The 57,671-nt window shown below is 67.4% G+C and carries 48 protein-coding genes (2 of these 48 running past the window's edge); 24 read left to right on the top strand and 24 right to left on the bottom strand.

Annotated elements, in window-relative coordinates; all coding sequences use genetic code 11:
* The 4 genes from sdhA to KU887_RS30280 all read right to left on the bottom strand — a co-directional run.
* Positions 1-833: the beginning of a succinate dehydrogenase flavoprotein subunit gene (sdhA, locus tag KU887_RS30295; protein WP_006487772.1), read on the bottom strand. The gene continues 943 nt to the left of window position 1, outside the view; the window shows 833 of its 1,776 coding nt (coding positions 1-833); its start codon is at positions 831-833; its stop codon lies off the left edge, out of view.
* Positions 834-836: 3 nt separating this feature from the next.
* Positions 837-1,205: a succinate dehydrogenase, hydrophobic membrane anchor protein gene (gene sdhD / locus KU887_RS30290; protein WP_006487767.1), complete on the bottom strand. Its 369-nt coding sequence runs from the start codon at positions 1,203-1,205 to the stop codon at positions 837-839.
* Positions 1,206-1,209: 4 nt separating this feature from the next.
* Complete coding sequence (gene sdhC / locus KU887_RS30285; protein ID WP_012493208.1) at positions 1,210-1,626, bottom strand: succinate dehydrogenase, cytochrome b556 subunit; 417 nt, start codon at positions 1,624-1,626, stop codon at positions 1,210-1,212.
* Between the two features lie 169 nt (positions 1,627-1,795).
* Positions 1,796-2,620, bottom strand: coding sequence for a GntR family transcriptional regulator (locus KU887_RS30280; RefSeq protein ID WP_077020964.1), 825 nt, complete (start codon positions 2,618-2,620; stop codon positions 1,796-1,798).
* Between the two features lie 288 nt (positions 2,621-2,908).
* On the opposite strand from KU887_RS30280, the gene KU887_RS30275 reads away from it, so the two are divergent.
* The 5 genes from KU887_RS30275 to acnA all read left to right on the top strand — a co-directional run bounded on the left by KU887_RS30275 (position 2,909) and on the right by acnA (position 10,080).
* A complete protein-coding gene (locus KU887_RS30275; RefSeq protein ID WP_006487742.1) occupies positions 2,909-3,895 on the top strand; it encodes a malate dehydrogenase in 987 nt (328 codons plus the stop codon).
* Between the two features lie 185 nt (positions 3,896-4,080).
* Complete coding sequence (locus KU887_RS30270; protein WP_059722611.1) at positions 4,081-5,088, top strand: CoA ester lyase; 1,008 nt, start codon at positions 4,081-4,083, stop codon at positions 5,086-5,088.
* Between the two features lie 230 nt (positions 5,089-5,318).
* Positions 5,319-5,831, top strand: coding sequence for a hypothetical protein (locus tag KU887_RS30265; RefSeq protein WP_006487782.1), 513 nt, complete (start codon positions 5,319-5,321; stop codon positions 5,829-5,831).
* 27 nt (positions 5,832-5,858) lie between these two features.
* Positions 5,859-7,310: a bifunctional 2-methylcitrate dehydratase/aconitate hydratase gene (locus KU887_RS30260; RefSeq protein WP_034202607.1), complete on the top strand. Its 1,452-nt coding sequence runs from the start codon at positions 5,859-5,861 to the stop codon at positions 7,308-7,310.
* Between the two features lie 52 nt (positions 7,311-7,362).
* Positions 7,363-10,080: an aconitate hydratase AcnA gene (acnA, locus tag KU887_RS30255; RefSeq protein WP_006495966.1), complete on the top strand. Its 2,718-nt coding sequence runs from the start codon at positions 7,363-7,365 to the stop codon at positions 10,078-10,080.
* Positions 10,081-10,256: 176 nt separating this feature from the next.
* On the opposite strand, the gene KU887_RS30250 is transcribed toward acnA, so the two are convergent.
* Genes KU887_RS30250 through KU887_RS30240 form a run of 3 tightly spaced genes read right to left on the bottom strand, consistent with a single transcriptional unit; the run spans position 10,257 to position 11,454 of the window.
* The gene (locus KU887_RS30250) at positions 10,257-10,697 is read right to left on the bottom strand and encodes a DUF1801 domain-containing protein (protein ID WP_034202608.1); all 441 of its coding nucleotides are present in this window, start codon (positions 10,695-10,697) and stop codon (positions 10,257-10,259) included.
* Entirely contained in the window at positions 10,694-11,131 is a 438-nt protein-coding gene (locus KU887_RS30245) for an SRPBCC domain-containing protein (protein ID WP_034202609.1), read from the bottom strand. The genes KU887_RS30250 and KU887_RS30245 overlap by 4 nt, the downstream gene beginning before the upstream one ends.
* Positions 11,131-11,454 (bottom strand): helix-turn-helix transcriptional regulator, encoded by a 324-nt coding sequence (locus KU887_RS30240; protein ID WP_006493460.1) that lies wholly within the window; start codon positions 11,452-11,454, stop codon positions 11,131-11,133. Before KU887_RS30240 ends, KU887_RS30245 begins: the two co-directional genes overlap by 1 nt.
* A 647-nt stretch (positions 11,455-12,101) precedes the next feature.
* Here KU887_RS30240 and KU887_RS30235 point away from each other — a divergent pair.
* Positions 12,102-13,835, top strand: a complete 1,734-nt coding sequence (locus tag KU887_RS30235) for a protease pro-enzyme activation domain-containing protein (protein WP_258256782.1) — start codon at positions 12,102-12,104, stop codon at positions 13,833-13,835.
* Positions 13,836-13,898: 63 nt separating this feature from the next.
* On the opposite strand, the gene KU887_RS30230 is transcribed toward KU887_RS30235, so the two are convergent.
* The 5 genes from KU887_RS30230 to KU887_RS30210 form a co-directional block, all read right to left on the bottom strand.
* Positions 13,899-15,317, bottom strand: coding sequence for an MFS transporter (locus KU887_RS30230; RefSeq protein WP_069357720.1), 1,419 nt, complete (start codon positions 15,315-15,317; stop codon positions 13,899-13,901).
* A 256-nt stretch (positions 15,318-15,573) separates the two neighbouring features.
* Positions 15,574-16,410 (bottom strand): ABC transporter permease, encoded by an 837-nt coding sequence (locus KU887_RS30225; protein ID WP_012493204.1) that lies wholly within the window; start codon positions 16,408-16,410, stop codon positions 15,574-15,576.
* A 37-nt stretch (positions 16,411-16,447) separates the two neighbouring features.
* A complete protein-coding gene (locus tag KU887_RS30220; protein WP_077020960.1) occupies positions 16,448-17,704 on the bottom strand; it encodes an ABC transporter permease in 1,257 nt (418 codons plus the stop codon).
* A gap of 111 nt (positions 17,705-17,815) precedes the next feature.
* Positions 17,816-18,862, bottom strand: a complete 1,047-nt coding sequence (locus KU887_RS30215) for an ABC transporter substrate-binding protein (protein WP_006487757.1) — start codon at positions 18,860-18,862, stop codon at positions 17,816-17,818.
* A gap of 76 nt (positions 18,863-18,938) precedes the next feature.
* Entirely contained in the window at positions 18,939-20,042 is a 1,104-nt protein-coding gene (locus KU887_RS30210) for an ABC transporter ATP-binding protein (RefSeq protein ID WP_012493203.1), read from the bottom strand.
* Positions 20,043-20,149: 107 nt separating this feature from the next.
* Between KU887_RS30210 and KU887_RS30205 the strand changes: the two genes are divergently transcribed.
* Positions 20,150-21,673 carry a PLP-dependent aminotransferase family protein gene (locus KU887_RS30205; RefSeq protein WP_258256779.1) on the top strand — a complete coding sequence of 508 codons (1,524 nt, stop codon included), beginning with the start codon at positions 20,150-20,152 and terminating at the stop codon, positions 21,671-21,673.
* Positions 21,674-21,700: 27 nt separating this feature from the next.
* Here the strand turns inward: KU887_RS30205 and KU887_RS30200 are convergent, their stop codons facing one another.
* From KU887_RS30200 to KU887_RS30180, 5 genes are all read right to left on the bottom strand, one after another.
* Entirely contained in the window at positions 21,701-22,735 is a 1,035-nt protein-coding gene (locus tag KU887_RS30200) for a lipase secretion chaperone (RefSeq protein ID WP_080324262.1), read from the bottom strand.
* 3 nt (positions 22,736-22,738) lie between these two features.
* Entirely contained in the window at positions 22,739-23,833 is a 1,095-nt protein-coding gene (locus KU887_RS30195) for a triacylglycerol lipase (protein WP_006495972.1), read from the bottom strand.
* A gap of 220 nt (positions 23,834-24,053) precedes the next feature.
* Positions 24,054-26,186: a TonB-dependent copper receptor gene (locus KU887_RS30190; protein ID WP_258256776.1), complete on the bottom strand. Its 2,133-nt coding sequence runs from the start codon at positions 26,184-26,186 to the stop codon at positions 24,054-24,056.
* A gap of 83 nt (positions 26,187-26,269) precedes the next feature.
* On the bottom strand, positions 26,270-26,638 hold the full coding sequence (locus KU887_RS30185) for a DUF2946 domain-containing protein (protein ID WP_006483774.1): 369 nt from the start codon (positions 26,636-26,638) through the stop codon (positions 26,270-26,272).
* A gap of 155 nt (positions 26,639-26,793) precedes the next feature.
* Positions 26,794-27,330: a cytochrome b gene (locus KU887_RS30180; protein ID WP_006483770.1), complete on the bottom strand. Its 537-nt coding sequence runs from the start codon at positions 27,328-27,330 to the stop codon at positions 26,794-26,796.
* 226 nt (positions 27,331-27,556) lie between these two features.
* On the opposite strand from KU887_RS30180, the gene KU887_RS30175 reads away from it, so the two are divergent.
* Positions 27,557-28,195, top strand: a complete 639-nt coding sequence (locus tag KU887_RS30175; RefSeq protein ID WP_012493201.1) for a Pr6Pr family membrane protein — start codon at positions 27,557-27,559, stop codon at positions 28,193-28,195.
* Between the two features lie 57 nt (positions 28,196-28,252).
* Here the strand turns inward: KU887_RS30175 and KU887_RS30170 are convergent, their stop codons facing one another.
* Positions 28,253-28,987, bottom strand: a complete 735-nt coding sequence (locus tag KU887_RS30170) for a peptidoglycan DD-metalloendopeptidase family protein (RefSeq protein ID WP_080324264.1) — start codon at positions 28,985-28,987, stop codon at positions 28,253-28,255.
* A gap of 424 nt (positions 28,988-29,411) precedes the next feature.
* Between KU887_RS30170 and KU887_RS30165 the strand changes: the two genes are divergently transcribed.
* A complete protein-coding gene (locus KU887_RS30165) occupies positions 29,412-29,732 on the top strand; it encodes a hypothetical protein (RefSeq protein ID WP_006485139.1) in 321 nt (106 codons plus the stop codon).
* A 115-nt stretch (positions 29,733-29,847) separates the two neighbouring features.
* Here KU887_RS30165 and KU887_RS30160 read toward each other — a convergent pair whose 3' ends face one another.
* From KU887_RS30160 to KU887_RS30145, 4 genes are all read right to left on the bottom strand, one after another.
* A complete protein-coding gene (locus tag KU887_RS30160) occupies positions 29,848-30,192 on the bottom strand; it encodes a DUF4148 domain-containing protein (RefSeq protein WP_212157847.1) in 345 nt (114 codons plus the stop codon).
* Positions 30,193-30,392: 200 nt separating this feature from the next.
* Positions 30,393-31,805, bottom strand: a complete 1,413-nt coding sequence (gene gndA, locus KU887_RS30155; protein WP_006479382.1) for an NADP-dependent phosphogluconate dehydrogenase — start codon at positions 31,803-31,805, stop codon at positions 30,393-30,395.
* Between the two features lie 97 nt (positions 31,806-31,902).
* Positions 31,903-32,544 (bottom strand): DUF938 domain-containing protein, encoded by a 642-nt coding sequence (locus KU887_RS30150; RefSeq protein WP_060268306.1) that lies wholly within the window; start codon positions 32,542-32,544, stop codon positions 31,903-31,905.
* The gene (locus KU887_RS30145; protein ID WP_375167906.1) at positions 32,541-33,443 is read right to left on the bottom strand and encodes an NAD-dependent protein deacetylase; all 903 of its coding nucleotides are present in this window, start codon (positions 33,441-33,443) and stop codon (positions 32,541-32,543) included. Before KU887_RS30145 ends, KU887_RS30150 begins: the two co-directional genes overlap by 4 nt.
* A gap of 1,006 nt (positions 33,444-34,449) precedes the next feature.
* Here KU887_RS30145 and KU887_RS30140 point away from each other — a divergent pair.
* From KU887_RS30140 to KU887_RS30130, 3 genes are all read left to right on the top strand, one after another.
* Positions 34,450-35,181 (top strand): GNAT family N-acetyltransferase, encoded by a 732-nt coding sequence (locus KU887_RS30140; protein WP_163124049.1) that lies wholly within the window; start codon positions 34,450-34,452, stop codon positions 35,179-35,181.
* 99 nt (positions 35,182-35,280) lie between these two features.
* The gene (locus KU887_RS30135; protein ID WP_006495981.1) at positions 35,281-36,240 is read left to right on the top strand and encodes an LLM class oxidoreductase; all 960 of its coding nucleotides are present in this window, start codon (positions 35,281-35,283) and stop codon (positions 36,238-36,240) included.
* 319 nt (positions 36,241-36,559) lie between these two features.
* Positions 36,560-39,019 (top strand): mechanosensitive ion channel family protein, encoded by a 2,460-nt coding sequence (locus tag KU887_RS30130; protein ID WP_034202620.1) that lies wholly within the window; start codon positions 36,560-36,562, stop codon positions 39,017-39,019.
* 33 nt (positions 39,020-39,052) lie between these two features.
* Here the strand turns inward: KU887_RS30130 and KU887_RS30125 are convergent, their stop codons facing one another.
* Positions 39,053-39,886 carry a CerR family C-terminal domain-containing protein gene (locus tag KU887_RS30125; protein ID WP_077020954.1) on the bottom strand — a complete coding sequence of 278 codons (834 nt, stop codon included), beginning with the start codon at positions 39,884-39,886 and terminating at the stop codon, positions 39,053-39,055.
* A gap of 91 nt (positions 39,887-39,977) precedes the next feature.
* Here KU887_RS30125 and KU887_RS30120 point away from each other — a divergent pair, with 91 nt between their 5' ends.
* The 6 genes from KU887_RS30120 (at position 39,978) to KU887_RS30095 (ending at position 47,195) form a co-directional block, all read left to right on the top strand.
* Complete coding sequence (locus KU887_RS30120; RefSeq protein ID WP_034202622.1) at positions 39,978-41,102, top strand: HlyD family secretion protein; 1,125 nt, start codon at positions 39,978-39,980, stop codon at positions 41,100-41,102.
* The gene (locus tag KU887_RS30115) at positions 41,095-42,681 is read left to right on the top strand and encodes an MDR family MFS transporter (protein ID WP_006484782.1); all 1,587 of its coding nucleotides are present in this window, start codon (positions 41,095-41,097) and stop codon (positions 42,679-42,681) included. Before KU887_RS30120 ends, KU887_RS30115 begins: the two co-directional genes overlap by 8 nt.
* A 13-nt stretch (positions 42,682-42,694) precedes the next feature.
* Complete coding sequence (locus KU887_RS30110) at positions 42,695-44,182, top strand: efflux transporter outer membrane subunit (protein ID WP_058902886.1); 1,488 nt, start codon at positions 42,695-42,697, stop codon at positions 44,180-44,182.
* 235 nt (positions 44,183-44,417) lie between these two features.
* Positions 44,418-45,953 (top strand): catalase, encoded by a 1,536-nt coding sequence (locus KU887_RS30105; protein WP_006495986.1) that lies wholly within the window; start codon positions 44,418-44,420, stop codon positions 45,951-45,953.
* Positions 45,954-46,031: 78 nt separating this feature from the next.
* A complete protein-coding gene (locus KU887_RS30100; protein WP_034202625.1) occupies positions 46,032-46,643 on the top strand; it encodes an ankyrin repeat domain-containing protein in 612 nt (203 codons plus the stop codon).
* Between the two features lie 81 nt (positions 46,644-46,724).
* On the top strand, positions 46,725-47,195 hold the full coding sequence (locus KU887_RS30095) for a VirK family protein (protein WP_048985241.1): 471 nt from the start codon (positions 46,725-46,727) through the stop codon (positions 47,193-47,195).
* A gap of 118 nt (positions 47,196-47,313) precedes the next feature.
* Here KU887_RS30095 and KU887_RS30090 read toward each other — a convergent pair whose 3' ends face one another.
* Positions 47,314-48,108, bottom strand: coding sequence for an APH(3')-II family aminoglycoside O-phosphotransferase (locus KU887_RS30090; protein WP_012493196.1), 795 nt, complete (start codon positions 48,106-48,108; stop codon positions 47,314-47,316).
* A 237-nt stretch (positions 48,109-48,345) separates the two neighbouring features.
* Here KU887_RS30090 and KU887_RS30085 point away from each other — a divergent pair, with 237 nt between their 5' ends.
* The 6 genes from KU887_RS30085 to KU887_RS30060 all read left to right on the top strand — a co-directional run.
* On the top strand, positions 48,346-49,506 hold the full coding sequence (locus KU887_RS30085; protein WP_258256756.1) for an efflux RND transporter periplasmic adaptor subunit: 1,161 nt from the start codon (positions 48,346-48,348) through the stop codon (positions 49,504-49,506).
* A 20-nt stretch (positions 49,507-49,526) separates the two neighbouring features.
* Positions 49,527-52,670, top strand: coding sequence for a multidrug efflux RND transporter permease subunit (locus tag KU887_RS30080; protein WP_060268321.1), 3,144 nt, complete (start codon positions 49,527-49,529; stop codon positions 52,668-52,670).
* A gap of 4 nt (positions 52,671-52,674) precedes the next feature.
* Entirely contained in the window at positions 52,675-54,105 is a 1,431-nt protein-coding gene (locus KU887_RS30075; RefSeq protein WP_212157855.1) for an efflux transporter outer membrane subunit, read from the top strand.
* Positions 54,106-54,206: 101 nt separating this feature from the next.
* The gene (locus KU887_RS30070; protein ID WP_006489056.1) at positions 54,207-54,899 is read left to right on the top strand and encodes a response regulator; all 693 of its coding nucleotides are present in this window, start codon (positions 54,207-54,209) and stop codon (positions 54,897-54,899) included.
* Positions 54,896-55,519 carry a histidine kinase gene (locus KU887_RS30065; RefSeq protein WP_258256745.1) on the top strand — a complete coding sequence of 208 codons (624 nt, stop codon included), beginning with the start codon at positions 54,896-54,898 and terminating at the stop codon, positions 55,517-55,519. Before KU887_RS30070 ends, KU887_RS30065 begins: the two co-directional genes overlap by 4 nt.
* Before the next feature lie 628 nt (positions 55,520-56,147).
* On the top strand, positions 56,148-57,671 hold the 5' portion of the coding sequence (locus tag KU887_RS30060) for a protease pro-enzyme activation domain-containing protein (protein WP_058902879.1). It continues 309 nt past the right edge of the window; only the first 1,524 of its 1,833 coding nucleotides appear in the window; the start codon lies at positions 56,148-56,150; the stop codon falls past the right edge of the window.

Genomic DNA, 57,671 nt, shown 5'->3' with positions numbered 1-57,671 from the left:
ATGAAACGCTCGCCGTTCGCGTTGCGCAGGATCCCGCCTTCGCCGCGCACGCCTTCGGTGATCAGCACGCCCGCGCCGGCCACGCCGGTCGGGTGGAACTGCCAGAACTCCATGTCCTGCAGCGCGATGCCCGAACGCGCGGCCATGCCGAGGCCGTCGCCGGTGTTGATGAACGCGTTGGTCGATGCCGCGAAGATCCGGCCTGCGCCGCCCGTCGCGAACAGCGTCGTCTTGCCTTCCATGATGTAGACGTCGCCCGTCTCCATCTCGAGGGCCGTCACGCCGAGCACGTCGCCGTCCGCGTCGCGGATCAGGTCGAGCGCCATCCATTCGACGAAGAACTGCGTCTTCGCTTCGACGTTCTGCTGGTACAGCGTGTGCAGCAGCGCGTGGCCGGTACGGTCGGCGGCCGCGCAAGCGCGCTGGACCGGCTTCTCGCCGTAGTTCGCGGTGTGGCCGCCGAACGGACGCTGGTAGATCGTGCCGTCCGCGTTGCGGTCGAACGGCATGCCGAAGTGCTCGAGCTCGTACACGACGTTCGGCGCTTCGCGGCACATGAATTCGATCGCGTCCTGGTCGCCGAGCCAGTCGGAGCCCTTGATCGTGTCGTAGAAATGGAAGTGCCAGTTGTCTTCGCTCATGTTGCCGAGCGACGCGCCGATACCGCCTTGCGCGGCCACCGTGTGCGAACGCGTCGGGAACACCTTCGACAGCACGCCGACCGACAGGCCCGCGCGCGACAGTTGCAGCGCCGCGCGCAAGCCGGAGCCGCCCGCGCCGACGATCACGACGTCAAACTTGCGGCGCGGGAGGGAAGTTTTGATTGCAGCCATTCTTTACACTCTCCAGAGAATCTGCGCGGCGTAGCCCGCACATGCGAGCAGCCAGACGATGGTCAGCGATTGCAGCAGCAGGCGCACACCGACGGGCTTCACGTAGTCCATCCAGATGTCGCGCACGCCGACCCATGCGTGGTAGAAGAGGGAAAGCAGCATCACGAAGGTCGCGAGCTTCATCCATTGCGCGGCGAAGATCGATGCCCAGCCTTCGTACGAAAAATCGTGCGCGCCGAAGAACAGGACGAGCAGAATGACCGTGTAGACCGCCATGATCGTGGCGGTGACGCGCTGCGCGAGCCAGTCGCGCAGGCCGTAGTGTGCGCCGACGACGAGGCGCTTCGAGCCGATTCGGTTGTTGGCTGCCATTTTCTTAGAATGCTCCGAACAGTTTGAGTGCCATGGCGATCGTCAGCGCGATCGAGACGACAAAGACGACGACGGCCGTCCGCTTGCCGCCTTCCTTCGTGACGGCGTCGTGGTTGACGTCCATCAGCAGGTGGCGAATGCCGGCGCAGAAATGGTGGAAGAAGGCCCACGACAACGCGAGGACGATCAGCTTGACGACGATGTTGGAGAGGAAGGCCTTGAAGACTTCGAAGCTGAGCTCGGACGTCAGGCTCTGGTCGAAGAGGAACAGCAGGAACGGCAGGAACAAGAACAGCAGCGCGCCGCTGACTCGATGGAGAATCGACAATATCGCCGCCAGCGGCATGCGATATTTCATCGTGATATCGCCGAATCCGATGTTCCGGTATTCCGGCCTCGGCTTTCTTACTGCGTCAGTCATGCTAGACCCCTACTATGTTGTCACACTAATCCGCAATTTTAGCGCCTTTTTATATCGCGCTGCAGCGAAAGTCTGCTCTGGATAGTTGCGCGAACAAGAACAAAGGCGGCCCGAAACGTGCTTCGCGAGCGTGGGGTACGCGAATGCACGCGGCCTGAGCCAAACGTCGTCAACTCAAGTCATTCTGATAGTAGTACCCGGTTGTGACATACCAGCCGCGTCGCACTTCCACCGGCCGGTCCCCGTACGTATAGGACACGCGCTCCACCGACAGCAGCGGGAAACCCGCCGGCACGTGCAGCAGGTCGGCCACCGCCGGATCCGCCGCGACCGCGCGGATCTTCTCCGTCGCGCGGATCATCCGCGTACCGAACTCCGTCTCGAACATCGCGTAGAGCGGCCCCTTGTATTCGCTCAGCCGCTCGAACGTGAGCCCACGGAACATCGCACCCGGCAGCCAGATCTCGTCGAGCACCGTCGCTTCGTTCTCGAACTCCAGCAGGCGGCGCACCTGCACGACGGGATCGGCCGGCTTCAGGTCGAGCTGCCGCGCGATCTCGGCCGGCGCGCGCAGGCGCCGGCATTCGAGCAGGCGGCTCACGTGCGGGTGCTCGGCACCGTCGTCGGCCAGCAGCCGCAGGAAGCGGAACTGCGCGCGATCTTCGTTGTGCGTTGCAACAAAAGTGCCCTTGCCCTGCCGCCGGACCACGAGGTTTTCGGCGGCCAGCTCGTCGATCGCCTTGCGAACGGTGCCCTGGCTGACCTTGTAACGGGCCGCGAGCTCCACTTCGCTGGGGATGATCTCGCCCGGCTTCCACTCGCCGGATTCGAGACTTTGCGTGATCAATGACTTAATCTGCTGGTATAACGGGCTGAACGTCGGCGACGCGGAGGCCGCGGGCGAGGCTGCGGGATCGCCCGCGCCCGGCTGCCCTGGGCCGCCTGCGCCGGTCTGATTCGCGGTGTTCGCCTGGTTCGATGTCATGGCGCGCATTTCATCACAAACCGCACTTTTTCGTCCACTCAATTTCCGCAAAACATCTGTCTTATATAAGACATATGATACCGTTTGACTTTGCGCGTGACGGCTCCTACACTCCCGGTCGAGCAAGGGTTCGCGGGTGCAACAGCGCGTCCCCGGCTACGTGCCACGGCCGTCTCCAGGTTCACCGCGTCTGCCATCGCGAGTCCTCCGCCCTGCTTCAATGCAACGCTACGCACAACGCGCATAGAATGGCGTTTTCGCTCGCGTCCAACGCTTCACCCGTCCTGGAGATTTTCAATGGCTAAGCCCGCAAAGCGCGTTGCCGTCACCGGCGCCGCAGGTCAAATCGCTTACTCCCTGCTGTTCCGCATCGCGAACGGCGACCTGCTCGGCAAGGATCAGCCGGTCATCCTGCAGCTGCTCGACCTCCCGCAAGCCCAAGCCGCCGTCAAAGGCGTCGTGATGGAACTCGACGATTGCGCGTTCCCGCTGCTCGCGGGCGTCGTGATCACCGACGATCCGAAGGTTGCATTCAAGGATGCAGACGTCGCGCTGCTGGTCGGTGCACGTCCGCGCTCGAAGGGCATGGAGCGCAAGGACCTGCTGTCGGCAAATGCCGAAATCTTCACGGTTCAGGGCGCTGCGCTGAACGAAGTCGCGAGCCGCGACGTGAAGGTGCTGGTCGTCGGCAACCCGGCGAACACGAACGCGTACATCGCGATGAAGTCGGCGCCGGATCTGCCGAAGAAGAACTTCACGGCCATGCTGCGCCTCGACCACAACCGCGCGCTGTCGCAACTCGCCGCCAAGTCGGGCAAGCCGGTCGCGTCGATCGAGAAGCTCGCCGTGTGGGGCAACCACTCGCCGACGATGTACCCGGACTTCCGCTTCGCGACCGCCGAAGGCGAATCGCTGCTGAAGCTGATCAACGACGACGTGTGGAACCGCGACACGTTCATCCCGACCGTCGGCAAGCGCGGCGCGGCGATCATCGAAGCGCGCGGCCTGTCGTCGGCAGCGTCGGCAGCCAACGCGGCGATCGACCACGTCCGTGACTGGGTGCTCGGCACGAACGGCAAGTGGGTCACGATGGGCATCCCGTCGGACGGCTCGTACGGCATCCCCGAAGACATCATCTACGGCGTGCCGGTCACCTGCGAAAACGGCGAATACAAGCGCGTCGAAGGCCTGGAAATCGACGCGTTCTCGCGCGAGAAGATGGACGGCACGCTGGCCGAGCTGCTTGAAGAGCGCGATGGCGTCGCCCACCTGCTGAAGAACTAAGCATCATGCGCCTTTGCCGGGCGGCCCTCGGGCCACCCGGTTCCGGTCCGGGCCGGCCAGCCGCCGGCCCTGCCGAACGATCCGATCCGCGCACGTTTTGCCGCCCGACGCCCGCCGCGCACCGGCCCAGAACCTGCCCGAATCCGATTTTCTCCACGTTGACCCGCTTCCCTGACGTAGAAGAGATGGCCGTGCTCACTCCTGCACAAGTGCTGTACGACGGGGCGTCCCCGCCCGCGATCCTGCCCTGCTGCGATCATTACGCGGGCAGCGAGAAGCTGATGCGCAAGTCGCTCGCGCTGCAGGCCGAGCTGGGTCCCGTGTTCGACCTGACACTCGACTGCGAGGACGGCGCGGCCGTCGGCCAGGAGGCCGCGCACGCGGCGCTCGTCGCCGACCTGCTCGGCAGCGCCGAGAACCGCTTCGGCCGCGTCGGCGTCCGCATCCACGACTTTTCCCATCCGCACTGGCGCGACGATGTGCGCATCGTGCTGCGCGCATCGCGCGTACCCGCCTACATCACATTGCCGAAGGTCGCGAACGCCGCCGACGCGGCCGAAATGACCGCGTTCATCGAAGGCACCCGCCGCGAGCTCGGCATCGCGCAGCCGATCCCGGTCGACGTGCTGATCGAGACGCACGGCGCGCTCGCGCAGGCGGCCGCCCTCGCCGCGCTGCCGACGGTCGGCACGCTGAGCTTCGGGCTGATGGATTTCGTGTCCGCGCACCACGGCGCGATTCCCGATTCCGCGATGCGCTCGCCCGGCCAGTTCGATCATCCGCTCGTGCGCCGCGCGAAGCTGGAAATCGCCGCCGCCTGTCACGCGCACGGCAAGACGCCGTCGCACAACGTGACGACCGAGGTGCGCGACATGAGCGTCGTGGCCGGCGATGCGCGCCGCGCGCGCGACGAATTCGCGTTCACGCGGATGTGGAGCATCCACCCCGCACAGATCCGCCCGATCGTCGACGCGTTCGCGCCGCGCACCGACGAAGTCACGCTGGCCGCCGAGATCCTGCTGGCCGCGCAGGCCGCCGACTGGGGCCCGACGCGCCACGGTGATACGCTGCACGATCGCGCGAGTTATCGTTATTACTGGTCGGTGCTGCGCCGCGCGCAGGCCACCGGCCAACCCGTACCGTCCGAGGCCGCACCGCTGTTCGGCCCTGCCGCAGCGGGCGTCGCGCCGTGAGCGCGCGCCGCCTGTCGATACACGCGTTTCATGCATTCGTCGATGCGCGAACCGGACAGAGGTTTGCGAAACGACAAAAAACGTAACGGAGCCCGAAAACCTGATATATGCGCGGCCAAATAGGTGAAAATAGCGGCCGCTGCGCGCTTTCGGGGCGCGTGCAGTTTCAAACCGGCCGGCAGTTTCGATTGCCGGCCCTTGTCAACTGATTATCGAAAGGTTCTGACTCCATGAAGAAACTCCTGATCGCTACCGCCATCGGCGCCTTGTCCGCCACGATGCTGGTGTCGGCTCCGAGCGCGTTTGCCCAGGGTACGGCCACCACCGCGAAGAAGGCCACGGCCAAGCGCCCGGCGCCGGCCAAGCGCATCATCCCGCGCAGCAAGAAGGCGCAGGCACGCGCGGCGGCCAAGGTCGATCCGGTACCGGACGGCGCGGTCAAGTGGTCCTGTAAGGAAGGTCTGTCGTTCGACCTCGCCGGCGACATGAAGCGCGACCAGGTCGTCACGGTTCACTGGGCGAAGAAGAACTACAAGCTGCCGCGTCAGACCACGACGACGGGCGCCGACACGTTCTACGATCCGGCAGCGGGCTTCAAGCTGGTCGTGATCCCGACCAAGGCGATGCTGTTCTCCGACGCGAACGGCGGCGAGCGCCTCGCGGACGAATGCGTGACGCCGGAAATGGCGCAAGGCACGGCAGCACCGACGCAGTCGAACGAGCTGAAGCCGGCCACGAACTAAGCGCGTTTTTCCGCTCCCGGCCCCTCGATGTCCGCCCCGGTCTCCAACGTCCGCCCTGCTCCGGATACGGTACTCGTCGATATCGTCGACTACGTGCTGAACACCGGTATCGACAGCGCGCTCGCGCTGGAGACGGCGCGTCATTGCCTGATCGACACGCTCGGATGCGGACTCGAGGCGCTGTCCTACCCTGCCTGCACCAAGCTGCTCGGCCCCGTCGTGCCCGGCACGATCGTGCCGAACGGTGCGAAGGTGCCCGGCACGTCCTTCCAGCTCGATCCCGTCCAGGCCGCGTTCGGCATCGGCGCGATGATCCGCTGGCTGGACTTCAACGACACCTGGCTCGCCGCCGAATGGGGTCATCCGTCCGACAACCTCGGCGGGATCCTGGCGACGGCCGACTGGCTCTCCCGCACGGCCCGCGCGGCCGGCCGGAAGCCGCTCCCGATGCGCGACGTGCTGGTCGCGATGATTCAGGCCCACGAGATCCAGGGCTGCCTCGCCCTCGAGAATTCGTTCAACGCGGTCGGGCTCGACCACGTGCTGCTCGTGAAGGTCGCGTCGACGGCCGTCGTCGGGCGGCTCCTCGGGCTCACGCGCGACGAGTTGATCAACGCGGTCTCCAACGCATTCGTCGACGGCCACGCGCTGCGTACCTACCGCCATGCGCCGAACACCGGTTCGCGCAAATCCTGGGCGGCCGGCGACGCGACGTCCCGCGCGGTGCGCCTCGCGCTGATCGCGAAAACGGGTGAAATGGGCTATCCGTCGGCGCTCACCGCCAAGACCTGGGGCTTCTACGACGTGCTGTTCGACGGCAAGCCGTTCCGCTTCCAGCGCCCGTACGGCACGTACGTGATGGAAAACGTGCTGTTCAAGATCGCGTTCCCCGCCGAATTCCATGCGCAGACGGCCGCCGAGGCCGCGCTGCAGCTGCACGCGCAGCTCGCCGCGGCGGGCCGCACGACCGACGACATCAGCCGGATCACGATCCGCACGCACGCGGCCGCGATCCGCATCATCGACAAGCAGGGCCCGCTCGCCAATCCGGCCGACCGCGACCACTGCATCCAGTACATGGTCGCCGTGCCGCTGCTGTTCGGCCGGCTGACCGCGGCCGACTATGAAGACGCGGCCGCGGCGGACCCGCGCATCGACGCGCTGCGCGCGAAAACCGTGTGCGTCGAGGATCCGCAGTTCACGAAGGATTACCACGATCCGGACAAGCGATCGATCGCGAATGCGTTGACGATCGCGTTCACGGACGGATCGAAGCTTGCCGAAGTGGCGGTCGAGTACCCGCTCGGCCATCGGCGGCGCCGCGCCGAAGGCGTTCCGCTGCTGGTCGAGAAGTTCAGGACCAACCTCGCCCGCCGCTTCCCGGCCAAGCAGCAACAAGCGATTCTCGACGTGTCGCTGGACCAGGCAAAGCTCGAAGCGATGCCGGTCGATGAGTACGTCGACTTGTATGTGATATAGCCGTCAGATACAGGACTCTTTGTTTCCTAGCCTTAAACCCAGGAAAATCACCATGGCCCACAATCTCCACAAGACCCTCAAGGAATTCGACAGCGGTTCCGGCAAAGGCAAGTTCTACTCGCTGCCGCAACTCGGCAAGGAGCTGAAGACGAAGATCGAACGCCTGCCGGTGTCGATCCGCATCGTGCTCGAGTCCGTGCTGCGCAACTACGACGGCAAGAAAATCACCGAAGAGCACATCGAGCAGCTCGCGAACTGGAAGCCGACCGCGAAGCGCGTCGACGAGATTCCGTTCGTCGTGTCGCGCGTCGTGCTGCAGGATTTCACGGGCGTGCCGCTGCTCGCCGACATCGCGGCCATGCGCGGCGTCGCCGAGCGTACGGGCAAGAACCCGAAGAAGATCGAGCCGCTGGTCCCGGTCGATCTCGTCGTCGACCACTCGGTCCAGATCGACTACTTCCGCCAGAAGGACGCGCTCGACCTGAACATGAAGCTGGAATTCCAGCGCAACAACGAGCGCTACCAGTTCATGAAGTGGGGCATGCAGGCGTTCGACACGTTCAAGGTCGTGCCGCCGGGCGTGGGCATCGTCCACCAGGTGAACCTCGAATACCTCGCGCGCGGCGTGCACAAGAAGGCCGACGGCGCCGACACCGTGTACTACCCGGACACCCTCGTCGGCACGGACAGCCACACGACAATGATCAACGGCATCGGCGTGGTCGGCTGGGGCGTGGGCGGCATCGAGGCGGAAGCCGGCATGCTCGGCCAGCCGGTGTACTTCCTGACGCCGGACGTCGTCGGCGTCGAGCTGAAGGGCAAGCTGCGCGAAGGCGTGACGGCCACCGACCTGGTGCTGACGATCACCGAGATGCTGCGCAAGGAGAAGGTCGTCGGCAAGTTCGTCGAATTCTTCGGCGAAGGCACGAAGTCGCTCTCGCTGCCGGACCGCGCGACGATCGGCAACATGGCGCCGGAATACGGCGCGACGATGGGCTTCTTCCCGGTCGACGAAAAGACGATCGACTATTTCGAAGGCACCGGCCGCACGAAGGCCGAGATCGCCGCGTTCGAAAACTACTTCAAGGCGCAGAAGCTGTTCGGCATTCCGAAGGCCGGCGACATCGACTACACGAAGACGGTGACGCTCGACCTCGCGACGGTCGCCCCGTCGCTGGCCGGCCCGAAGCGCCCGCAGGACCGCATCGAGATCGGCCACGTCAAGTCGACGTTCACCGACCTGTTCTCGAAGCCGGTCGCGGAGAACGGCTTCGCGAAGAAGGCGGAAGACCTGAACACGCAGTACACGACGAGCAACGGCGTCGACGTGAAGAACGGCGACGTGCTGATCGCCGCGATCACGTCGTGCACGAACACGTCGAACCCGAGCGTGCTGCTGGCCGCCGGCCTGCTCGCGAAGAAGGCGGTCGAGGCCGGCCTCACGGTCGACCCGAAGATCAAGACCTCGCTCGCGCCGGGATCGCGCATCGTCACCGAATACCTGACGAAGACGGGCCTGCTGCCCTACCTGTCGAAGCTCGGCTTCGAAGTCGCGGCCTACGGCTGCACGACCTGTATCGGCAACGCGGGCGACCTGACGCCGGAACTGAACGAAGCGATCACGAAGAACGACATCGTCGCGGCGGCCGTGCTGTCGGGCAACCGTAACTTCGAAGCACGTATCCACCCGAATATCCGCGCGAACTTCCTCGCGTCGCCGCCGCTCGTCGTCGCGTACGCGATCGCCGGCAACATCACGCGCGACCTGATGACCGAGCCGGTCGGCAAGGGCAAGGGCGGCCGCGACATCTACCTCGGCGACATCTGGCCGACGAGCGACGAAATCCACGCGCTGCTCAAGTTCGCGCTCGACCCGAAGAAGTTCGAGGACAACTACTCGAAGCTGACCAAGAAGGGCGACCTCTGGAGCAAGATCGAGGGTGAGACGGGAGAGGTCTACGACTGGCCGAAGTCGACGTATATCGCCGAGCCGCCGTTCTTCGGCAACGACTTCTCGATGGAGCCGGCTGCATCGATCCCGACGGTCAAGGGCGCGCGCGCCCTGGGCATCTTCGGCGACTCGGTCACGACCGACCACATCAGCCCGGCAGGCTCGATCAAGGAAGACTCGCCGGCCGGCAAGTGGCTGAAGGAAAACGGCGTGCAGAAGGCCGACTTCAACAGCTACGGCTCGCGCCGCGGCAACCACGACGTGATGATGCGCGGCACGTTCGCGAACGTCCGGATCAAGAACCTGATGATCCCGGCGAAGGCAGACGGTACGCGCGTCGAAGGCGGCCTGACGATCCACCAGCCGAGCGGCGAACAGCAGTCGATCTACGACGCGGCCATGCAATACGTGGCCGCCGGCACGCCGACCGTCGTGTTCGCGGGCGAAGAGTACGGCACGGGCTCGTCGCGCGACTGGGCCGCGAAGGGCACGCAACTGCTCGGCGTGAAGGCCGTGATCGCACGCAGCTTCGAGCGGATCCACCGCTCGAACCTGGTCGGCATGGGCGTGCTGCCGCTGCAGTTCAAGGGCTCGGACAGCGTCCAGTCGCTCGGCATCACCGGTGAAGAGACGTACGACATCGAAGGCCTCGGCGACGACTTCAAACCGCAGCAGGACGTCACGCTCGTGATCCATCGCAAGAACGGCGAAACGCAGCGCGTGCCGGTGCTGCTGCGCATCGATACGCCGATCGAAGTCGATTACTACAAGCACGGCGGCATTCTGCCGTTCGTGCTGCGCTCGCTGCTCGCGGCGTAAGCGCGCGGCCGTTGCAGGTGCCGCAGCCGCCTCGCGGCGGTTGCGGCCGATTTGGATGCCCGACCTCGTGTCGGGCTTTTTTTCGTGCACCGGTCGGTGTACGGCCGGCGCAGCGCCGATCGCACGGCGGCGGCCCGCTTTCGCGCGACGTCACCCGCCGGCATCCGGCTCGCGCGTCACGCCGCCTTGCTGGTTCGCGCCTTCGCGCCCGCGGAGGAACCCGATCGCGCGTTCTTCTTCAGATGCGTGCGGTTGTATTCGATCGCCGCGCGCACGAGGTTCTTCAATGCCCGCTTGTCGATCCTGTCGCCTTCGAAGAAATCGATCGCCCGCCGCGCATTGCCGTCGAGACCGTCGTTGAACAGCTGGTCGGGATCGGGCAGTTTCGCGCCGTGCATGAAAGTCAGCTTCACCTTGCCCTTGTGCGCGTTCGCCACTGCGATCATCCCGTCGCACGACCATACGGGGCTGCCCATCCATTTCCATTCCTCGACGATGCCCGCTTGCGCGTCGAGGATCGTCTGGCGCAGGTCCGCGAAAGTCTTGCCGCGCCAGTCGGCGATGCCGGCGATCAGCGCGTCGATGCGCGCCGACGGCGTGAGATCGGTTGTACTCATGCGCGGGCCTCCGTGCCTTCATCGGGATCGGGACGCGCCAGCACCTGTTCGAGCGACGCGAAGAACTGCGCCCACCCGTGCTGCGCACCGCGGTAAGCCTGCTCCTGGTCCGTGCGGAAGCCGGCCTGCTCCATCCGCAACAGCGTGCCGCGCGGCGTCGGCGTGAGCGTCCACGTCACGACGCTTTCGAGGCCATAGGCGGCCCATGTATAGGACAGCACGCGCTGCGGCTCGATCGTCAGGACCGTGCAGTCGACCGAGCCCCAGTCCGCGCGAAAGGTGAATGCACGGCCCGCGACGGGCTCGAAGTCGCTCTGCATCAGCCACGCCGCGATCAGGTGCGGTTGCGTGAGCGCGCGCCAGATCTTCTCCGGCGGATGCGGCAGCTCCCGGTCGACGACGACGGAGCGCGTTTCGGTAGAAGCTTGGTTCATTACTGATCCATCCTTTTGAGCAGATCTTCAAGGGCATCGAACCGGCGCTGCCAGAAGCCCGCCATCTGGCTCGTCCAGTCGATCAACGGGGCCAGCGCCTGCGGCTGCGCGCTGTAGTGCGTCTGCCGGCCTTCGTGACGGTCGTTCACGAGCCCGGCCTGCTTCAGTACGCCAAGGTGCTTCGACACGGCCGGCTGCGACACGCCCGCATGGGCGGTCAGCGCGGCAACCGTCAGCTCGCCCTCCGCGCAGAGCCGCTCGAACAGCGCGCGGCGCGTGGGATCGGCGAGTGTCCGGAACAGCGTGTCGTGGGTGTTCTGCATGTCTGGCACAATTCATAACTCGATGGTTATGGATTGAAGGATATCTGCTGATCGCCGTACGTCAAGGCGGGATTTCGCGAACGACATCGTTCGATCCCGCGCCACAGGTGCGTGCGTCGCACTGGCTCGAGCCGACACCCGATTCGAGCATTTCCTCTAATCCGCGATTGCGACGCGCGATCCGAAAGCAGCCTGCAAGACTGGCCGCTGGGCTGTTCCACAGTTCGGGAAACGTTTGGCTTCGGCCTGCCCCCTTCTTGTGCCTGCACGAAGCCGTTCCTGACGAGTCGCTTCCAATGACCACATAGTGCGATACGGCGTGCGGCCATTGACACGCACCCGCCACGCAACCGCGCGGCGCGCCCTTCCAGGCCCGCGCACATTCCGATGCTGCAACGAACGACGCGTGCGTGTGAGCGACGCGCGTGGCCGTGCCGTCGTGCCGCGAACCGGTTCCGCCCACGGCGCCCGCCATTGCCAGCGTGAACGACGCCGCGCACGCACTCACGCGCCCCGTTGTCAGAACTGACAGCTATGGAAACTGGCAGCTACCCGAACGGCACCGAGGCCCTACGCTCGTCACCGCTCGCGGCCCCACAAGGGCCGGGGGTTCCAGTAACGTCGCCTCTCCTAAAAAAGGACTCCCGATGAAAAGGAACGCCTGGTTTGCCCTTCCCCTTCCGTCGCCCCGCCGCCTGGCGTGCGTGGCACCGCTCGTGTTCGCCGCCGCTGCGGCGCATGCGACGACGGATTGGGTCGATACCCATACGAAGGCCTTTCTGACCGGCCCGCAGTTGATGGCGCGCAGTGCGGCGCCGTCGCTCGAACTGGCAGCCGGTGAAACGACCAACGTCGTCGTCAGCCTGAAGCTGCGCAACGCCGCGCAGCTCAAGCAACTGGCGCGCGACGTGAACCGGCCCGGCAGCGCGCATTACCGCCAGTACCTGACGCACGAGCAATTCCTCGCGAACTACGCGCCGACCGACGCGCAGGTGAAGTCGGTCGTCGACTATCTGCACAAGAGCGGCTTCACGAATGTCGAGGTCGCGCCGAACCGGCTGCTGGTCTCCGCCAGCGGCACGGCCGGCACGGTGAAGGCTGCGTTCAACACGTCGCTCGTGCACTTCGAGTACGCGGGCCGCTCGGGCTTCGCCAACACGTCGACCGCGCAGGTGCCGCGCGCACTCGGCGACGTCGTCGGCTCGGTGCTCGGGCTGCAAAGTGTTGCGCGTGCGCGGCCGATGCTGCGCATCGGCAACGTCGCGAAGCCGCAGGCGCTCGCCGCCGGCACGGCCACCGGCCACTATCCGAAGGAATTCCCGGGCCTCTACAACGCGACCGGCGTGCCGACCGCGGCCGGCGTGACGGTCGGCATCATCACGATCGGCGGCGTGTCGCAGACGCTGCAGGACCTGAAGCAGTTCACGTCGAGCAACGGCTACGGCACGGTCTCCACGCAGACCGTCAAGACCAACGGCACGGGCGGCAGCTATACCGACGACCAGGACGGCCAGGGCGAATGGGATCTCGACAGCCAGTCGATCGTCGGCTCGGCCGGCGGCCAGGTCGGCAAGCTGGTGTTCTACATGGCGGACCTCAACGCCGCCGGCAACACGGGCCTCACGCAGGCATTCAACCGCGCGGTGTCGGACAACACCGCGAAGGTGATCAACGTGTCGCTCGGCTGGTGCGAAACCGATGCGAACGCCGACGGCACGCTCGACGCCGAGGAACAGATCTTCACGACGGCCGCCGCGCAGGGGCAGACCTTCTCGGTATCGTCGGGCGACGAAGGCGTGTACGAGTGCAACAACCGCGGCTATCCGGACGGCGCGAACTACACGGTGTCGTGGCCGGCTTCGTCGCCGCACGTGCTCGCGATCGGCGGCACGACGCTCTACACGACGTCGGCCGGTGCGTTCGCGAACGAGACGGTGTGGAACGAAGGGCTCGATTCGAACGGCAAGCTGTGGGCGACGGGTGGCGGCGTCAGCACGATCCTGCCCGCGCCGTCGTGGCAGTCGGGCAGCAATCGCCAGTTGCCGGACGTCTCGTTCGACGCCGCGCAGAGCACGGGCGCGTACATCTACAACTACGGCCAGTTGCAGCAGATCGGCGGCACGAGCCTCGCCGCCCCGATCTTCACGGGCTTCTGGGCCCGCCTGCTCGCGGCGAACGGGACCGGCCTCGGCTTCCCGGCCAGCAACTTCTATGCGGACATTCCGTCACATCCGTCGCTCGTGCGCTATGACGTCACGTCGGGCAACAACGGCTATCAGGGGTATGGCTACAAGGCCGGCACCGGCTGGGATCTGACCACCGGCTTCGGCAGCCTGAACATCGCGAACCTCAACCAGCTGATCAAGTCGGGCGGGTTCTGAGCGAAGCGTGAAGGCCGGCGCGCGGCGAGGGTTGCCGTGCGCCGGTTGTGACCGCCCCGTCCCCTACTCCGTCGCCGGCTCCTTCACGCGCTCCGACACGACCGGTGCGCCGGCCCGATGCGACGGCGCGAACAGCCGCAGCCCGCTCGCGACGCTCGCCGCGCCCGCGAAACCCGCGCCGAGCATCAACGCAAGCGTCGGCCCGTGACGGCCCGCAATGCCGAACGACAGCGCGACCAGCGCCGCCCCCGTCGCCTGCCCGATCAACCGCGCGGTCGCGATGATCCCGCTCGCGCCGCCGCTGCGCTCGGGCGGCGCGCTCGACATCAGCGCCTTCAGGTTCGGTGACTGGAAGAAACCGAAGCCCGCACCGCACAGCATCATCCGCCAGCCGATGTCGACGACGCCCGGCGATACCGGCAGCGCGGCGAGCGACACCATGCCCGCGCTCAGCAACGCCAGGCCGATCGCGCCGAGCAGCCCGGGCGGATAACGATCCGACAGCCGCCCCGCGATCGGCGCGGCGAGCGCGACGATCGCCGACCACGGCGTCATCAGGAACCCCGTTTCGACCGCGCTGCGATGCAGGACGGTTTCGAAATAGAACGGCAGCGACACGAACGCGAGGCCCTGCGCGGCGAACGCGCAGACGGCCGTCAGCGCGGACAGCGTGAACACGGGCCGGCGGAACAGGTCGACCGGCAGCATCGGCGCCGGATGCCCGGCCTGACGGCGGATCAGCAGCCAGCCGAACGCGAATGCCACCGCGGCCGCCGCGCACACGATCGAGAACGGCCCGCGCTGCGCGAATTCGCCGAGCGCGAAGATCAGCGACGCAAACGTGATCACGTTGAACAGCGCGGCGACCGGATCGAACACGTGCTTGCCGCGCGCCGTCTGCGGCAGCGACGGAATCGCCACCGCGAGCGCGAACACGCCGAGCGGTACGTTCACCGCGAACAGCCACGGCCATGCGGCTACCGACAGGATCAGCGACGCGATCGTCGGCCCCACCGCGAACGACACGCCGACGACGAGCGCGTTGAAGCCGACGCCGCGCCCGAGTCGATGCGCGGGAAACAGGCCGCGGATCAGCGCGACGTTGACGCTCATGATCGCGCTCGCGCCGAAGCCCTGCACGATGCGCGCGGCCGTCAGCATCGGCAGCGTCGACGCGAGCGAACAACCGAGCGACGCCAGCGTGAACACCGCCAGCCCCGCGACATACACGCGCTTGTGACCGACGATGTCGCCGAGCGACGCGAACGGCAGCAGCGTCGCGACCATCGCGAGCTGGTACGCGTTGATGATCCACACGGACGCGGCCGGCGACGCATGCAGGTCGGTCGCGATGGCGGGCAGCGCGGTGTTCGCGATCGCGGTGTCGAGCGTCGCGAGCGCGACGGCCAGCAGCACGGCGGACATCGCGCGCCAGTTGACGGCCGGCTCGTGGGCGCCGGCGGGGGAAGCGAATTCGGACAAGATGGGCTCGGCTGACGAGCGACGCGCGGCGTCGCGGATTGAGCGGCGCGGCGACGCGCGCTCCGTGCGGCAAGAACGGAACGCGCGGCACCGCGAGCCGTATTGTTGCAGAGCCGCACCGAACGTGCAGGCGGCCGCGCCGTCAGTCAGCGAAACGAAAGATTCGGCATGCCGCGTCGAACGAGCGGCACCGATGAAGACGCAACGAGCGGCGGTCTCGCAACCTGCAGGACGGCGCGCGGCCGACCGCCGCTATTTACGACACTGCCCGCCGCGCATTGCGACCGCGCAGCCATTCGAGCGCGAGCAGCAGGCTCGTCGAGAAGATGATCAGGATCGTGGCGAGCGCGGCGATCGTCGGGCTGATGTTCTCGCGAATGCCCGTGAACATCTGGCGCGGCAGCGTCGTCTGGTCCGCGCCCGCGAGAAACAGCGTGACGACCACTTCGTCGAACGACGTGGCGAACGCGAACAGCGCGCCCGACATCACGCCCGGCGCGATCACCGGCAGCGTCACGCGGAAGAAGGTCGACACCGGGCTCGCGCCGAGCGACAGGCTCGCGCGCACGAGGTTCTGGTTGAAGCCCTGCAGCGTCGCGGCCACCGTCGTCACGACGAACGGCACGCCGAGCGCCGCGTGCGCGGCGATCAGCCCCGTGTAGGTATTCGCGAGCCCGAGCGGCGCGAAGAACAGGTACATGCCGACGCCGACCACGACGACGGGCACGATCATCGGCGACAGCAGCACGGCCATCAGCAGCCCCTTGCCGCGGAAATCGGCCTTCGTCAGGCCGATCGCGGCGAGCGTGCCGAGCACGGTCGCGACGACGGTCGCCGACGGCGCGACGATGAAGCTGTTCTTCGCGGCCATGCGCCACTCGTCCGACGCGATCAGGTTCTCGTACCAGCGCATCGAGAAACCCGGAATCGGATAGACGAGGAACGTGCTCGACGAGAACGACAGCGGCACGATCGCGAGCACCGGCAGGATCAGGTACAGCAGCGTCAGCACGACGAGCACGCGCAACGCGACGTACCACGCGCGCTCGACGAACGACATGTGCGGCGCGAACAGCGGCCTGGCGAGTTTCATGGTCGGCATCCCCTTCCCGTTTCCCTGTGCCCGGCGCTCAGCCGAGGCTCACGTTGGTGCGCGTGAAGCGCCCGTACACCGCGTACAGCACGAGCGTCGCCGCAAGCAGCAGCCCGCCGAGCGCACACGCCATGCCCCAGTTGATCGTCACGTTCGTGAAGTACGCGACGTAGTAGCTGACCATCTGGTCGTTCGGCCCGCCGAGCAGCGCGGGCGTGATGTAGTAGCCGATCGCGAGGATGAACACCAGCAGCGCGCCCGCGCCGACGCCCGGATAGGTTTGCGGCACGTACACGCGCCAGAACGCGGCGAACGGATGGCTGCCGAGCGACACGGCCGCGCGCTGGTAGGTCGGCGGGATCGACTTCATCACGCTGTAGAGCGGCAGGATCATGAACGGCAGCAGGATGTGCGTCATCGAGATGTACACGCCGACGCGGTTGAACAGCAGCGTCAGCGGATGCGAGACCAGCCCGCTGCCGATCAGCGCCGTGTTGATGAGCCCTTCGCTCTGCAGCAGCACGATCCACGCGGCGACGCGCACGAGCACCGACGTCCAGAACGGAATCAGCACGAGGATCATCACGAGGTTCGCGCGTCGTTCCGACAGCGTCGAGATCCAGTACGCGAGCGGATAGCCGAGCAGCAGCGCGAACAGCGTGACGGCGACGCCGATCACGAACGTGCGGCCGAAGATCGCGAGGTAGATCGACTGGTCGGGATCGGCCTGCACGATGTGGCCGAAGCCGTCCTGCTTGTGATCGAGCGCGGCGAGCAGGTAGAACGGCGACACCTGGCTGCCGTTCTTCGCGATCGCCTGCCAGTACGCGACGTCGCCCCAGCGCGCATCGACGTCGATGAATTTGGCGCGCGTCTGCGCGGGCGTCAGCGCCGCGTCATTGTCGCCCTTCAGCGGCATCGCGCGCGCCGTCTTCGCGACGAGCGAGCGATAGCCGGGAATCTCGGTGTTCAGGCGCCGCGCGAGCGCGCCCATCGCCTCGCTGTCGGCCACCTTCGTCATGTCGGCCGCGAGCGCGACATACGCGGCGTCCGCCGGCGGCGTCTTGCGGTCCCAGCCCGACAACGCGGCGACCGTGTTCGGCAACGCGGTCGCGATCTCCGGGTTCTGCACCGCGCGCGTGAGCAGCGTGCCGATCGGCACGACGAAAATCAGCAGCAGGAAAATCGCGAGCGGCGCGACCAGCAGCAGCGCCATCGTGCGCTTGCGGGCCTCGGCGGCCTTCAGCTCGCGCTTGAGCGCGGCGGTCGACGGCGAGGAAGGCGCGATCGTCATCGTATTCAACTGGTCTCTCCGGCCGGACACGTTCCGGCGGCATGCCGCGCGACGCGATCGACGCGTCGCGCGGCCGGTTGCATCACGACACCCGTGAGGATGCCTGACCGGTTACTTCGTTGCCCACGCGGCGAAGCGCTGTTCGAGCTCGTCGCTGTGGTCGGTCCAGAAGCCGATGTCCTCGAGCACCGCGTTCTTGCCGTTGGCCGGCGAGTTCGGCAGATTCGCGAGCGTCTTCGCGTCGAGCGCCTTGATCGCGGCGACGTTCGTCGGGCCGTACGCGATGTGCTGCGCATACGCCTGCTGCGGCTTCGGCGTCAGCGAGTACGCGATGTACTGCTCGGCCAGCGCCTTGTTCGGCGAGCCCTTCGGAATCGCCCAGTAGTCGAGGTCGTAGATGCTGCCGTTCCACACGACCTTCAGGTTCTTGCCTTCCTTCTGTGCGGCGTCGATGCGGCCGTTGTACGCGGTCGACATCACGACGTCGCCGGCGACGAGGAACTGCGGCGGCTGCGCGCCCGCTTCCCACCACTGGATGTACGGCTTCAGCTCGTCGAGCTTCTTGAACGCGCGATCCTGGCCGGCCTTCGTGCCGAGCACCTTGTAGACGTCCTTCGTCGCGACGCCGTCGGCCATCAGCGCGAATTCGAGGTTGTAGCGCGCGCCCTTGCGCATCCCGCGCTTGCCGGGGAATTTCTTCACGTTCCAGAAATCGGCCCAGCCCGTCGGCGCGGTTTTCAGCTTGTCCGCGTTGTACGACAGCGCGGTCGACCACACGAAGAAGCCGACGCCGCACACCTGCGGCGCTTCCGGAATCAGGTCGGATTTCTTCGCGATCTTCGACCAGTCGAGCTTCTCGTACAGCCCTTCGTCGCAGCCGCGGTTCAGGTCGCCCGATTCGACTTCGACCACGTCCCAGTTGACGTGCTTCGCCTCGACCATCGCCTTCACCTTCGCCTGCTCGCCGTTGTATTCGACGGCCGTGACCTTGTTGCCGGTCGCCTTCTCGAACGGCTGGTTGAACGCGACCTTCTGCGCGTCGCCGTTCGCGCCGCCGAAGTTGACGACCGTGAGCTCGGCAGCCGTGGCCGATGCGCCGAACGCGACCAGTGCCAGCGCGAGTGCCGTACGGCGCGCGGTAAAGCTTGCTCGTTTCATGATGGTTCCTCTCCTCTCGTGGTGGAAGTGGGCTTTGTTGTTGACGACGTGCTGCGGAAAAGCGGGTAAACCATGCTCACGCGAACACGCGCAGGTGTTCGGGCGAGAACGCAAGCGAGACCGGGGCGCCGGGCGAGAACGCGTCGAGCGCGCCGGTGCCGAGCGGCACCTTCACGAAGCACTCGTCCTGGCCCGGCAGTGCGCAGCGCATGCGCACGTGATCGCCGAAATAGATGAGGCTGCGCGCCTCGCCGCTCACGCAATTGGCGGCGCCGCCATTCATGCCGTTCGCGCCGTGCGCGGCGAGGCTCATGCGCTCGGGGCGGATGCACGCGACAGCGGATGCGCCCTCGGCGGCTTCGCCGATATGGCGGCCGACGAGCTTCGTGCCGTCGTCGAGCCGGAATTCGCAGAATTCGCCGTCGACGCGCGCGATGGTGCCGCGCAGCCGGTTGCTGTCGCCGATGAAGTTCGCGACGAATTCGTTGCACGGCGATTCGTACAGGCGGTCGACGGTGTCGAGCTGCTGCACGATGCCCTTGTCGAACACGGCGACGCGATCGGACATCGTCAGCGCCTCGCCCTGGTCGTGCGTCACATACACGAAGGTCACGCCGAGCTTTTCGTGCAGCGCCTTCAGTTCGTATTGCATGTGTTCGCGCAACTGCTTGTCGAGCGCGCCGAGCGGTTCGTCCATCAGCACCAGCTTCGGCTCGAACACGAGCGCGCGCGCCAGCGCGATACGCTGCTGCTGGCCGCCCGACAGTTGCGCCGGATAGCGTTTCGCGAAGCGCTCCATCTGCACCATCTTCAGCGCGTGCGCGACACGCTCCGCGCGCTCGCCGGCGGGCAGCTTGCGCACCGTCAGCGGATACCCGACGTTCTGCTCGACCGTCAGGTGCGGAAACAGCGCGTAGTTCTGAAACACCATGCCGATGTTGCGCTTGTGCGGCGGCACGTTGTTCAGCAGCTCGCCGTCGAGGCGGATCTCGCCGCCGGTCGGGAATTCGAAGCCGGCGAGCATCATCAGGCAGGTGGTCTTGCCCGAGCCGGACGGCCCGAGCAGCGTCAGGAATTCCCCGCGGTGGATGTCGAGGTCGAGCGATTTGACGACGAGCGTTTCGCCGTCGTAGGTCTTCCGCACGCCGCGAAAGCTGACGATCACATCATCGGACTTCATCGTGCTGTCCCCTGGTTCCGCGCCAATTGATTTTGAGATGCGAGCCACTATACGGCGCGCACGGTTCTATACTAGGGAACCATTTCAATATTCCTAGTAGGACCACTTTGGATACCGTGATCGTCGCCGACTGGCTGTCCGCCCGCATCGACCGCAGCTCGCCCGAACCGATGTACCGGCAGCTGCTGCAACTGATGCAGCAGGCCATCCTGACCGGGGAATTGGGGCCAGGGACAAAGCTGCCGAGTTCGCGCACGCTCGCGGGCGACCTGTCGATCGCGCGCAATACGGTGCTGCACGTGTACGACCAGCTGACGGCCGAAGGCTACGTGCTGACGACGACCGGCAGCGGCACCTACGTGGCCGACACGCGGCCGGACGCCGCCGCGATCCGCGTGCCGGGCGCCACGCCGCCGCCGTCAGCCGCCGACGAACTGCCGGCGCCCGACGCACAGGGCAGCCTGTCGATGCGCGGGCGGCAGTTGATCGAGCATGCGGGCGTCTCGCGGCGCCAGTGGGGTGCGTTCATGCCGGGCGTGCCGGACGTGTCGGAATTCCCGAGCCGCACGTGGAGCCGCCTGCAGGCGCGGCTGTGGAAGGAGGCCAATCCGGAGCTGCTGACCTATGCGCCGGGCGGCGGCTACCGGCCGCTGCGGCGTGCGCTCGCCGATTACCTGCGCGTCGCGCGCTCGGTCAAATGCTCGCCGGACCAGGTGATCATCACGACGGGCATCCATCAGTCGATCGATCTCGCGGTGCGGCTGCTGTCCGACATCGGCGATCGTGCGTGGGTCGAGGAACCGTGCTACTGGGGCGTGCGCAGCGTATTGCAGGCGGCCGGCCTGACGCTCGCGCCGGTGCCGGTCGACCAGGAAGGGCTCGACCCGCGCGCGAGCGACATGCAGCACCCGCCTCGGCTCGTGCTGGTCACGCCGTCGCACCAGTACCCGCTCGGGATGGTGATGAGCCTCGCGCGGCGCCGCATGCTGCTCGAATATGCACGCCAGCACCGCTGCTGGATCATCGAGGACGACTACGACAGCGAATTCCGTTACGGCAGCCGCCCGCTCGCGTCGCTGCAGGGTCTCGACGACGGCGGCCGCGTGATCTACGTCGGCAGTCTCGGCAAGATGCTGTTCCCGGGGCTGCGGATGGGTTACATGGTCGTGCCCGAGCACCTGGTCGACACCTTCCGCACCGGGTTGTCGGAGCTGTACCGCGAAGGCCAGCTGATGCAGCAGGCCGTGCTCGCCGAATTCATCATGGACGGCCACCTCACTTCGCACGTCAGACGAATGCGCACGCTGTACGGCGAGCGCCGGCAACTGATGATCGACGCGATCCGGGCGCGCTTCGGCGAGGCGCTGCCCGTGATGGGCGACGAGGCCGGCCTGCATCTGGTGCTCGGCCTGCCCGATGCGTGCGACGATCGCGCGGTCACGCAGAGCGCGTTCGACGCCGGCGTGATCGTGCGCCCGCTGACCAGCTACTACAGCAACCTCAACACCGCGCGGCAGGGCCTGCTGCTCGGCTATGCATGCGTCGCGCACGAAGGCATCCGGCCCGCGTTCGATACGCTCGCCGATACCATCGAGCAACATCTGCCGCGAGACATCACGCGCGCGGCATGAAGCCCGCCACACGCGGCGACACCCGGGTCAATGCGCGCTGCCCGCGCCGCGATCGAGCGACGCCGCGCGTACGGCTTCGCCGGGCTTCGTGAACACGCGCTGCCGCAGCGCGGCAATCTGTGCGTCGCGGTCCTGCGGCGACAGGCCAGCCGACTCGATCTGCGCACGCTGCGCCGCATAATCCGCGTAACGGCTCTGCCACGACGCATCGTCCTGCTGCATCTGCGCGACGCGCGCCGCCGCCTCGGGTCCGAGCGTCTGCGTCAGTTGCGCGCGCATCGCATCGGGCGTCGCGCCGCTCTTCCGCAATTGCGCGATCTGGTCGATCGCCGCGCGCTGCCGATCCACCCGCTGCTGCGCCTCGCGTTCGTCGGCCGGCATCTGCTGCTCGAGCGCCGCGAGCCGTTCGGCCTTCTGCGCATCGGTCAATGAGCGGTCCTGAGTGATCTTCAAGCGTGCGAGGTCATAGCGCTGCCGCCACTGCTCCGCGCCGAAGAACGGCTGGCTCCAGTCGCCGAGCGTGCGGTACGCGATCGACGCCCGCTGATCGAGCGCGAGCTGCAACGCGCCGGGATCGGACTTGTCGACCGCACCGGCGTCGCGCAATGTCGCGAGCGCATCGAGATACGCGCGATACCGATGCCACACGTCGAGCGCCTCCGCCTGTGCGACCGTGCCGTCGAGCTGCGCGGCGATCTCGCGAACGACGAACGCATCGAGCGCGGCCGCGCTCAGGTCGCTCCGCGCGGTCAGGCAATAGTCGAAGAAATCGCGCACCGTGCGCGACTTCGCGAGATGGCCGCCTGCATCGAGCGGCAACCGCGGCGCACTGGAACCGGCGAGCGACGGCGGCACGCCCGCACTCGCCGGCACCGCGGCCTGCGATGCGGCGACCGCCACGCCGCCCACCGCGGCCGCCTCCGGCGCATCACCCGCTGCGCCCGTGCCGCGATGCGATCCCGCACCGCTCCACATCGCGACGCCGGCGACTGCCGCGAGCCCCACGCCCCCGTAGATCGCAGCGCGCCGCACGAGCGGCGCGCGCCCTTCACGTGCCGCCATCGATCACACGCCCGCGAGCTTCAGCCGGTTCGCATGCGTGCGGATCACCGCGACCGGGTCTTCCGCATACGCGCCGCGCACGCCGAGCAGCTGGTTGATCTCGTCGATATGGTTCCACTTGTAGCGCGTGCTCAGCACCTTGCCGTACAGCGCGCTGCACTTCGACACGAGCCCGTCGTTCTCGCCCGAACCGCGGTTGATCATCACCGTGCCCGTGCCGAACAGCGCGAGCGTCGACAGGTCGAGCACGTTCGCCGGATCGACGACCGGAACGGTGCTCGTATCCGTCGCCCCCGTCACGCCGAACAGCGACAGCGTCGGCTGGATCGCCGTGCCGGCCCACGAATACAGCAGATGCGTGTTGCCGCCGACGGTTTCCGTCGGCGCGCCGGTCTGGCAACTGCCGGGAGCGCCGAGGCCCGCGCTCGGATAGTTCTGGTTGTAGGTGGCGGCCTGCGCGGTCGTCAGCGTCTTCAGCGACGCGAGTGCGTCCTGGTTCGTGTTGTGGCTGCTGCTCGTCAGGATTCCGAATACATTGACGAACGCGGCGATCACCGTCGACGACAGTCCGGTCGGATCGTATGCGAGCACGTCCTGCACGAAGTCGGCGAACTCGGAGCCGCGATGCGGCGTGCCGATCGTCGTCACCGACGCGACGAGATCGGGCGCGACGGCCGCGACATAGCGCGACGTCAGCCCGCCCTGGCTGTGACCGACGAGATTGACCTTGGTCGCGCCGGTCGCGGCGAGCACCGTCTTCACGTAAGCCAGCAGCTGTTCGCCGCGCCCGTTCGGGCCGTCGTCGCTCTGGAAGCCCGACAGGTTCGCGACGTACACGGTCGCGCCATGCTGTTGCAGGTCTTCCTGGATGCCGTACCAGTAATCGAGTACGCCCGCGTACTTGTCGGTGCCGGTCAACCCGTGCACGAGAATGATCGGATAGCGCGTCGTCGCATAGTCGTCGGCGGGCGCGGTTGCCGCCATCGCCGCGTGCGTCGTCGCGAGCGTCGTCAACGCGGTCGTCCCCGCGAACGGCGCGACGCTCATCGCGCATGCCACTGCCCCTGCCATTACCCTGGAACGCATCGATTTGGCCATGCATGTTCTCCTGATTATTGTGCTGCCGGTGCGAATGACACCGGATCGACACGCACGCCGCCTCGCACGGACCTCGTGTGTCGAATGCGGAGTGAAGCACGACTCGCGAACGTTTGCGCCCCGACTAGATACGGTTCTCTAATCGGTTGACGCGCCCCGCCCGTTCGGGCGGGGCGGCGTGCAGGCACGCGCATGCTGCGGCGCACACGCGCGTGGCGCGCTACAGCTTCGCGCTCACGCGTACCCACGCGGTACGCCCCGGCTCCATCACCGGCGCATTCGCCGGATAGCCGAAACCCGCGTTGCCGGCAAGGTTCAAATGCTCGGTGTAGGCCTTGTTCAGCACGTTGTCGACCCCCACCGAAATCTGCACGGTCTTGCTGACGTTGTACTGCGTATGCAGCGACAGCACGCCGAATCCGGCGCTCGGGCCGAAGTCCTTGCCGACCACGTTGCCCTCGTTCAGCGCATAGCGATGCTGCGACGCAACGATGCGCCACAGGCCGCCCGCCGACCAGGCGCCGCGCGTGTATTCAAGCCCGATGCGCGCCTCCAGCGGCGGCATCTGCGGCAGCGGATCGCCGCTCGCCACGTTGCGCCCCCACGCATACGCGAGCGACGTCTCGACGCGCAGCGGCGCGACCGGCCGCCACGACACGCCGGCCTCGCCACCCATGATCTGCGCGTTGACGTTGGTCGCCTGCGTGGTCGGGCCCATCATGCCGGTCGCATAGTCGAACAGGATGAAGTCCTGGACGTAGCCCGCGTACGCCGACACCCATGCATCGAACCGGTCGCTCTTGTATTGCGCGCCGATATCGAGCTGCGTGGTCTTCTCCGGCTGTACCGCCGAGAACGCGTTGACCGACCCGGTCGGCCCGCGCGTCGCGGAGAACAGTTCCCAGTAGTCCGGATAACGCTCCGCGTGGCCGATTCCCGCGTACCACGTGACGGGCAGCGACGCGAGATCGCGCTCGTAGCGCACGAAGCCGCTCGGCAGCACCTTCGTCCGATCGTCGTCGAACGTCGGATTCGGCTTGCTCATCATCATGCCGCGCTTCATCGCGCGCTTGTCGCGTGCGCTCGCATAGTCGACGCGCGCGCCGCCGATCACGCGCGATACGTCGCTCGCATACCACGTCAGCTCGCTGAACACGCCCGCATTCCACATGGTCGCCTGCGCATCCCACGGCTGGTCGCGGTAGTTCTGCTGCCCCATCGACGAGCGCGAATCGAGCCGGTTCGATTGCGCATCGACGCCCGTGACGAGCTTGAAGTCGTCGCCGAAGCGGAACGTCGCGGCCGCACGCGCGCCCACCGTGCGGCGCCGCACGTCCGCGGCCATCCGCATCGGCATGCTGCTCGCGGGGTCGGGCTGCCGCAACGTGTAGTTGTCCATCACGTGATCGGCTTCGTTGTAGTACACGCGCGCCTCGATCCGGTCGAGCACGTCGCCGAGATGCCGCTTGTCGAACGACAGGCCGAACGTCTCGCGGCGGAAATGCGCGCCGTCCATCCCGCGGCCCGCATAGCGTGCGTAGCCGTCGCCCGTGCCGGCGGTCAGCTCGACGCGCGTATGGTCGTCGGGCGTCCAGCCGAGCGCCGCATCGGCGTTCCACTTGTCCCACTGCGACGGCACGGTGTTGCCGTTGCCGTCCTGGTAGTCCTGCGAATGCGCGTGGTTCGCGGTCACGCGGCCATAGACGTCCGGCGTGCCGGCAGTGAGGTCGATGTTCTGGTCGTTGCGGCCGAACGATCCGCCGACCAGGCTGCCCTCGAAGCGCATGCCGGGGCGCTCGAAACGCGGCGTCACACGCTCGAACTGCACGGTGCCGGCCGATGCGCCGGGACCGTACAGCACGGTCTGCGGCCCCTTCACGACCGTCACCTTGTCATAGCTTTCCGGTGCGATGTACGACGTCGGCGCATCCATCCGGTTCGGGCACGCGCCGAGCGTCGGCATCCCGTTCGCCAGGATGTTCAACCGCGAACCGAACATCCCGCGCAGCACGGGGTCGCCGTTCGTGCCACCGCTGCGGATCGACGTGAAGCCGGGGATCGTCTTCAGGTAGTCGGCGCCGTCGCTGGCGGGCAGCGGCTGGCGCGGCGCCTTCGGATCGGTGACGACGACGAGCGGCGTCGACAGCGGCGCCGCGACGACTTCGACGGGCGGCAACAGCATCGCGGCGTCGTTCGCCGTCGCGCCGGCCGCAGGCGCCGTTTCGGCCGCGGCGGCGCTCGCGGCCAGCGCGCCGACAGCCAGCGCGGGAACGGTGAGTTTCAGCATGCGCGGCAAGGGCCGCGCACGGGCATTGCGTGACGCCTGTGGTGCACGCAACTGGAAATTGGTCATGATCGAAAGCCCGAGTGACGCCCTCCACGCGGCCTCGACGGGCCGCACGGATATCGGCGGAATGAGAAACGGCGGGAAACGCGTCAGGCGCGCTCGGGCGGTGCGCGCGGATAGGCGCGCGGATAGCGGTCGCTGCGCGCCGCGACGGCAGGCGGCGCGGCGACGGAAACGGAAACGACGGGAACGGCGCCGACCGACGCGGCGGCAGGCGCGCCGATGGCCGGGCTATGAGCGAAGAAGCCGCAGTAGCCGCACGCGTCGAGATGCAGCGCATGATCGTGCATGCCGCCGGCAGCGGGCGCACGATGCGCGCCATGCTCGGTACTGCAGACGATCGCATCGGGCGTGGCCGCCTGCGCGATACGCCACTGCGACACCAGCGGCGCGGCGATCGCGATCCAGATCGCGAGCAGGCCAAGCCAGGCAGTCAGGTGACGATGTCGGTGCAGCATGTGCGGCGACGAGTAAGCGGAATGTAAAAACAGCCGAGATGTTACAGAATGTTCAACGCGATGACCAGTGCCGACGACGGTAAACGAACCGGGGGCGCATGGTTGTCAACACAACCATGCGCCCCCGCCTGCGATGCGCTTCGGACGCGCGATGATCAGGGCGCCATGCGCCGCAGCACGTCGTCGCGCCGGATGAAGTGATGGTAGAGCGCGGCCAGCGCATGCAGGCCGATCACGAAGTAGAACGCGTTGCCGATCAGCTCGTGCGCTTCCTTGATCGTCGGCCGCAGCGCCTTGTCGGGGCCGAACAGCGTGAACGACACGCCAAGCCAGTCGAGCGACACCGGCTTGCCGCCCATGTTGATCATCATGATGCCGAGCAGCGGCTGCGCGATGATGAACACGTAGAGCGCGAGATGCGCGAGCTTCGACAGCCAGCGCAGCAACGTCGCCTGCGGAATCGCTTCCGGCGCGCGGCTGACCAGTCGCCACAGCACGCGCAGCACCGACAGCACGAGGACGAACGTACCGGCCGTCAGGTGCACGTTCATCCAGAACGCCCGGCTGTCGCTGCCTTTCGGTCCGCGGATCTCGATGGCCAGGTAGGCCAGCGCGACCAGCAGGAAGATGGCCCAGTGGAAGAAGATCGCGGGCGAGCTGTAGCGCGTCTGTTTCGCGAGGATGTTTTTCATGCTTCGTCTCGTGTTGTATTCGGGGAGGGGCGCCAGCTGCAGCCGGCCTGCGCCCGGCAAGGCTGTGACGATTGTAGCCGCGCGGGCGGCCGGTTTTGCACGGCGCGGTCAAATATCCGACGAATCGTCAACGCGCGCCGCGCGCGGCCGGCCTATGGAAAATCCGCATCGCGCGCCCGGGCGGCTGTGGCACGATGAAGCTTTGGTGCGACGGCGCGCGGGCATCATGAGCAAAGCGTTCTTCGTTGCAGCCTACCGGCTGATCGCCGCATTGCTCGCGGTGTCCACCACGCTGCACAGCGTCGCCGACTACTGGCGCCTGCCGAGCTTCCATCTCGGCAACTACCTCAGCTACTTCACGCAACTGAGCAGCCTCTACGCGGCCGCGATGCTGGCCGCGGGGCTGTGGCGCATCGCGCGGCCCGGCTCGGCCCGCTACGAATCGATGCGCGGCGCGGCAGTGCTGTACGTGCTGATCACCGCGATCGTCTACGAGCTGCTGCTCGCGCGGCTCGATGCGCTGCGCCACGTCACGCCGGCGTTCAACAACTGGGTACTGCACCGAATCGTGCCGCTCGTGATGCTGTGCGACTGGCTGTATGTCGAACCGCGCTCGCCGATTCCGCGCCGCAGTGCGTTCGCGTGGCTCGGCTTTCCGGTCGTCTATCTCGGCTATACGCTCGTGCGCGGCGCGGTGGAGGACTGGTATCCCTACCCGTTCGTCGATCCGCGGCCGCACGGCTATCTGCCCGTCGCGATCCAGTGTTCGCTGATCGCGCTCGGCGCGGCGGCGCTCGCACTGGGCATTCGCTGGCTCGGCAATCATGCGAGACAGTCTGGCAGCGCGACGCTTAAGGAAGGATGAAGATGGAAGCGGTTCGACCGTGTGCGCCGCCCGGCGCACACGTGGCGATACCGACGATCAGCCGCCGTTGCGCGGCAGGAAGTTCATCGGATCGACGACCTTGCCGTTCTGGCGGACTTCGAACTCGAACGTCGAACGACCGCTCGCGTCGGTGCCCATTTCGGCGACCGGCTGGCCCTGGCGCACCGCGTCGCCTTCGTTGACGAGCAGCTTGCCGTTGTGCCCGTAGGCCGTGATGAGCCCGTTGTCGTGCTTCAGGATCACGAGCGGGCCATACGCCTTGACGCCGGAGCCGGCGTACACCACGCGCCCGTTTGCCGCGGCCCGCACCGAGTGGTCGGGCCCGGATGCGGCGATCACGACGCCGCGCGACTTGCCGGCCGCAAACGGCGTCGCGACGACACCTGTGGCCGGCCACGCGAGCGAGCCCGGCTGGGCGGCGGCCGCGGGCGGCTGCCCGTACGCATTGGCCGCCGGCGGCGGCGCGACCCGCAGCACCTGGCCCGGCGACACGGCGTCCGTCGGCGCCATGTGGTTCCAGCTGGCCACGTCCTGCACGCGCTGTCCGTAGGCGCTCGCGATGCCCGCCAGCGTATCGCCCGGGTTCACGCGGTAATAGCCGGCAATCACGCCCGGCGTCGCAGCCGACGTGGGCGCCGGCTGGCGCGCGGGTTGCCAGCTGTCGGTCCACGGCGTCATCGTGCAGCCCGTCAGCGCGATGGCCGCGGCAACGAGCGCCGCCTGCGGCAGCCAGCGCGTGAGCGTGTCGTGGATGGGAATAGTTTCTCTCAAGGGTCCTCCCGGATTTGCGTCGTCGCGCCGCCCACCGCCCCCCGGCGCGCGACGCACGATGTCCGGCCGAACGGCCGGATCAACCAGTATCCGACCGCTTTCGCGGCCGTCAGTTTCCACAGCGGAACGTCGGCGCGGATGAGCTCACCGGCCCCTTTTTCGCGTCGTCCCGACCGGCAAAGATACCATTTGTCGCGGTCAACACCCCGACAGTTGCCCGATCCGGAAACAATCTTGCGGCGTCGCACGGGCATCCCGGCGGGCCGCGCGCCGCGCCGGGCGGGCCATCCGGCCGGCGCTTGCGGGTTTCTCGCGGGCGCGGCCGCCCTCGCCCGCCGTATCGGCCCCGTCATATTCTCCGCTTCGATCGCCGCCTATACTCGGTGGTGCGCAGCGCGATCCAACGACAACGAGGAGCAAGACAATGAATAACGCGACGTTTCTCTCCGTGCAGCTCGACGCCGACGATTTCGCCGGTTCCAGCGGTCTGGTCGAATTGCTCAACCGGCACCTGTTGTTCGCGACCGACGTCGCCGAAGCGGCCGACGCGCTGGTTCAGCTGGCGAGCGTCACGCACCTGACCGGCGCCACGCGCCACAGCGTCGAGTTGCCGGTCCTCGCGATCGAACGACTGCGCGACGCGCTCGATACGCTGAGCGGTTACGACGAAACGTGGCTGCAGGTGCTGGAACCGGCCGAGGCGCTGTTCCGCGAGATCGGGCGCGGCAGGCGCCCGCTGCACTGAACGCCGCCGCATTCATTGCGCGTTCCAATGAAAACACCCCGTCGTTCCGCATAGCGGTACGACGGGGTGTTCGTACTACAGGGGGTCAGATGCGGTCGCCAGCGCGGCCGTGCCATTAACGACCCTTGTAGACCGGTGCGCCATCCGAGATGCGCTTGACTTGCCAGCCGGTCTTGGCCGCGGCCGGCGCGCCCGATTCCTGACCAGCGGCCGGTTGCGCACCGTAGCCGGTCGTGTCGGCAGCGGCGACGTTCTGTTGCGGGTGCAGACGGGCTTCGGCAGCCTGGATGCTTTCCGGGTAGTTGGTCCGGTCGCTGCCCAGCTTGTAGCCGGCCTGTTGCAGCTGGACCAGCTCGGCCTTCACCTGGGCACGGGTGACGGGCGCGTTCTGTTGGGCGAACGAGACGGCGGGGACGGCGAGGACAGCAGCAGCAGCGAACGTTGCGATCAGCGATTTCATGATTACCTCCGGGATTTTTTTGCTCCGCCGCACACACCATGTCTGCAGCGATGGAACAGAGTTTAGTCCCGGCAGCACCTAGGGAAAACCATGAAAGAACGAAAACACTGTTTCCCCGGAGCCAACAATGCCGGCATCCGGGATCGAAAAACCCTATTCAAAGAATAGATTTTCGCAACAATGCCGCCGCCACCGGCCGGTTACGACCAGTTGGCGTGGAAGCTGCCCGGCTTGTCCGTGCGCTCGAACGTGTGCGCGCCGAAGAAGTCGCGCTGCGCCTGCACGAGGTTCGCGGGCAGCCGCTCGGACCGGTAGCTGTCGAAGTACGCGACCGCCGACGCGAACGCCGGGACCGGCACGCCGGCCTTCACCGCGGCCACCACGACGTCGCGCAGCGCGGTCTGGTAGTTCGCGGCGATGTCCTTGAAGTACGGGTCGAGCAGCAGGTTCGCGAGCGCCGGATCCTTCGCATACGCGTCGGTGATCTTCTGCAGGAAGCGCGCGCGGATGATGCAGCCCGCGCGGAAGATCTTCGCGATCGTCCCGAGATCGAGGTTCCAGCCGTATTCTTCCGACGCCGTGCGCAGCTGCGCGAAGCCCTGCGCGTACGAGATCACCTTGCTCAGATACAGCGCGCGGCGCACCGCTTCGACGAATGCAGCGCGATCGCCGTCGAACGGCGCGGCAGCCGGGCCCGACAGGATCTTGCTGGCCGCGACGCGCTCGGTCTTCAGCGACGACAGCACGCGCGCGAACACCGACTCGGTGATGAGCGGCAGCGGCACGCCCAGATCCAGCGCGTTCTGGCTCGTCCACTTGCCGGTGCCCTTCTGCGCGGCGCGATCGAGGATCACGTCGACGAGATGCTTGCCGGTTTCTTCATCCTTCTTGCCGAAGATCTTCGACGTGATCTCGATCAGGTAGCTGTCGAGCTCGCCCTGGTTCCATTCGGTGTACACCGCGCCGAGTTCGTCGTTGGTCAGGCCCGCGACGTCCTTCAGCACCGAGTAGCTTTCGGCGATCAGCTGCATGTCGCCGTATTCGATGCCGTTGTGGACCATCTTCACGTAGTGGCCCGCACCGTCCGGGCCCATGTACGCGACGCACGGCTCGCCGTCCGACGGCGCCTTCGCGGCGATCTGCTTGAGGATCGGCTCGACGAGGTCGTACGCGTCGCGCTGGCCGCCGGGCATGATCGACGGGCCGCGCAGCGCGCCCTCTTCGCCGCCCGACACGCCGGTGCCGATGAAATGCAGGCCCGACTGCGCGAGTTCCTGGTTGCGGCGGATCGTGTCGGTGAAATGTGTGTTGCCACCGTCGATCAGCACGTCGCCCTTCTCGAGCAGCGGCTTGAGCGAGGCGATCGTCGCATCGGTCGCTTCCCCGGCCTTCACCATCATCAGGATCCGGCGCGGCGTTTCGAGCGACGCAACGAATTCTTCGAGCGTATAGGTCGGCACCAGATTGCGGCCGGGGAATTCGGCGATCAGTTCGTCGGTTTTCTCGCGACTGCGGTTGAACACCGACACCGCGTAACCGCGGCTCTCGATATTGAGTGCGAGATTGCGGCCCATCACCGCGAGCCCGATCACACCGATTGCTTGTTTGCCCATTAGTCAATTCTCCGGAAAAAACGGAGCGCGACCCGAGCCGGGCCGCGCGCACAGGCGAAAGGATAGTGGAAACCCGGCGGCGCTGCGCGCTTGCGTGTCATTGCTCCGCGTGCGGCAGGCGCCGGAACACGACGCTCAGGTTGTTCGCCGGCATCTCGACGACCTCGATGCAGTCGAGCCCGAGATCGAGGCCGAGCGCGACCACGGTCTCCAGATCGCGCACGCCCCACGACGGATCGCGGCTGCGCAACTGCTGGTCGAACGCCTCGTTCGACGGGGCCGTATGCCGGCCTTCGCGACGATACGGGCCGTACAGGAACAGCACGCCGCCCGGCCGCAGCACGCGCGACGCACCGGCGAACAGCGCGTCGGTGCAGGCCCACGGCGAGATATGAATCATGTTGATGCAGACGATCGCGTCGAGCGCCGCGACCGGCCACGGCGTGTCGCGCACGTCGAACGCCAGCGGCCCGGCGACGTTCGCGAGGCCCGCATGCGCAACCCACGCGGCGATCGAACGCCGCGCCTGCGCATCGGGATCGCTCGGCTGCCAATGCAGGCCCGGTAACGCCTGCGCGAAATGAACGACGTGCTGCCCGGTGCCGCTCGCGATTTCGAGCACGCTGCCGCTCGCCGGCAGCACGCGCCGCAGCACGTCGAGGATCGGCCCGCGATTGCGTTCGGCCGCCGGCGCCGACAGCCGCGCGGACGGATCGGAAGAAGAAGCGGCGCCGGTCACGATGCATGCTCCTGCGTGTCGCCCGCGCTGCTGCGCCCGAGCCGCGCCACGAGCGCGTCGAGCGCGGGTGCGCAATGCGCCTCGACCTTCAGCGTCAGTATCGGGTCGGCGCGCGTATGGCCGAGATTGAGGGCGGCAAGCGGCTTGTGCTGCGCCTGCGCCCACACGCAGAAGCGGTAGCCGGAATACACCATCAGCGACGAACCGACGACGAGCAGCGCGTCGGCCGCATCGAGCGCCTGCGACGCCAGCGCCACGCGTTCGCGCGGCACGTTTTCGCCGAAGAACACCACCGCCGGCTTCAGCAGGCCGCCACACGCGGGGCAAGCCGGGATGCGGAACGTATCGAGCGCGGCCCATTCGAGATGCGCGTCGCCGTCCGCCGCCGGCTCGGCCTGCGCGCCCAGCAACTCGGGATTGTCGGCTTCGAGCACGGTCTGGATCGTCGCCCGCGCGTGATGCGCGCCGCAGTCGAGGCAGGTCACGCCGTTGATCCCGCCGTGCAGTTCGATCACGTCGTCGCTGCCCGCCCGCTGATGCAGGCCGTCGACGTTCTGCGTGACGAGGCGTTCGATCCGGCCCGCGCCGCCGAGCCGCGCCAGCGCGACGTGCGACCCGTTCGGCCGCGCGCGGCCCACGACCGGCCAGCCGATCATGCTGCGCGCCCAGTAGCGGCGCCGCGCGGCATCGGAGCCGAGGAATTCGTGGAGCTGGATCGGCGGCGAGCGCATCCATTGACCGTTGCGGTCGCGGTAACCGGGAATGCCGGAATCGGTGCTGATGCCCGCGCCGGTCAGCACGAGCAGGCGCGGATGACGCTCGACGAACGTGTGCAGCGCATCGAGCGCGGCCGGATCGACGTCGGCGATGGAGGGATCGGGCAAGGCTTGATCGGGCAAGGCTTTATCGTTCATGTTGGCAACGTGATCGGTCGCGCCGGCAGGCCGTGCGCCCGCACGGGCGGCCACGCACGCCAGCACATGATACAGAACGCCGTGCGATCGGGCGGACCGCCGCCACGGCACGCCCGCGCACGCAAAAAGACGCCCGTCGCCGCTCGGCGACGGGCGCTTCAACAATTGATCCATCGGGGTAGTGGATCAACTGACAGCACAATGTTGCGACGCCCGTCATACCGCGATCGACGGCCGTTCCCCTGGACCCTGCGTGTTCCGCCTGCCGCGCGCATCGGCGCGTCATCGGCCTTCCCGACCCGATCCCGTTCCACCGGCTCGTCACGCCGATGCGATGCCCATCGCGCAAACGCGTTCGCCGCGCGACGACGGGCGTGGTGTCACGGCATGACGATTCCGGGATCCGGGCCGACGCCATCCGCCTGCGTTCGCGGCTCATCCGCGACGGCCGACCGGCACCGGTCGGCTTCGTGCGCCACGCATGCACGTCGTCGTTCAGAACGAACCCGATTGCTCGGATGGAACGGAAAGCCGCTCGCTCACGTCGCCGCAATCAGCGACGAAGCGACTACCCTGGCAGGTCGGCGATTCATGTTTGCAACACGATTCGTTGCGTTTCGGTCTTTTTTCATTCTCTTGTCCCCGTCTCCGATACATCCGACCCACTGAAGCGATTGCCGGGTCGACTGCGCCCGCGATCGCGCTCACGGCCCATACCACCATGCAAGGAGCGCACCATGTTTCATGGCGCAAGGCCTCGCGGGGCCCGGCAAGGCCGCGGGCAGGCATCGCGCCCCGTCAGAAAGCCCGAATGTTTCGAAACTGAAACGCACCGCCGGTGCCGCCGGCATCGTCGCGTCGGCGCTGCGCGCGGCGGCCAATCGCCTTACAATCGGCCCACGATTGGCGCCGCCCCGTCACCGGATGCGAGCGCCCGGCATTGCCCTTTCCCGCAGATCTGCACCGCCCGACCGGAACCCGCACTCGCCGCATGCCCGACACGAAGAACTGGCTGGAGATCGACTACCGCACGCTGTTCAGGCTGCACCCCGATCGCCGGATCGAACGCGAGAACGATCCCGACGAATCGCCGGCGCCACGCTTCTGGCTCGGCCGCTGCGCGGGCGGCACGCTGTCCGGCGTACGTGCGGACGTACCCGCCGGCATCGCGGACGAACTGACGCGCGTGGCCGACAGTGAACCGCCGTGGTCGGACGACGCGCCGCCCACGCACCTCGAACGCTATCTCGGATTGCTCGCACCCGTTTCGCACTGGAACATCGGCCTCGTGTATGCGTTGCCGCATGCGCTCGAATTCGATACCGACGCGCACGCCACGCTGGTCGACGGCGACAGCGACACGGGTCGACGATTGCTGCGATCGCTGGCCGTGCACGGCATGCCGGAAGGGCTGCTGTCGATGGGGTTTCGAAGCGCCGCCGATCTGTGGGCGCCGTGGTGCGCGGCTGTGGTCGACGGCGAAATCGCGTCGATCGCGTTTGCCGCGCGACTGTCCGACGTCGGCGCCGAACTCGGTGTCGCGACCGCGCCGGCGTTCCGTGGGCGCGGCCTCGCGGCCGCCGTCACCGCCGCGTGGTCGCGCTTGCCGTCGCTGCGCACGCGCACGCTGTTCTACAGCACCGACCGCGACAACCGCGCGTCGCAACGCGTGGCGTCACACCTGGGGCTCGCGTTGCGTGGCGCGACGCTGCGGGTCGGGTAGCGCGGGGCGGAACCGTCCCGCTCGCGCATCGCGCAAACACGCTAGCATTCGGACACGGAACGCCGCGCGTTCCCGTCGCCTCGCCTCCAAGGACTCGCCATGACCCCTTCCGCTTCCACCCGCGCCGACGTCGCGCATCGCGTCTTCTCGGCCGGGCGGCTGTCGATCGGCCTCACGCTTCCGCTGCTTCGCAGTGGCCACATCGTCGCGGACTTCAACGAACAGCTCGAACTCGCGGCGCTGGCCGATTCGCTCGGCTTTCGCGCGCTGTGGATTCGCGACGTGCCGCTGAACAGCGCCGACTATCCGGACCCGGTCGGCCACCTCGATCCGTGGGTGCTGCTCGGCGCGCTGGCGTCGCGCACCCGCCGGATCGCGCTCGCCAGCGGCGCGATCGTGCTGCCGCTGCGCCATCCGCTGCATATCGCGAAAGGTGCGCTGTCGGTCGCGACGCTGTCGGGCGGGCGCTTCATCCTCGGGCTCGGCTCCGGCGACCGGCCGCCCGAATACGCGGCGTTCGGCGTCGACGCGCAAACGCGGCGCGACCGCTATCGCGCGCACTGGGACGTCGTCGCGGCCGCGCTCGGCGTGCCGTCGCGCGTGCTGCCCGACGAAGCGCCGCCCGATGCGCCCGAATTCACGCTGCTGCCGCGCGACGGCGACGCGGTGCCGATGCTTGCGGTCGGCTCGGGTGGACAGAGCGTCGACTGGATCGCCCGGCATTCGATCGGCTGGATGACGTATCACCGCGATCCGGATACGCAGCGCGCCCGCTATTCGATGTGGCGCGCGGCGGTCGAGCGGCTCGCGTCGCCGCCGTTTCGCGCGTTCGGCGTCTCGATGCGCCTCGATCTCGCCACGCACCCCGATACGCCGGCCACCGCGCTGTCGCTCGGTTACGCTACCGGGCGCCGCGCGTTGGTCGACATCCTGCGGGACATGCGCGCGGCGGGTACGCATCATGTCACGCTGAACCTGGGCTCGGACCGACCCGTGCGCGAGGTCATCGAAGAAATCGCCGAGCACGTCTTGCCGGTATTTCATGACGAGCAGGCGTAATTCATCAGGAATCCGAATTCCGTGATGGAATGCACGCGTGGATCGTGATCGAACGAGCGCTCGCTGGGTGACGCATCCCGCGCCGGCGTCGATAAACCCGCGTGACAGGCTCCTTACGATCGTGGAAGCGGGATCTTGCGTCCGATATCGGACCGCCGACGGTCTGCGTCCGGCACACGACTTGCGCGCCTGCATGGCCGATCCGAATCGTCGGCGACGGAACGACGGAACTATTCGGTCCCGATCGCGATCATGTTAACTTCCGTCCATCGTTCAGCCTGGCGGGCCGCGTGACGACACGCACCCGCATGCCCACTCCATGCGACATATCCTTCTCGGCTGGCTGCTCGCCGCCGTCGTCTCGGCCGCCCACGCGGCCGCTCCCGCTCCGGCCGCCGCGTCGGCCGCCTCCGACGCCGCGCCCGCACTGACGCCGCAACAGGCGCGGCAGGCACTGAATGTGCTCGAAAACCCGCGCGAGCGCGCGCAAGTCGAAACGACGCTACGCGCCATCGCGGCGGTCGGCGCGTTGAGCGCACCGGCGGTGCCGGCCAGCGCAGCGTCTGCGGCCAGCGGCGCATCGGCGGCCGCCGCGCCGGCCGCGCTCACGTCGAACGGGCTCGCATCGATGCTCGTCCGCCAGGGGTCGCGCTGGGCCGCTCAGATCGGCAACGCACTGCAGGAATCGCTGCGCTCGCTGCTCGACATCGGGTCGGTGGGCAGCTGGTGGCACGACAAGCTGATGCGCGCCGACCAGCGGGCGGATTTCACTCGCACGCTCGGGATCCTCCTCGCGGTGCTCCTGCCGGCGCTCGTCGTCGAATGGCTCGCGAAGCGGGTGTTGCGGCGCGCGCTGGCCGCGGTGGCCGCACGCCGCGCCGATACGTCGCGCCGCACCGCGTCCGATTCCGCCGCATCGGACGAGGATCACGCACCGCCGCCCGATACATCCGCCCCGCCCGATCACGCCGACACGGTCGACGCTCCCTCGTCCACGCAAAGCCGCGGCCATGCACGCCGACACACCACGCTGCTGCACCGGCTGCCGCGCGCGCTCGTCAGTCTCGCGCTGCGCGTCGTGCCGCTGCTCGTATTCGTCGGCGTCGCGAGCCTGACGATGTCGTTGCTCGACGAAGCCGGCACGCCGATCGACGCCGCGCTCGAAGCATTGATCGACATCTACGTGATCTGCCGGCTCGTCACGATCGTCAGCCGGCTGTTCTTCCAGCCCGATGCGCGGCAATTGCGGCTGCTGCATATCAGCGACGCATGGGCCGAATTCGCACAACGCTCGATCGCACGGATCGTGATCGTGGTCGGCACATGCACGGCGGCCGTCGAGATCGCCGCGAACTTCGGTCTGAACGAAGCCGGCCATGTCGCGCTGCTGAAGGCCGTCGCGCTCGTCGGCCACGTGATGATCTCGGTGCTGATCCTGCAGTGCCGGCGGCCGGTCGCGGCACGCATCCGTGCCGCCGGCGCGGATCGCCCGACCTTCTCGGTCATCGGCAACGCGCTCGCGGACGCGTGGGCGCCCGTCTCGGTCTTCATCGTGATGGCGCTGTGGTTCGTGTGGGCGCTCGACGTCCACAACGGTTACCGCGTGCTGATCACGCTGGGCGGCCGCTCGATCGCGGTGATGATCGCGATGCGGATGGTGTCGATCGTCGTGTTCGGCGCGCTCGCGCGGCTGTTCCAGCGCCGCGAGGACGACCGCACGCTCGTTCATCTGCACGCGTACCGCTACTACCCGCTGCTGCGCCAGATCGTGTCCGGGGCGATCGGCGTCGTGACCCTCGTGCTGCTGCTGCAGATCTGGGGCGTGCCGATCTTCCGCGCGTTCGAAACCGGCACGATCGGCCACCGGCTCGCGTCCGCGCTGGTGACGATCGCGATCGCGGCGATCGTCGCACTCGTCGTGTGGGAAGCGGCCAACATCGCGATCGAGCGCCGCCTGCAGCGCTGGACGCGCGAAGGCAACCTGGTGCGCGCGGCGCGGCTGCGCACGCTGCTGCCGATGCTGCGCTCGCTGCTGTTCGTGATGATCGCGCTCGTCGTCGTGCTGACGGGCCTCAGCGAACTCGGCGTGAACGTCGGGCCGCTGCTGGCCGGCGCCAGCATCTTCGGCGTCGCGCTCGGCTTCGGCTCGCAGAAGCTGGTGCAGGATTTCATCACCGGGATCTTCCTGCTGATGGAAAACGCGATGCAGGTCGGCGACTGGGTCACGCTCGCCGGCGTGTCGGGCACGGTCGAATACCTGTCGATCCGCACCGTGCGGCTGCGCGCCGGCGACGGGTCGCTGTACACGATCCCGTTCAGCTCGGTGACGACCGTCAACAACACGAATCGCGGGCTCGGCAACGCGGCCGTCAAGGTCAGCATCGCGTACGGCGAGGACATCGACCGCGCGATCGCGACGCTGAAGGAAATCGGCACCGCATTGCGCGACGATCCGAAGTATCACGACGGCATCCTGTCGGACTTCAGCTACTGGGGTATCGACCAGGTCGACGGCGCGGCGCTCGCGCTGGCCGGACAGATGCAGTGCACGGACTCGGCGCGCTGGAGCGTGCAGCGCGAATTCAACCGGCGGATCGCCGAGACGTTCCGCGAACGCGGAATCCGGATCGCCAATCCGCAGCGCAGCGTCGTGGCCTATGCGGACGGCTCGCGGCCTGTCGCCGCCGACGAAAACGATCCGCGCGCCGACACGCGGAATCCCACCGATACGGCAGCCCCGCCGCCGTCGCCCGACGAAGCGGCGCGCAAGCCGGGTTGATCGCGATCGCCCGGGACAGGTAACCTGCCGCGCTCAACGCGCGGCAGGCTTCTTTACGCGCGCCGTGCGTTTCGCCGCGGGCGGTGCCGCTCCCGGCTTCGCCGCGCGCTTCGCGACGGCACCCTGCCCGCGCTTCGCAACGGCTTCCGAATCGGCGGCACCCGCATCGCGCTGCGCATGCCACTGCTCGAGCAGCACGCGGGTCTGGTCGGCAATCGTTTCGGTCACCAGCGCCGCGCGTTCGCCCTCGAACGCGTCCCATTCGAGCAACTGCAGCGCCGAACGCTGCGCGATGTGGAACACCGTGATCTGCCCGAACAGGCTCAGCGCGCGCAACCGCGTGACGGGATCGTCGGCCGGCCGGCCGGTGATGCGGCCGATCAGCTCGGCGCTCACGTCGTTGAGCGGCTTGCGCATGCGCGTCATCAGGATCTCGCTTGCGCTCGCCGGTTCCTGGCCGCCCTGCTCGCGCGCGAAGAACATCCGCTGGTTCATCGTCTTCGGCGCGGTGAACATCCGGTCCGACAGCGCGCGCAGCAGCCCGATGAACGCATCGATCAGTTCGTCGACGCTCGCGTGGGCCTCGAGCATCGCCCGCGCATGGCCGACCGCCGGCGCGAACACCGCCCAGCCGTGCTCCGCGATCGTCTCGACGCACGCGCGGTACACGCCTTCCTTGTTCTCGAAGTAGTACTGGAGCGCCGGCGCGTTCACGCCCGCCATCGCGGCGATCTCGCGCGTCGACGCGCCCGCGAACCCACGTTCGCCGAACAGTTCGATCGCCGCCTCGATGATCCGCTGGCGCGTCTCGTCGCCGCGCGCGTAGCCGCCCGCCGACGTGCGGCGCAGCTTCTTCGCTTCGTTCATGCCTTCCTCGTCATTCGATCGATCGACATTCTACTTGACACAATTCTACCAACTGGAATAATTCTTCCACTCGGAATAAATTGGATCCCGCATGTCGACGCCACAAGACCCGCCACAGAAAGCAGATCGTCAGGAAAACGGAACAATGCCGCGCAACCGGAACGGCGGAACGAAACGGCGCGTCCTGCTCGCGGTCGCCGTGCTCGCGGCCATCGGCGGTGCGGTGTGGCTCGGCCGCTGGTGGACGGTCGGCCGTTTCATCGAAAGCACCAACGACGCGTATCTGCAGGCGGACAGCATGACCGCCGCACCGAAGGTGGCCGGCTACGTGACCGACGTCTATGTGCGCGACAACCAGCCCGTGAAGGCCGGCGATCCGCTCGTGCGGCTCGACGTCCGCCAGTACCAGGTGGCGCTCGCGCAGGCGCTGGCGACCGTCGACGCCCGTCGCGCCGATATCGCGCGCGCCGAAGCCGACATCAGCCAGCAGCACGCGAACCTCGAGCAGGCCGACGCGCAGGCGAAGGTGTCGCGCATCAACGCGCAGCACGCGAGCGACGAGTACACGCGCTACGCACCCCTCGCGGCGACGGGCGCCGAAACGCACGAACGCGTGGCCGACCTGAAGAGCACGCGCGATCAGGCGGCGGCGACGCTCGCCGCGAACAACGCGTCGATCGCCGCCGCCCGCACGCAGATCGCGTCGTTCACCGCGCAGCTCCAGCAGGCACGCGCGCAGCTCGAGGCTGCGCAGGCCAGCGCCGCACAGGCGCAACTCGACCTCGACAACACGATCGTGCGCAGCACGCTCGCGGGCCGCGTCGGCGATCGCACGGTGCGCGTCGGGCAATACGTGCAGCCCGGCACGCGCCTGCTGACCGTCGTGCCGGTGGACTCGATCTATCTCGTCGCGAACTTCAAGGAAACGCAGATCGGCAACATGCGCATCGGCCAACCCGTCGAGCTGCATGTCGATGCGCTGCCGGACGGCCCGCTGTCCGGCGTCGTCGACAGCTTCGCGCCCGGCACCGGTGCGCAGTTCGCGCTGCTGCCGCCCGAGAACGCGACCGGCAACTTCACGAAGATCGTCCAGCGCGTGCCGGTGCGCATCCGTCTCGCCGCGAACGCCCGCGCGCAGCGCATGCTGTTGCCCGGGCTGTCGGTGACGGTCGACGTCGATACGCGCTCCGCCCGCGACGAGCAGCATCATGGCTGATACGCCCGCCACGATGCCCGCGCCGCCGCACGAAGGCCGCGCGAGCGTGACCGACTGGATCGCGGTCGCGGCCGGCGCGCTCGGCGCGCTGATGGCGACGCTCGACATCTCGATCACGAACTCCGCGCTGCCGCAGATCCAGGGCGAAATCGGCGCGACCGGCACCGAAGGCACGTGGATCTCGACCGGCTACCTGATGTCGGAAATCGTGATGATCCCGCTCGCCGCCTGGCTCACGCGCGTGTTCGGGTTGCGCAATTTCCTGCTGACGAATTCCGCGCTGTTCATCGCGTTCTCGATGATGTGCGGCTGGTCGCACTCGCTGCCGATGATGATCGCCGGCCGGATCGGCCAGGGCTTCACCGGCGGCGCGCTGATCCCGACCGCGCAGACCATCATCCGCACGCGCCTGCCGCTGTCGCAGTTGCCGGTCGGGATGACGCTGTTCGGCCTGATCGTGCTGCTCGGGCCGCTGTTCGGCCCGGTGCTGGGCGGCTGGCTCGCGGAAAACGTGAACTGGAGCTGGTGCTTCTTCCTGAACCTGCCCGTGTGCCTGCTGCTGATGGCGCTGCTGGTGTTCGGGCTGCCGTCGGACCGCCCGCACTGGAGTGCGTTCTTCAACGCGGACTGGCTCGGCATCTTCGGTCTCGCGATCGGCCTCAGCTCGCTGACCGTCGTGCTCGAGGAAGGCCAGCGCGAACGCTGGTTCGAATCGCAGATGATCGTCACGCTGAGCATCGTGTCGTTCGTCGGGATGGCCCTGATCGCGCTGTCGCAACGCTTCGCGAAGCGGCCGATCATGCGGCTGTCGTTGATGCGCAACCCGCGCTACGCGAGCGTGATCGTGATCGTATCCGCGGTCGGCGCCGGGCTGTACGGCGTGTCCTACCTGCTGCCGCAGTTCCTCGCGATCGTCGCCGGCTACAACGCGGAACAGGCCGGCGCGATCATGCTGCTGTCGGGGCTGCCGGCCTTTCTCGTGATGCCGATCCTGCCACGCCTGCTCGGCAAGGTGGATTTCCGCATCCTCGTGATCACGGGGCTGCTGCTGTTCTGCCTGAGCTGCATGCTCGACATCAGCCTGACCGCGCAGAGCGTGGGCCATGATTTCGTGTGGTCGCAGCTGATTCGCGGTCTCGCGCAGATGCTCGCGATGATGCCGCTCAACCAGGCGTCGATGGCGGCCGTCGCGCGCGAAGACTCGGGCGATGCGGCCGGGCTCTACAACATGGCGCGCAACCTCGGCGGCTCGATCGGGCTCGCGATCATCGGCACCGTGATCGACCGGCGCACGACCTTCCATACGGCCGCGCTGCGCGAATCGGTGAGCGCGAACTCGCTGATCGGGCAGGATCGACTGTCGGCCTATACGGCCAACTGGTTCGCGCACACCGGCGATCTCGCGTATTCGAACCTGCGCGCGCTCGGCCAGCTGGCGCAGCAGATCCAGATCCAGGCCATCGTGATGACCTACTCCGAAACCTTCTACCTGCTGGGCCTCGCACTGCTCGCCTGCGTGCCGCTCGCGCTGCTGCTGAGAACGCCGCGCGGGCCGCAACCGATGTCGTCCGGCCATTGACCCGTCATACGCGATGAAACCCTTCTCCCTGCCCCGCCGCCCCGCGCTCACCCTGTGCGCGGCCGCATGCCTGCTCGCCGGCTGCACGGTCGGCCCCGACTACCGCGGCGCGCCCGCCGCGCCGGATGCGCCGACCTTCGTGCGTGCGCCGGCCACCGGCGTCGACACCGCCGCGCCCGCACCGAGCGCGTGGTGGCACGCGCTGAACGATCGCCAGCTCGACGAGCTGATCATCGCCGCACTCGTGTACAACCCCGATCTGCACGCGGCGCAGGCCCGCTTGCGCGCGGCCCGCGCGCAGCTCTCGCAACAGCGCGCCGCGCAGATGCCGAAATCGTCGGCCACCGTCGCGGCCATCCGCATGCGGGAACCGGACGTCGGCGCGGCCGGCTCGCTGCTGCCGTCGAACGGCTCGGGCCAGTCGGGTGGCGCGTCGCCGTCGCTCGGCGGCTCGGGGCCGCTGCAACTCTATTCGGCTGGCTTCGACGCGACCTGGGAAATCGACCTGTTCGGCGGCACGCGCCGCGCGGTCGAAGCCGCGTCCGCGCAGGCCGAAGCGGTCGATGCCGATCTCGCCGACACGCAGGTGTCGATCGCGGCCGAAGTCGCGAATGCGTATGTCGACCTGCGCGACCAGCAGCAACGGCTGGCGTTGTCGCGACGCACCGCGCAATTGCAGCAGCAGATGCTCGACCTCACGCAGCAGCGCCGCGCACGCGGCGTCGCGGCCGATACGGACATCGAGCGCCTGACGACGCAGGTCGAGAACACGCGCGCGTCGCTGATCCCGCTCGATGCGCAGGTCACCGAGTCGCTCGACCGGCTCGCGATCCTGACGGGCCGCGCGCCGGGCGCGCTCGATGCGGCGCTGTCGACCCCGGACGCGGCCTTGCCGACGCTGCCCGCCAGCGTTGCGATCGGCGATCCGGCCACGCTGCTGAAACAGCGCCCCGATATTCGCGCGGCCGAGCGCCGGCTCGCGTCGAGCAATGCGCAGATCGGCGAGCATGTCGCCGACTATTTCCCGAAGGTGACGTTGCTCGGCGATCTCGGTTTCAGCGCGACCGACCCCGGCCACCTGTTCCGCAAGCAGAATTTCACGTGGGTCGGCGCGCCGTACCTGCAATGGAACATTCTCGACTTCGGACGCACGCGCGGCGCGGTGCGCGCGGCCGAAGCGTCGCGCGACGAAGCGGAAGCGAATTATCAGAAGGCCGTGCTCGGTGCATTGCAGGATGCCAACACCGCGTTGCAGCGTTACGGGCATCAGCGCGAGCACGTCGTCGCGTTGACGAAGGTGCAGACGTCGGCCGTGCATTCGCGCACGCTGATGGACCAGCGCTATCGCGCGGGCGTCGCGTCGATGATCGACCTGCTCGACACGCAACGGGAAGCGCTGTCCGCGCAGCAGAACGTGATCGCCGGGCAAGCCGAACTGATCAAGAATTACGTGTCGGTGCAGAAGAGCCTCGGGCTCGGATGGCAGGCAAGCGCCGGTTGACGGCGCCGACGCAAATCATGCACGACCGATGCATCATGCTCGTCGAAACAATTTCGCAACAACTCATTGCGCGCGCAACAATACTGCTTCGTTTCCCGCGCAACGAACGGTTCGCGCCGCCTCGACGCCGCGACTATCGAAAACATATCGAATATCAATTAGCCAATCGTCTGACGATCTCTTCTAATTCAGTCGGCTTCCCCACCACCGATCGGATTCAAGGAGTTCCATCGTCATGTCCTCATCTTCCCCTCGCGTGCTGCGGCACGCAGTCGCCGCAATCTGCGTGGCACTCTCCGCTTCGCCGTACGCCGCCGAACTCACGCGCGACACCGGCGCGCCCGTCGGCGACAACCAGAATTCGCAGACGGCCGGCCCCGCCGGCCCGGTGCTGCTGCAAGACTCCGCGCTCATCGAGAAGCTGCAGCGCTTCGATCGCGAGCGCATTCCGGAGCGCGTCGTGCATGCGCGCGGCACCGGTGCATTCGGCGAGTTCGTGCCGAGCGCCGACATCTCCGACCTGACGAAAGCGAAAGTCTTCACGCCGGGCACCCGCACGCCGGTGTTCGTGCGCTTCTCCACCGTGATGGGCTATCGCGGCTCGCCCGAACAAGCGCGCGACCCGCGCGGCTTCGCGGTGAAGTTCTATACGCAGCAGGGCAACTGGGACATGGTCGGCATCAACTGGCCGGTGTTCTTCATTCGCGACGGCATCAAGTTCCCCGACTTCGTGCATGCGAACAAACCGAGCGCCGTGACCGGCGTGCAGGACCCGAACCTCGCGTTCGACTTCTTCGCGCACACGCCCGAAGCGACCCACATGCTGACGAGGCTGTACACGGACGAGGGCATGCCCGATTCGTATCGCCACATGGACGGCTTCGCGGTGCATGCGTTCAAGTTCGTCAATGCGCAAGGCGACGTGCATTACGTGAAGTTCCACTGGAAGAGCCGGCAAGGGGTGCACGGCCTGCGTCCGCAAGAGATCGCCGCATCGATCGGCCGCGACTGGAACATGATGACGAACGACCTGTACGGCGCGCTGAAACAGGGCGATTTCCCGAAGTGGGACCTGTACGTGCAGGTGCTCACGCCGAAGGACCTGAGCCGCTTCGACTTCGACGCGCTCGACGATACGAAGGTCTGGACCGGCGTGCCTGAACGCAAGATCGGCACGATGACGCTCGATCGCGTGCCCGACAACTACTTCCAGTCGACCGAGGAATCGGCGTTCGCGCCGTCGCGGCTCGTGCCGGGGATCGAGCCGTCCGAGGACCGGATGCTGCAGGACCGCCTGTTCGCGTACGCCGACACGCAGATGTACCGGCTCGGCGCGAACTACATGGATCTGCCGATCAATCGCCCCGTCGTGCCGGTGGTCAACAACAACCAGGACGGCAAGATGAATGCCGGCGACCGCAAGGGCGAGGTGAACTACGAACCGTCGACGCTGAACGAACTCGCGCAGGACCCGCAGTACAAATCGGTCCGCATGGCGCTCGACGGCACGACGCAGCAGGAAGCGATCCGCAAGAAGCTGCCGTTCCGTCAGGCGGGCGAGTACTACCGCAGCCTGTCGCAGCAGGACAAGGACGACCTCGTCACCGCGCTGTCCGGCGACCTCGGCCAGGTGAAGAACGCGCAGAACCAGTACGCGATGCTGTCGTACTTCTACAAGGCCGACGCCGATTACGGTACGCGTCTCGCGCAGGCCGTTCACGCGAACGTCCAGCAAGTGCAGTCGCTCGCGGCGAAGCTGAGCGACAACTGATCCTCGCGGCTCGGGCCGTTGCCGACGTGCGCGCTCGCGCCGCGCACGTCGGCCCGGCCACTTCATCAGGACACCCTCATGCGATTCGAACGCTTCCCCCACGTGATCCGCGCGGCCGCGGCGGCGCTCGCGCTGGCCGCGCTCGCCGGCTGCGCGCACCTGCCCGACCGGCCAACCTACGGCAAGGCCGACCCTGCCGCGCTACGCCGCTATGACGACGACTGGTTCGACGCCGCGCGCGTCGGCCGCGTCGACATCCTGCGCGCGTTGCACGACGCCGGCTATCCGGTCGACGCCACCGACGGCCACGGCTATACGGCCGTGATCCTCGCGGCATACGACGGCCAGCCCGCGGCGCTCGACTACCTTTTATCGGCCGGCGCCAATGCGTGCACGGGCGATCGTCACGGCAATACGGCGCTGATGGGCGCCCTCTTCAAGAATGAACCCGACATCGCGCGGCGCCTGATCGACACGCACTGCCCGATCGACCAGACGAACGGCGCCGGCGAAACCGCACTGGGGTTCGCGACGCTGTTCAACCGCTTCGAGCTGATTCCGCTGCTCGTCGCGCATGGCGCGAATCCGAACCATGTCGACCGGCGCGGCCAGTCGTTGCTTCAACTCGCGCTGACGCACGACAACGCGTATGCCGTGGACGCACTGCGGGAGGCGGGCGCCAAACGGTAGCGCGACTACGAATCAACCGTCTGAACAATGCGGATGCACCGTGCTATCGTGCCGTGGGTTTCATCGCACGGAGACAGGAAAATGCTGAATCGCTTCGCCATTGTTCTGGTTGCCGCCGGCGTGGCAACCAGTCTCGCGGCAACCGCCGCGAGCCCCCAACCGGACAGCGCCAATTCGTATCGCCAGTTGCGCACGCGGCTCTTTGCCGGCGTGACGGTCACCGCGATCTTTTCGCCGAACCAGTGCCAGAACGCGCAGCAGGCAGGCACCCAGGCAGCGGCGCCCACCGTGTCGGGCGGCTTCGCGATACGCGACTTCATGGAAGTCGGCGGCAATACGCTCGCGTTCGCCAACCAGCACCTCACCGTCCAGCCAAGCGGCGCGACCGTCCTCGAACTGATCCAGTACCGCGTGATGCAGGATGAAAGCGCGACGGTGACGGTCCGCTCGCTGTCGCCGACCACGTACCAGCCGGTCGCGCCCGCGCAGGTTTTCCAGTGCACGCTCGGCGACGGTCTTCGTTTCGCCTACGCGTGGCGAGATCGCGACTGACGCAAGGACTTCGTAGTGGACGCCGGCATCCACGCCGAAACATCAGGACGACTACGAAATTGGGTTGACGTACGGAACAGGCAAACCGTCCCGTGCGTCGCTCGTGCAGGGCTCGGATTCAGAAAAACTCGTCGAGCAGACGATAGAAAGCGATCCGCTCCGGATCGGGACGTTCGATCCCGTACCGCACGAAGAAAGGCGCGACCCATTCGCTGCCCAGGTCCGCTTCGATATCGCGCGATGCCAGCGCCAGATCCTGATAGCGATCGGCCACGCCCAGGCGCCCGCAATCGATGAAGCCGGAGAAGCGGCCGTCGTCGACCATGAAGTTCGGCAGACACGCGTCGCCGTGCGTGACGACCCCGTCCTCGATCGCCGGCCGTTGCGCCAGTAACCTCGCGAACATTGTGTCGAGCGGCATGCCCGTATTCGCATCATCGAGGTTGTCCTCGTCGACGAGCCCTGCGTCGATCCGTGCCCGGGCGCGCGCGATTCGACGCGCCGCGCCGTGATCGAACGGGCATGTGGCCGGATCGAGCCGATGCAGCGCACGCAGCGCGTCGGCGACGATCGTCACTTTCGTCTCCGGCGCAAGTGACGCGACGGCGAGGTTGTCGCCGCGCACCGCGCTCAGCAGCAGCCACTCGCGCCCCGCCGCCGACGCGACGTCGAGCACCCGAGCGCCCGGCACGCCCGTCGTCGCCAGCCAGCGCAGCCGCACCGCCTCGTCCGGCAATTCGCCGAGCGGCCCCGCCGGCTCGGTTTTGACGAACCGGCGCGAGCCGTCGCGCGCATCGAGCCGGAACACCGCGGCATCCGACTGGCCGTCCGTCTGTCGCGTCCATCGACAGCCGGCCAGCCTGGCCTGCCACGTCGTAGGCATGTCGTTGATGAGCGGGTCGTTATCGGTCACGGCGAACTCGATCCTCGTTGACGGGGCCGGCACGCAAAGTGTCGGCAACACCGCGCGCATGATACCGCGCCACCCGATTCATCAGACCATTTCCACCCTCGCCGACGCCCCTCATTTCGTCTCCTTTCGCCGGCTCCATCGAATCTCCATCTTTCCGCATCAAAGACGCCAACTAATCCACGCACACTCCGCCCCGTCAAAGCAGGCAGTGGGCTGCCTGCGCTTCCTGGAGTCGCTATGAAGAACCAAAAACGATGCTGCTACGGCGCCGTATGCGCGCTGGTGGCGGCAATGCTGGCGGGTTGCGGGCCGTCCGAACAGCCGGCCGCCGCGCCGGCCACCCCGGTGGCGGCCATGACCGTGGCCGCCACGCGCGTCGACGTGACGGAGGACCTGCCGGGCCGCGTCGCGGCCGTGCGGGTCGCCGAGATCCGGCCGCAGGTGAGCGGCATCGTGCAACGCCGGCTGTTCGAACAAGGCACCGAAGTGCGCGTGGGCCAGCCGCTGTTCCAGATCAATCCGGCGCCGTTCAAGGCCGAGATGGACACGGCCGCCGCGTCGCTGCAGCGCGCGCAGGCGGCGCTCGAACGCGCGAAGGTGCAGACCGCGCGCTTCAAGCCGCTCGTCGAGGCCGATGCGATCAGCCGCCAGGTGTACGACGACGCCGTCTCGCAACGCGACCAGGCCGCGGCCGACGTCGCGCAGGCCCGCGCGACGCTCGCGCGCCGCCAGCTCGACCTGAAGTTCGCGACGGTGGAAGCGCCGATCGCCGGCCGCATCGACCAGGCGCTCGTGACCGAAGGCGCGCTGGTATCGAGCAGCGACAGCCAGCCGATGGCGCGCGTCCAGCAGATCGACCAGGTCTACGTGGACGTGCGTCAACCGGCCGCGTCGCTCGACGCGCTGCGCGGCGCGCTTGCCGCTCAACCGCAAGCGTCGGACAGCAACGGCCTGCCGGTCGACGTGCTGCGCGACGACGACACGCGCTACGACGTCAAGGGCCGCATGCTGTTCTCGGGCGTCAACGTCGATCCGGGCACCGGCGACGTGCTGCTGCGCGTGCTGGTCGACAACCCGAAACGCCAGCTGCTGCCGGGCATGTACGTGCGTGCCCGCATTCCGCGCGCGCACTACGCCAACGCCGTGATGGTGCCGCAACAGGCGATCGTGCGCGCCGGCGGCAAGCCGCAGGTGTGGGTGCTCGACGCAAAGGGTATGGCTCACCTGAAGGCGGTCGAGGTCGGCGAACTGACGAACCGCAGCTATCGCATCAAGTCGGGCCTGCAGGCCGGCCAGAAGATCGTCGTCGAAGGCATGGAACGCCTGACCGACGGCGCGCCGGCCGCCGCAACCGACTGGAAGTCGCCTGACGCGGCCGCCATCGCGTCCGCGCACTGAGTCACGAGGAGCCTCCAGCCATGGCTGAATTCTTTATCCGCCGCCCGGTGTTTGCGTGGGTGATCGCGCTCTTCATCATCCTGACCGGGCTGATCGCGATCCCGCAACTGCCGGTCGCGCGCTACCCGTCGGTCGCGCCGCCGTCCGTCACGATCACCGCGAACTACCCGGGCGCCACGCCGCAGACGATGAACGACGGCGTGCTGAGCCTCATCGAGCGCGAATTGTCCGGCGTCAAGAACCTGCTGTACTTCGAATCGTCGGCCGACACGTCCGGCAGCGCGCAGATCACCGTCACGTTCAAGCCGGGCACCAATCCGGAGATGGCGCAGGTCGACGTGCAGAACAAGATCAAGTCGGTCGAGCCGCGCCTGCCCGCCGCCGTGCGCCAGAACGGGCTGATCGTCGAATCCGCGTCGTCCGGCTTCCTGATGATCGTCAGCCTGCGCTCCGACAACGGTCGCTTCGACGAAGGCGCGCTCGCCGACTACATGGCGCGCAGCGTGTCCGAGGAACTGCGGCGCATCGACGGCGTCGGCCGTGTGCTGCAGTTCGGCTCCGAACGCGCGATGCGCATCTGGGTCGATCCGCAGAAGCTGATCAATTTCGGCCTGTCGATGAGCGATCTGACGACCGCGATCGGCCAGCAGAACGTGCAGATCGCACCGGGCAGCCTCGGTGCGCTGCCCGCGCTGCCGGGCCAGCGCGTGACCGTGCCGCTCACCGCGCAAGGTCAGCTCGCGACGTCGGAAGAATTCGCGAAGGTCGTGCTGCGCGCGAACGCGGACGGCTCGAAGGTCGTGCTCGGCGACGTCGCCCGCGTCGAACTCGGCTCGCAAAACTACACGTTCGTGAGCCGCGAGAACAACAAGCCGGCCACTCTCGCCGGCGTGCAGCTCGCGCCGGGCGCCAACGCGGTGAAGACGGCGGACGCGATCCGCGCGCGCATGGCCGAACTGAGCAAGTCGATGCCGTCGGGCATGAGCTACTCGATCCCGCTCGACACGTCGCCGTTCGTGAAGATCTCGATCGAGAAAGTGCTGCACACGCTGCTCGAAGCGATGGTGCTCGTGTTCCTCGTGATGTACCTGTTCCTGCAGAACGTGCGCTATACGCTGATCCCGGCCATCGTCGCGCCGGTCGCGATGCTCGGCACGTTCACGGTGATGCTGCTGACCGGCTTCTCGATCAACGTGCTGACGATGTTCGGCATGGTGCTCGCGATCGGCATCATCGTCGACGATGCGATCGTCGTCGTCGAGAACGTCGAACGCCTGATGGCCGAGGAAGGACTGTCGCCGAAGGACGCGACGTCGAAGGCGATGAAGGAGATCACCGGCGCGATCGTCGGCGTCACGCTGGTGCTGACCGCGGTATTCCTGCCGATGGCGATGGCGAGCGGCTCGGTCGGCGTGATCTACAAGCAGTTCACGCTGTCGATGGCCGTGTCGATCCTGTTCTCCGCGCTGCTGGCGCTGACGCTCACGCCGGCCCTGTGCGCGACGATGCTCAAGCCGCTCGCACCGGGCCATCACGAGAAGCGCGGCTTCTTCGGCTGGTTCAACCGCCGCTTCGACCGCCTGACGAAATGGTACGAGACGCGCGTCGGCCGCCTGGTCGGTCGCACGGGCCGCGTGATGCTGGTGTTCGTCGCGATTTCGGGCGCACTGGTGCTCGGTTTCCGCAGCCTGCCGTCGTCGTTCCTGCCGGACGAAGACCAGGGCTACTTCATCACCAGCTTTCTGCTGCCCGCGGACGCTACCGCCGAGCGTACGCACGACGTGGTCAAAACGCTGGAGAAGCATCTTGCTTCACGTCCGGCAATCCAGTCGAGCATTTCCGTGATCGGCTACGGCTTCTCGGGCCAGGGTCCGAACGCGGCGATCAACTGGTCCGTGATGAAGGACTGGAAGAACCGCGGCGGCGCATCGACCCTCGAGGAAGGCATGCTCGCGCAGCAAGCGATGGCCGGCGTGACCGAAGGCACGGTGATGAGCCTGCTGCCGCCGGCCATCGACGAACTCGGCAACAGCTCGGGCTTCTCGATGCGCCTGGAAGACCGCGCCAACCAGGGCACGGCGGCGCTCAAGGCGGCCGAAGCGAAGCTGCTCGAACTCGCCGCGCAAAGCAAGGTCGTGACCGGCGTGTACCCCGACAGTCTGCCGGCCGGCACGAGCATTCGCCTCGAGATCGACCGCGCGAAGGCGCAGGCGCTCGGCGTGTCGTTCACGACGCTCAGCGACACGCTGTCGACCGCGATGGGATCGACCTACGTGAACGACTTCCCGAACGCGGGCCGCATGCAGCAGGTGATCATCCAGGCCGACGCGCCGGCACGCATGCAGATCGACAACGTGATGAAGCTGTACGTGCGCAACGCGGCCGGCGGCATGGTGCCGCTGTCCGAGGTGGTGCGCCCCGTGTGGACCGACACGCCGCTGCAGATGGTGCGCTTCAAGGGCTATCCGTCCGCGCGCATCTCCGGCAACGCGGCGCCCGGCCAGTCGAGCGGCGCGGCGATGGCCGAGATGGAACGACTCGCCGCGCAACTGCCGCCGGGCTTCGCGGTCGAGTGGACCGGCCAGTCGCTGCAGGAACGCCAGTCGGCGTCGCAGGCGCCGATGCTGATGGTGCTGTCGATGATCGTCGTGTTCCTGGTGCTCGCCGCGCTGTACGAAAGCTGGTCGATCCCGCTGTCGGTGATGCTGGTGGTGCCGCTCGGCCTGATCGGCGCGATCGGTGCGGTGCTGCTGCGCGGGATGCCGAACGACGTGTTCTTCAAGGTCGGGATGATCACCGTGATCGGCCTGTCCGCGAAGAACGCGATCCTGATCGTCGAGTTCGCGAAGCAGTTGCGCGAGGAAGGCAGGGGGTTGATCGAAGCGGCCGTGCAGGCGTCGAAGCTGCGCCTGCGCCCGATCCTGATGACCTCGCTCGCGTTCGGCCTCGGCGTCGTGCCGCTGATGATCGCGACCGGCGCCAGCGCCGAAACGCAGCACGCGATCGGCACCGGCGTATTCGGCGGCATGGTGACCGCCACGGTGCTGGCCATTTTCTTCGTCCCTGTTTTCTTTGTGTTCGTGATGAGTATCCAGGAGCGCATCGGCGCATGGCGGGCGTCCCGCACGCAGCCGGCCACCCCGACTCACGGACAGGAAGGTTGATGCCATGCGATTGCTTGTTCTTCCCCTCGTCCTCGCACTGTCGGCCTGCACGCTCGCGCCGACGCTGGTCAAACCGTCGATGCCGGTGCCGACGGCCTACACGGCCGCCGCTGCCGCCGATCTCGACGCGAACGCCGCCGACCTCGGCTGGCGCACGATGTTCGGCGACCGCCGCCTGCAACGCCTGATCGAGCTCGCGCTCGAGAACAACCGCGACCTGCGCGTGGCGGCGCTGAACGTGGAAGCCGCCGAAGCGCAGTACGGCATCCAGCGTTCCGCGCGTCTGCCGTCGATCGGCGCCGGCGCGACCTTCACACGCCAGCGTACGTCGGACGACACGCAGTCGAATCCGCCGCTGTTCGGCGCGACGCAGAACCAGTACGGCGTCAACGTCGGCATCAGCGCGTTCGAGATCGACCTGTTCGGCCGCGTGAAATCGCAGTCGGATGCCGCGTTCGCGCGCTACGTCGCGACCGACCACGGCCGCCGCGCGGTGCAGATCTCGCTCGTCGGCGGCGTGGCGGATGCGTACTTCGCCGAGCGCCTCGCGCACGAGCAACGCCAGTTGTCCGAGCGCACGCTCGCCGACTGGCGGCAGTCGCTCGATCTCGCGCGCCGCCTGAAGGAAGCGCACCAGGCGAGCGGTGTCGACATCGCGCAGGCCGAAGGCCAGGTCGCGAGCGCGACGGCCGATCTCGAAGCGCGCACGCGCGCCGTCGAGCAGGCACGCAATGCCCTGCGCCTGCTGGTCGGCACCGAGCTGCCGAAGGATCTGCCCGAGCCGCTGCCGCTTCAGCAGCAACCGGTGATGACGCAACTGCCGGCCGGCCTGCCGTCCGAGCTGCTGTTCCGTCGGCCGGATATCCGGCAGGCCGAACAGAACCTCGTCGCCGCGAATGCGGACATCGGCGCCGCGCGCGCCGCATTCTTCCCGCGCCTGTCGCTGACGTCGTCGATCGGCTTCCTCAGCCCCGCGATGGGCAGTCTGTTCGACGGCGGCCAGCGCGTGTGGAGCTTCGCGCCGCAGGTCACGGTGCCGATCTTCCAGGGCGGCCGGCTGCGCGCCGAGCTGCGCCTCGCGGAAGTGCGCAAGTCCAGCGCGGTCGCCGAATACGAACGCGCGATCCAGGCCGCGTTCCGCGAAGTGGCCGACGGCATCGCCGGGCGCGAAACCTTCGGCCGCCAGATCGACGCGCAAACGCGCGTGGTCGGCTCGGCCGAACGCCGCACCGACCTGTCGAACCTGCGCTATCGCGCGGGCGTCGAGGGGCGGCTGGAGTTGCTCGATTCGCAGCGGCAGCTCTATGCGGCCCGACAGGCGCTGCTGGACCTGCGTCGCAGCGAGCTCGGCAATGCCGTCGCGCTGTACAAGGCGCTCGGCGGCGGCCTGACGGACAAGGACGTCGCACCGTCGCAGCGCGTGGTGCGGAACTGAGCGAACGGCGCCGTTCCGTCCCGCGCGGCACCGTGACGGAACGGCGTGATCCGGCCCGGCGACGGGCCGCCCCGATGGTTCGACATCGCACGGCACACTCCATGACGAATTCCCTGATACTGATTGCAGAAGACGAGCCCGACATCTCGGACATTCTCGATGCCTACCTGAAGCACGACGGCTTTCGCACCTATCGCGTCGCCGACGGGCAAGCGGTGCTCGACATGCAACCGCACCTGAAACCCGACCTGATCCTGCTCGACGTGAAGATGCCGCGGAAGAACGGCTGGGACGTGCTCGCCGAGCTGCGACGGCGCGACAACACGCCCATCGTCGTCGTCACCGCGTTCGATCGCGATCTCGACCGGCTGCAGGCGCTGCACGCCGGCGCGGACGACTACATCGTCAAGCCGTTCAACCCGGCCGAGGTCGTCGCGCGATTGCGCGCGATCCTGCGCCGGTCGGCCGCGCCGCCGACCATGCGGATGCTGCGCGTCGGCGACCTCGAGATCGACACCGACAGCTATCTGGCCCGCGTGCGCACGGCCGGCACCGAGGTGCCGATCACGCTGACGCTGACGGAGTTCCGGCTGCTCGCGCACATGGCGAGATCGCCGAGCCGCGTGTTCACGCGCGGCGAGTTGCTCGATGCGTGCATGGCCGACGTCAGTGCGCTGGAGCGCACGGTCGACAGCCACATCTGCAGGCTGCGCAAGAAGCTCGAACAGGCCGGCGCGCCGGGCATGCCCGAGGTGATGCGCGGCGTCGGCTACCGACTGCGGGGCGTGCAGTGACGCTGCCGGCAAGACCCGGCCGGCACATCGGGCGGGCGATCGGCACGGGCGCGCTCGTCGTCGTGCTGCTCGCCTGCACCGTCGCATGCTTCGTGTACGCCGCGCCTGCGCCGGCCGCGTTGCCGCACGACGCGACCGCCGGCGCGATGATCCGCAGTGCGTCCCCTTACCTGGTGCCGGCGACGGTGCTGTTCGTCTGCCTGCTGGCCGCGGCATTCGACCTGGTCAGGTCGATCCGCCGGATGCTCGCGACGCTCGACGCCATGGCGGATACCGCCGGCCGGATCGTCGCCGGCGATCCGTCGGCGCGCATCATTTCCCGCGACGGCTGCCCGGCCGACGTGGCTCGCTTCATCGAGCACTTCAATGCGATGACTCATGCAATGAAACGTACGAATCCATCCGATGCGACGGTCACCGTCGCCAGCAGCAGTCGCGTCACGCGCACCCGGCTCGCCGAACTCGAAACCCGGCTCGACGCCATCAGGACGCTCGCCACCGATGCGGATGCTGCGTCGCGCGACGCGCTGCTTCAGCATGTCGATGCGCTGTTCCGGTTCGTCGACGACCTTCAGTTAGCCGAACGAGAGGCTGCGGCCATTCGAGTATTTCCTCGATAACGGCCGGCCGTTTCGAAACACATCGGAAATGATCGGCGAGTCGTTTTCGGCATTACCTGCATCGCGGGTTTTGAACATTACAAAACACCGCCAATCTTTTCAAAATCATTTCGGTTTATTCGATTTAATTTAGTTTCATATAATCAAAAAAAGTTTGACATCGCGCTTTCGTTCTTGATACCGTCCGATGCAAGCAATCCGACGGATTGCCTGCCACGCAAACGATTCCGCTCCACGTTTTTTCGCTTCCGCTGCACCGAAGTACGCGCCGTCGAATGATTCGTTCGCACGCCGGCGCGTGCCGCATCCCGATGCATTTCACTGGACGGCTGCCACCGGCAGCGGGCCGAAGGATCGAATCAAATGAGCAGGACAACGAAGCTGTTGCTCTAGCAACCCCGCCCGCGCCGGATCCGGCGCGACTGCCCCGCCTCGCGGCGCAGCCTTTCCGTTACCGCGTTTTCCGTATTTCGCCCCCGGAGACAAACCGCTTTCCGGATCGGGCGAAAGGCCCTGTCGCGTCCGTGCCATCCGCCCGCATGCGGCAGAAAGCGGCGGTGCATGACCCGCACCGCTGTCGACCGTTGTTGTTGGTGCCGTTCGATGTTCAACCGGAGGGGTAATTCAAATGAATCAGGTTGCAAACAAGAAACACAAGCACATTCGCCTCGTCAAACTCGCATTCGCCGCCGCGGCAGCCGCTTCGTTCGGCATGACGACCGCCCATGCCGCGCCCGCGGCCGGCTGGACGGAAACGCGTACCAAGGGCTTCCTGCCGCTCGTGCAGCAAAACGAAGCCGGTACGGCCGGCGCGCCCGCCGCCAGCACCGCCGCCGCTGCCGCCGCGGCCATCGACATGGCGCCGGGCGAATCGGTGGACATCGTGCTCGGGCTGAACCTGCGCAACGAAGCCCAGCTCGACCAGTACCTGCGCGACCTGCATACGCCGGGCTCGCCGCACTACCGGCAGTTCCTCACGCCCGCGCAATTCGCCGCGCAATATGCGCCGACCGACCAGCAGGTCGCCTCCGTCGTCGCCCATCTGCGCAAGGCAGGCTTCGTGAACATCGTGGTCGCGCCGAACCGGCTGCTGGTCTCCGCGTCCGGCACCGCGGCAACCGTCCAGTCCGCGTTCCGCACCACCCTCAAGCGCTTCACGCGCAACGGCCGCAGCGTCTATGCGAACACCGACGCCGCGCAAGTGCCGAACGCGATCGGCAACATCGTCGGCGCGGTGCTGGGCCTGCAGAACGTCGAGTTGATGCATACGGGCGCGGGCAGCAAGCCGCAAGGCAACACCAGCAACCTGACGATCCCCGCCGGCGCGTCGGCGGTGCCGCACAACCCGACCGAGTTCTCGTCGATCTACGGCGGCGACGGCACGCCGACGGCGTCGCAAACCACGGTCGGCATCATCTCCGAAGGCGACCTGTCGCAGACGGTGAGCGACCTCAATACGTTCGCCGCGAACAACGGCCTCGGCACGATCAGCAGCAGCATCGTGAAGACGGGCCCGTCCGGCAGCTCGTACACCGACACCGACGGCACCGTCGAATGGAACCTCGACAGCCAGTCGATCGTCGGCGCGGCCGGCGGCAGCGTGAAGCAGGTCGTGTTCTACACCGCGCCGTCGATGACGCTCACCGCGATCACGGCCGCGTACAACAAGGCCGTGACCGACAACGTCGCGAAGGTGATCAACGTGTCGCTCGGCGTGTGCGAATCGTCCGCGTACAGCACCGGCTCGCAGGCGACCGACGACACCATCTTCAAGCAGGCGGTCGCGCAAGGGCAGACCTTCTCCGTTTCCGCCGGCGACCACGGCGCGTACGAATGCGCGAGCGGCACGCCGTCGCGCTCGACCTACACGGTGAGCGAGCCGGCCACGTCGCCGTACGTGATCGCGGTAGGCGGCACGACGCTGTTCACCAACACGTCGACCAACGCGTACAACAGCGAAATCGTGTGGAACGACCCGAGCTGGCAGCCGGGCACCGTGTGGTCGACGGGCGGCGGATACAGCAAGTACGAAGCCGCGCCGACGTGGCAGTCGTCGACCCTCACCGGTTCGACCAAGCGCGCGCTGCCCGACGTCGGCTTCGACGCCGACCTGCGCACCGGTGCGATTCTCGTCGTGAACGGCCAGACGTCC

It is taken from the genome of Burkholderia sp. EMB26, assembly GCF_024730645.1.
Classification (GTDB): domain Bacteria; phylum Pseudomonadota; class Gammaproteobacteria; order Burkholderiales; family Burkholderiaceae; genus Burkholderia; species Burkholderia cenocepacia.
This window is presented reverse-complemented; position numbering and strand designations above follow the sequence as displayed.

What these genes read in the sequence shown, in the direction of transcription:
- KU887_RS30080 (WP_060268321.1), top strand. Translation starts at nt 49,527, where the DNA reads ATGGCTGAATTCTTTATCCGCCGCCCGGTGTTTGCGTGGGTGATCGCG.
- KU887_RS30240 (WP_006493460.1), bottom strand. Translation starts at nt 11,454, where the DNA reads ATGCAGAACACCCACGACACGCTGTTCCGGACACTCGCCGATCCCACG.
- KU887_RS30210 (WP_012493203.1), bottom strand. Translation starts at nt 20,042, where the DNA reads ATGAAGTCCGATGATGTGATCGTCAGCTTTCGCGGCGTGCGGAAGACC.
- KU887_RS30195 (WP_006495972.1), bottom strand. Translation starts at nt 23,833, where the DNA reads ATGGCCAAATCGATGCGTTCCAGGGTAATGGCAGGGGCAGTGGCATGC.
- KU887_RS30260 (WP_034202607.1), top strand. Translation starts at nt 5,859, where the DNA reads ATGTCCGCCCCGGTCTCCAACGTCCGCCCTGCTCCGGATACGGTACTC.
- KU887_RS30115 (WP_006484782.1), top strand. Translation starts at nt 41,095, where the DNA reads ATGGCTGATACGCCCGCCACGATGCCCGCGCCGCCGCACGAAGGCCGC.
- KU887_RS30175 (WP_012493201.1), top strand. Translation starts at nt 27,557, where the DNA reads ATGAGCAAAGCGTTCTTCGTTGCAGCCTACCGGCTGATCGCCGCATTG.
- KU887_RS30190 (WP_258256776.1), bottom strand. Translation starts at nt 26,186, where the DNA reads ATGACCAATTTCCAGTTGCGTGCACCACAGGCGTCACGCAATGCCCGT.
- KU887_RS30130 (WP_034202620.1), top strand. Translation starts at nt 36,560, where the DNA reads ATGCGACATATCCTTCTCGGCTGGCTGCTCGCCGCCGTCGTCTCGGCC.
- KU887_RS30180 (WP_006483770.1), bottom strand. Translation starts at nt 27,330, where the DNA reads ATGAAAAACATCCTCGCGAAACAGACGCGCTACAGCTCGCCCGCGATC.
- KU887_RS30215 (WP_006487757.1), bottom strand. Translation starts at nt 18,862, where the DNA reads ATGAAACGAGCAAGCTTTACCGCGCGCCGTACGGCACTCGCGCTGGCA.
- KU887_RS30270 (WP_059722611.1), top strand. Translation starts at nt 4,081, where the DNA reads ATGGCCGTGCTCACTCCTGCACAAGTGCTGTACGACGGGGCGTCCCCG.
- KU887_RS30075 (WP_212157855.1), top strand. Translation starts at nt 52,675, where the DNA reads ATGCGATTGCTTGTTCTTCCCCTCGTCCTCGCACTGTCGGCCTGCACG.
- sdhD (WP_006487767.1), bottom strand. Translation starts at nt 1,205, where the DNA reads ATGGCAGCCAACAACCGAATCGGCTCGAAGCGCCTCGTCGTCGGCGCA.
- KU887_RS30225 (WP_012493204.1), bottom strand. Translation starts at nt 16,410, where the DNA reads ATGAAACTCGCCAGGCCGCTGTTCGCGCCGCACATGTCGTTCGTCGAG.
- KU887_RS30250 (WP_034202608.1), bottom strand. Translation starts at nt 10,697, where the DNA reads ATGAGTACAACCGATCTCACGCCGTCGGCGCGCATCGACGCGCTGATC.
- KU887_RS30275 (WP_006487742.1), top strand. Translation starts at nt 2,909, where the DNA reads ATGGCTAAGCCCGCAAAGCGCGTTGCCGTCACCGGCGCCGCAGGTCAA.
- gndA (WP_006479382.1), bottom strand. Translation starts at nt 31,805, where the DNA reads ATGGGCAAACAAGCAATCGGTGTGATCGGGCTCGCGGTGATGGGCCGC.
- KU887_RS30085 (WP_258256756.1), top strand. Translation starts at nt 48,346, where the DNA reads ATGAAGAACCAAAAACGATGCTGCTACGGCGCCGTATGCGCGCTGGTG.
- KU887_RS30280 (WP_077020964.1), bottom strand. Translation starts at nt 2,620, where the DNA reads ATGCGCGCCATGACATCGAACCAGGCGAACACCGCGAATCAGACCGGC.
- KU887_RS30245 (WP_034202609.1), bottom strand. Translation starts at nt 11,131, where the DNA reads ATGAACCAAGCTTCTACCGAAACGCGCTCCGTCGTCGTCGACCGGGAG.
- KU887_RS30165 (WP_006485139.1), top strand. Translation starts at nt 29,412, where the DNA reads ATGAATAACGCGACGTTTCTCTCCGTGCAGCTCGACGCCGACGATTTC.
- sdhC (WP_012493208.1), bottom strand. Translation starts at nt 1,626, where the DNA reads ATGACTGACGCAGTAAGAAAGCCGAGGCCGGAATACCGGAACATCGGA.
- KU887_RS30185 (WP_006483774.1), bottom strand. Translation starts at nt 26,638, where the DNA reads ATGCTGCACCGACATCGTCACCTGACTGCCTGGCTTGGCCTGCTCGCG.
- KU887_RS30160 (WP_212157847.1), bottom strand. Translation starts at nt 30,192, where the DNA reads ATGAAATCGCTGATCGCAACGTTCGCTGCTGCTGCTGTCCTCGCCGTC.
- KU887_RS30105 (WP_006495986.1), top strand. Translation starts at nt 44,418, where the DNA reads ATGTCCTCATCTTCCCCTCGCGTGCTGCGGCACGCAGTCGCCGCAATC.
- KU887_RS30220 (WP_077020960.1), bottom strand. Translation starts at nt 17,704, where the DNA reads ATGACGATCGCGCCTTCCTCGCCGTCGACCGCCGCGCTCAAGCGCGAG.
- KU887_RS30140 (WP_163124049.1), top strand. Translation starts at nt 34,450, where the DNA reads ATGCCCGACACGAAGAACTGGCTGGAGATCGACTACCGCACGCTGTTC.
- acnA (WP_006495966.1), top strand. Translation starts at nt 7,363, where the DNA reads ATGGCCCACAATCTCCACAAGACCCTCAAGGAATTCGACAGCGGTTCC.
- KU887_RS30125 (WP_077020954.1), bottom strand. Translation starts at nt 39,886, where the DNA reads ATGAACGAAGCGAAGAAGCTGCGCCGCACGTCGGCGGGCGGCTACGCG.
- KU887_RS30100 (WP_034202625.1), top strand. Translation starts at nt 46,032, where the DNA reads ATGCGATTCGAACGCTTCCCCCACGTGATCCGCGCGGCCGCGGCGGCG.
- KU887_RS30070 (WP_006489056.1), top strand. Translation starts at nt 54,207, where the DNA reads ATGACGAATTCCCTGATACTGATTGCAGAAGACGAGCCCGACATCTCG.
- KU887_RS30265 (WP_006487782.1), top strand. Translation starts at nt 5,319, where the DNA reads ATGAAGAAACTCCTGATCGCTACCGCCATCGGCGCCTTGTCCGCCACG.
- KU887_RS30120 (WP_034202622.1), top strand. Translation starts at nt 39,978, where the DNA reads ATGTCGACGCCACAAGACCCGCCACAGAAAGCAGATCGTCAGGAAAAC.
- KU887_RS30135 (WP_006495981.1), top strand. Translation starts at nt 35,281, where the DNA reads ATGACCCCTTCCGCTTCCACCCGCGCCGACGTCGCGCATCGCGTCTTC.
- KU887_RS30235 (WP_258256782.1), top strand. Translation starts at nt 12,102, where the DNA reads ATGAAAAGGAACGCCTGGTTTGCCCTTCCCCTTCCGTCGCCCCGCCGC.
- KU887_RS30110 (WP_058902886.1), top strand. Translation starts at nt 42,695, where the DNA reads ATGAAACCCTTCTCCCTGCCCCGCCGCCCCGCGCTCACCCTGTGCGCG.
- KU887_RS30095 (WP_048985241.1), top strand. Translation starts at nt 46,725, where the DNA reads ATGCTGAATCGCTTCGCCATTGTTCTGGTTGCCGCCGGCGTGGCAACC.
- KU887_RS30200 (WP_080324262.1), bottom strand. Translation starts at nt 22,735, where the DNA reads ATGGCGGCACGTGAAGGGCGCGCGCCGCTCGTGCGGCGCGCTGCGATC.